The 53121-nt window shown below is 66.5% G+C and carries 64 protein-coding genes (2 of these 64 running past the window's edge); 42 read left to right on the top strand and 22 right to left on the bottom strand.

The window, feature by feature from the left end; all coding sequences use genetic code 11:
* The 3 genes from CQW49_RS04325 to CQW49_RS04310 form a co-directional block, all read left to right on the top strand.
* On the top strand, window positions 1-2015 hold the 3' portion of the coding sequence (locus tag CQW49_RS04325) for a TonB-dependent siderophore receptor (RefSeq protein ID WP_003613108.1). Its footprint begins 196 nt before the window's first position; only the last 2015 of its 2211 coding nucleotides appear in the window; the start codon falls outside the window, past its left edge; it ends in the stop codon at window positions 2013-2015.
* A gap of 200 nt (window positions 2016-2215) precedes the next feature.
* Entirely contained in the window at window positions 2216-3433 is a 1218-nt protein-coding gene (locus CQW49_RS04315; protein ID WP_003613111.1) for a PepSY-associated TM helix domain-containing protein, read from the top strand.
* A 98-nt stretch (window positions 3434-3531) separates the two neighbouring features.
* Window positions 3532-3897: a DUF1636 family protein gene (locus CQW49_RS04310; protein ID WP_003613113.1), complete on the top strand. Its 366-nt coding sequence runs from the start codon at window positions 3532-3534 to the stop codon at window positions 3895-3897.
* A gap of 198 nt (window positions 3898-4095) precedes the next feature.
* Here CQW49_RS04310 and ppa read toward each other — a convergent pair whose 3' ends face one another.
* From ppa to uppP, 3 genes are all read right to left on the bottom strand, one after another.
* Complete coding sequence (ppa, locus tag CQW49_RS04305; RefSeq protein ID WP_003613115.1) at window positions 4096-4626, bottom strand: inorganic diphosphatase; 531 nt, start codon at window positions 4624-4626, stop codon at window positions 4096-4098.
* 25 nt (window positions 4627-4651) lie between these two features.
* The gene (locus tag CQW49_RS04300) at window positions 4652-5173 is read right to left on the bottom strand and encodes a GNAT family N-acetyltransferase (RefSeq protein WP_003613117.1); all 522 of its coding nucleotides are present in this window, start codon (window positions 5171-5173) and stop codon (window positions 4652-4654) included.
* Window positions 5174-5303: 130 nt separating this feature from the next.
* Window positions 5304-6176 carry an undecaprenyl-diphosphatase UppP gene (gene uppP / locus CQW49_RS04295; protein ID WP_003613119.1) on the bottom strand — a complete coding sequence of 291 codons (873 nt, stop codon included), beginning with the start codon at window positions 6174-6176 and terminating at the stop codon, window positions 5304-5306.
* Window positions 6177-6470: 294 nt separating this feature from the next.
* Here uppP and CQW49_RS04290 point away from each other — a divergent pair, with 294 nt between their 5' ends.
* The 4 genes from CQW49_RS04290 to CQW49_RS04275 all read left to right on the top strand — a co-directional run bounded on the left by CQW49_RS04290 (window position 6471) and on the right by CQW49_RS04275 (window position 10556).
* On the top strand, window positions 6471-8174 hold the full coding sequence (locus CQW49_RS04290) for a hypothetical protein (RefSeq protein WP_003613121.1): 1704 nt from the start codon (window positions 6471-6473) through the stop codon (window positions 8172-8174).
* Window positions 8175-8427: 253 nt separating this feature from the next.
* Window positions 8428-9381 carry an acetyl-CoA carboxylase carboxyltransferase subunit alpha gene (locus CQW49_RS04285; protein WP_003613122.1) on the top strand — a complete coding sequence of 318 codons (954 nt, stop codon included), beginning with the start codon at window positions 8428-8430 and terminating at the stop codon, window positions 9379-9381.
* Between the two features lie 81 nt (window positions 9382-9462).
* Window positions 9463-10077: a Holliday junction branch migration protein RuvA gene (ruvA, locus tag CQW49_RS04280; protein ID WP_003613123.1), complete on the top strand. Its 615-nt coding sequence runs from the start codon at window positions 9463-9465 to the stop codon at window positions 10075-10077.
* A 104-nt stretch (window positions 10078-10181) separates the two neighbouring features.
* Window positions 10182-10556 carry a hypothetical protein gene (locus tag CQW49_RS04275; protein ID WP_003613124.1) on the top strand — a complete coding sequence of 125 codons (375 nt, stop codon included), beginning with the start codon at window positions 10182-10184 and terminating at the stop codon, window positions 10554-10556.
* Window positions 10557-10560: 4 nt separating this feature from the next.
* On the opposite strand, the gene CQW49_RS04270 is transcribed toward CQW49_RS04275, so the two are convergent.
* Window positions 10561-10806: an acyl carrier protein gene (locus tag CQW49_RS04270; RefSeq protein WP_003613125.1), complete on the bottom strand. Its 246-nt coding sequence runs from the start codon at window positions 10804-10806 to the stop codon at window positions 10561-10563.
* 381 nt (window positions 10807-11187) lie between these two features.
* Here CQW49_RS04270 and CQW49_RS04265 point away from each other — a divergent pair, with 381 nt between their 5' ends.
* From CQW49_RS04265 to sciP, 6 genes are all read left to right on the top strand, one after another.
* Window positions 11188-11397, top strand: coding sequence for a cold-shock protein (locus CQW49_RS04265; protein ID WP_003613126.1), 210 nt, complete (start codon window positions 11188-11190; stop codon window positions 11395-11397).
* 101 nt (window positions 11398-11498) lie between these two features.
* Entirely contained in the window at window positions 11499-12191 is a 693-nt protein-coding gene (locus CQW49_RS04260) for a tetratricopeptide repeat protein (protein ID WP_003613127.1), read from the top strand.
* 44 nt (window positions 12192-12235) lie between these two features.
* Window positions 12236-12847 carry a malonic semialdehyde reductase gene (locus CQW49_RS04255; RefSeq protein ID WP_003613130.1) on the top strand — a complete coding sequence of 204 codons (612 nt, stop codon included), beginning with the start codon at window positions 12236-12238 and terminating at the stop codon, window positions 12845-12847.
* An 11-nt stretch (window positions 12848-12858) separates the two neighbouring features.
* Entirely contained in the window at window positions 12859-13266 is a 408-nt protein-coding gene (locus tag CQW49_RS04250; protein ID WP_003613131.1) for a DoxX family protein, read from the top strand.
* A 295-nt stretch (window positions 13267-13561) separates the two neighbouring features.
* Window positions 13562-13903 (top strand): septal ring lytic transglycosylase RlpA family protein, encoded by a 342-nt coding sequence (locus CQW49_RS04245; RefSeq protein ID WP_003613133.1) that lies wholly within the window; start codon window positions 13562-13564, stop codon window positions 13901-13903.
* A gap of 404 nt (window positions 13904-14307) precedes the next feature.
* Entirely contained in the window at window positions 14308-14583 is a 276-nt protein-coding gene (gene sciP, locus CQW49_RS04240) for a CtrA inhibitor SciP (RefSeq protein ID WP_003613141.1), read from the top strand.
* Window positions 14584-14654: 71 nt separating this feature from the next.
* Here sciP and CQW49_RS04235 read toward each other — a convergent pair whose 3' ends face one another.
* Both CQW49_RS04235 and lepA read right to left on the bottom strand, forming a co-directional pair.
* Window positions 14655-15620, bottom strand: coding sequence for a lysylphosphatidylglycerol synthase domain-containing protein (locus CQW49_RS04235; protein ID WP_003613143.1), 966 nt, complete (start codon window positions 15618-15620; stop codon window positions 14655-14657).
* 91 nt (window positions 15621-15711) lie between these two features.
* Window positions 15712-17517: a translation elongation factor 4 gene (lepA, locus tag CQW49_RS04230; RefSeq protein ID WP_003613144.1), complete on the bottom strand. Its 1806-nt coding sequence runs from the start codon at window positions 17515-17517 to the stop codon at window positions 15712-15714.
* Window positions 17518-17560: 43 nt separating this feature from the next.
* Between lepA and CQW49_RS04225 the strand changes: the two genes are divergently transcribed.
* Window positions 17561-19015: a lysozyme inhibitor LprI family protein gene (locus tag CQW49_RS04225; protein WP_244441343.1), complete on the top strand. Its 1455-nt coding sequence runs from the start codon at window positions 17561-17563 to the stop codon at window positions 19013-19015.
* A gap of 118 nt (window positions 19016-19133) precedes the next feature.
* On the opposite strand, the gene CQW49_RS04220 is transcribed toward CQW49_RS04225, so the two are convergent.
* Together CQW49_RS04220 and CQW49_RS04215 are read right to left on the bottom strand one after the other, a co-directional pair.
* Complete coding sequence (locus CQW49_RS04220) at window positions 19134-19760, bottom strand: hypothetical protein (protein WP_003613149.1); 627 nt, start codon at window positions 19758-19760, stop codon at window positions 19134-19136.
* 113 nt (window positions 19761-19873) lie between these two features.
* Window positions 19874-20206 (bottom strand): monooxygenase system ferredoxin subunit, encoded by a 333-nt coding sequence (locus CQW49_RS04215; RefSeq protein WP_003613151.1) that lies wholly within the window; start codon window positions 20204-20206, stop codon window positions 19874-19876.
* Between the two features lie 119 nt (window positions 20207-20325).
* Here CQW49_RS04215 and cutA point away from each other — a divergent pair, with 119 nt between their 5' ends.
* Window positions 20326-20667 (top strand): divalent-cation tolerance protein CutA, encoded by a 342-nt coding sequence (gene cutA, locus CQW49_RS04210; protein ID WP_003613153.1) that lies wholly within the window; start codon window positions 20326-20328, stop codon window positions 20665-20667.
* 59 nt (window positions 20668-20726) lie between these two features.
* Here cutA and CQW49_RS04205 read toward each other — a convergent pair whose 3' ends face one another.
* The 4 genes from CQW49_RS04205 to CQW49_RS04190 all read right to left on the bottom strand — a co-directional run bounded on the left by CQW49_RS04205 (window position 20727) and on the right by CQW49_RS04190 (window position 23506).
* On the bottom strand, window positions 20727-21086 hold the full coding sequence (locus tag CQW49_RS04205; RefSeq protein WP_003613154.1) for a lipopolysaccharide assembly protein LapA domain-containing protein: 360 nt from the start codon (window positions 21084-21086) through the stop codon (window positions 20727-20729).
* 65 nt (window positions 21087-21151) lie between these two features.
* Window positions 21152-21442, bottom strand: a complete 291-nt coding sequence (gene ihfB, locus CQW49_RS04200) for an integration host factor subunit beta (RefSeq protein ID WP_003613155.1) — start codon at window positions 21440-21442, stop codon at window positions 21152-21154.
* Window positions 21443-21479: 37 nt separating this feature from the next.
* Window positions 21480-22457 carry a signal peptide peptidase SppA gene (sppA, locus tag CQW49_RS04195; protein WP_003613156.1) on the bottom strand — a complete coding sequence of 326 codons (978 nt, stop codon included), beginning with the start codon at window positions 22455-22457 and terminating at the stop codon, window positions 21480-21482.
* A 194-nt stretch (window positions 22458-22651) separates the two neighbouring features.
* Window positions 22652-23506: a cell envelope integrity EipB family protein gene (locus CQW49_RS04190; RefSeq protein WP_003613157.1), complete on the bottom strand. Its 855-nt coding sequence runs from the start codon at window positions 23504-23506 to the stop codon at window positions 22652-22654.
* Between the two features lie 244 nt (window positions 23507-23750).
* Here CQW49_RS04190 and CQW49_RS04185 point away from each other — a divergent pair, with 244 nt between their 5' ends.
* The 3 genes from CQW49_RS04185 (at window position 23751) to CQW49_RS04175 (ending at window position 27296) form a co-directional block, all read left to right on the top strand.
* Window positions 23751-24233, top strand: coding sequence for a RidA family protein (locus tag CQW49_RS04185; RefSeq protein WP_003613158.1), 483 nt, complete (start codon window positions 23751-23753; stop codon window positions 24231-24233).
* 220 nt (window positions 24234-24453) lie between these two features.
* Entirely contained in the window at window positions 24454-25233 is a 780-nt protein-coding gene (locus CQW49_RS04180) for a glycerophosphodiester phosphodiesterase family protein (protein WP_003613159.1), read from the top strand.
* 56 nt (window positions 25234-25289) lie between these two features.
* The gene (locus CQW49_RS04175; RefSeq protein ID WP_003613160.1) at window positions 25290-27296 is read left to right on the top strand and encodes a DNA/RNA non-specific endonuclease; all 2007 of its coding nucleotides are present in this window, start codon (window positions 25290-25292) and stop codon (window positions 27294-27296) included.
* 27 nt (window positions 27297-27323) lie between these two features.
* Here the strand turns inward: CQW49_RS04175 and CQW49_RS04170 are convergent, their stop codons facing one another.
* Together CQW49_RS04170 and CQW49_RS04165 are read right to left on the bottom strand one after the other, a co-directional pair.
* Complete coding sequence (locus tag CQW49_RS04170; protein ID WP_003613161.1) at window positions 27324-27842, bottom strand: DUF1269 domain-containing protein; 519 nt, start codon at window positions 27840-27842, stop codon at window positions 27324-27326.
* Window positions 27843-27977: 135 nt separating this feature from the next.
* Window positions 27978-29528 (bottom strand): bifunctional ADP-dependent NAD(P)H-hydrate dehydratase/NAD(P)H-hydrate epimerase, encoded by a 1551-nt coding sequence (locus CQW49_RS04165; protein WP_003613162.1) that lies wholly within the window; start codon window positions 29526-29528, stop codon window positions 27978-27980.
* 128 nt (window positions 29529-29656) lie between these two features.
* Here CQW49_RS04165 and CQW49_RS04160 point away from each other — a divergent pair, with 128 nt between their 5' ends.
* Window positions 29657-30178: a hypothetical protein gene (locus CQW49_RS04160; RefSeq protein WP_003613164.1), complete on the top strand. Its 522-nt coding sequence runs from the start codon at window positions 29657-29659 to the stop codon at window positions 30176-30178.
* 28 nt (window positions 30179-30206) lie between these two features.
* Complete coding sequence (locus tag CQW49_RS04155) at window positions 30207-30941, top strand: SDR family NAD(P)-dependent oxidoreductase (protein WP_003613165.1); 735 nt, start codon at window positions 30207-30209, stop codon at window positions 30939-30941.
* A gap of 71 nt (window positions 30942-31012) precedes the next feature.
* Here CQW49_RS04155 and CQW49_RS04150 read toward each other — a convergent pair whose 3' ends face one another.
* The 5 genes from CQW49_RS04150 to CQW49_RS04130 form a co-directional block, all read right to left on the bottom strand.
* Complete coding sequence (locus CQW49_RS04150; protein ID WP_003613166.1) at window positions 31013-31267, bottom strand: Txe/YoeB family addiction module toxin; 255 nt, start codon at window positions 31265-31267, stop codon at window positions 31013-31015.
* Entirely contained in the window at window positions 31264-31518 is a 255-nt protein-coding gene (locus CQW49_RS04145; protein WP_003613168.1) for a type II toxin-antitoxin system Phd/YefM family antitoxin, read from the bottom strand. The genes CQW49_RS04150 and CQW49_RS04145 overlap by 4 nt, the downstream gene beginning before the upstream one ends.
* A gap of 191 nt (window positions 31519-31709) precedes the next feature.
* Window positions 31710-32885, bottom strand: a complete 1176-nt coding sequence (locus CQW49_RS04140; protein WP_024749735.1) for an IS4 family transposase — start codon at window positions 32883-32885, stop codon at window positions 31710-31712.
* 138 nt (window positions 32886-33023) lie between these two features.
* Window positions 33024-33944 carry a KPN_02809 family neutral zinc metallopeptidase gene (gene ypfJ, locus CQW49_RS04135; protein WP_003610338.1) on the bottom strand — a complete coding sequence of 307 codons (921 nt, stop codon included), beginning with the start codon at window positions 33942-33944 and terminating at the stop codon, window positions 33024-33026.
* Complete coding sequence (locus CQW49_RS04130; protein ID WP_003610339.1) at window positions 33941-34840, bottom strand: TIGR00282 family metallophosphoesterase; 900 nt, start codon at window positions 34838-34840, stop codon at window positions 33941-33943. The genes ypfJ and CQW49_RS04130 overlap by 4 nt, the downstream gene beginning before the upstream one ends.
* 669 nt (window positions 34841-35509) lie before the next feature.
* Here CQW49_RS04130 and CQW49_RS04120 point away from each other — a divergent pair.
* From CQW49_RS04120 to CQW49_RS04110, 3 genes are all read left to right on the top strand, one after another.
* A complete protein-coding gene (locus CQW49_RS04120) occupies window positions 35510-36712 on the top strand; it encodes an aminodeoxychorismate synthase component I (protein ID WP_003610341.1) in 1203 nt (400 codons plus the stop codon).
* The gene (locus tag CQW49_RS04115) at window positions 36661-37329 is read left to right on the top strand and encodes an aminotransferase class IV (protein ID WP_003610342.1); all 669 of its coding nucleotides are present in this window, start codon (window positions 36661-36663) and stop codon (window positions 37327-37329) included. The genes CQW49_RS04120 and CQW49_RS04115 overlap by 52 nt, the downstream gene beginning before the upstream one ends.
* Before the next feature lie 82 nt (window positions 37330-37411).
* On the top strand, window positions 37412-37774 hold the full coding sequence (locus tag CQW49_RS04110; protein ID WP_003610344.1) for an endonuclease domain-containing protein: 363 nt from the start codon (window positions 37412-37414) through the stop codon (window positions 37772-37774).
* 72 nt (window positions 37775-37846) lie between these two features.
* On the opposite strand, the gene CQW49_RS04105 is transcribed toward CQW49_RS04110, so the two are convergent.
* The 3 genes from CQW49_RS04105 to CQW49_RS04095 are packed head-to-tail and all read right to left on the bottom strand — an operon-like array spanning window position 37847 to window position 41224.
* Complete coding sequence (locus CQW49_RS04105; RefSeq protein WP_003610346.1) at window positions 37847-38440, bottom strand: DUF1254 domain-containing protein; 594 nt, start codon at window positions 38438-38440, stop codon at window positions 37847-37849.
* Entirely contained in the window at window positions 38437-39009 is a 573-nt protein-coding gene (locus CQW49_RS04100; RefSeq protein ID WP_003610348.1) for a DUF1214 domain-containing protein, read from the bottom strand. Before CQW49_RS04100 ends, CQW49_RS04105 begins: the two co-directional genes overlap by 4 nt.
* A gap of 16 nt (window positions 39010-39025) precedes the next feature.
* The gene (locus tag CQW49_RS04095; RefSeq protein WP_003610351.1) at window positions 39026-41224 is read right to left on the bottom strand and encodes a transglycosylase domain-containing protein; all 2199 of its coding nucleotides are present in this window, start codon (window positions 41222-41224) and stop codon (window positions 39026-39028) included.
* A 142-nt stretch (window positions 41225-41366) separates the two neighbouring features.
* On the opposite strand from CQW49_RS04095, the gene CQW49_RS04090 reads away from it, so the two are divergent.
* The 19 genes from CQW49_RS04090 to CQW49_RS04005 all read left to right on the top strand — a co-directional run.
* Window positions 41367-41864: a YcgN family cysteine cluster protein gene (locus CQW49_RS04090; RefSeq protein WP_003610354.1), complete on the top strand. Its 498-nt coding sequence runs from the start codon at window positions 41367-41369 to the stop codon at window positions 41862-41864.
* Between the two features lie 355 nt (window positions 41865-42219).
* Window positions 42220-42735 (top strand): hypothetical protein, encoded by a 516-nt coding sequence (locus CQW49_RS04085; protein WP_003610356.1) that lies wholly within the window; start codon window positions 42220-42222, stop codon window positions 42733-42735.
* Entirely contained in the window at window positions 42689-44017 is a 1329-nt protein-coding gene (locus CQW49_RS04080; RefSeq protein ID WP_003610359.1) for a DNA-packaging protein, read from the top strand. The genes CQW49_RS04085 and CQW49_RS04080 overlap by 47 nt, the downstream gene beginning before the upstream one ends.
* A gap of 290 nt (window positions 44018-44307) precedes the next feature.
* The gene (locus CQW49_RS04075) at window positions 44308-45492 is read left to right on the top strand and encodes a phage portal protein (protein WP_003610361.1); all 1185 of its coding nucleotides are present in this window, start codon (window positions 44308-44310) and stop codon (window positions 45490-45492) included.
* A 48-nt stretch (window positions 45493-45540) separates the two neighbouring features.
* Window positions 45541-45726 (top strand): hypothetical protein, encoded by a 186-nt coding sequence (locus tag CQW49_RS04070; RefSeq protein WP_003610363.1) that lies wholly within the window; start codon window positions 45541-45543, stop codon window positions 45724-45726.
* The gene (locus CQW49_RS24335) at window positions 45723-45878 is read left to right on the top strand and encodes a hypothetical protein (RefSeq protein ID WP_155931322.1); all 156 of its coding nucleotides are present in this window, start codon (window positions 45723-45725) and stop codon (window positions 45876-45878) included. The genes CQW49_RS04070 and CQW49_RS24335 overlap by 4 nt, the downstream gene beginning before the upstream one ends.
* Window positions 45878-46465 carry an HK97 family phage prohead protease gene (locus CQW49_RS04065; protein WP_003610367.1) on the top strand — a complete coding sequence of 196 codons (588 nt, stop codon included), beginning with the start codon at window positions 45878-45880 and terminating at the stop codon, window positions 46463-46465. The genes CQW49_RS24335 and CQW49_RS04065 overlap by 1 nt, the downstream gene beginning before the upstream one ends.
* Window positions 46466-46516: 51 nt before the next feature.
* On the top strand, window positions 46517-47743 hold the full coding sequence (locus CQW49_RS04060) for a phage major capsid protein (RefSeq protein WP_003610369.1): 1227 nt from the start codon (window positions 46517-46519) through the stop codon (window positions 47741-47743).
* A 62-nt stretch (window positions 47744-47805) separates the two neighbouring features.
* Entirely contained in the window at window positions 47806-48387 is a 582-nt protein-coding gene (locus CQW49_RS04055) for a head-tail connector protein (RefSeq protein WP_003610371.1), read from the top strand.
* Window positions 48384-48713, top strand: coding sequence for a phage head closure protein (locus CQW49_RS04050; RefSeq protein ID WP_003610373.1), 330 nt, complete (start codon window positions 48384-48386; stop codon window positions 48711-48713). Before CQW49_RS04055 ends, CQW49_RS04050 begins: the two co-directional genes overlap by 4 nt.
* 9 nt (window positions 48714-48722) lie before the next feature.
* Entirely contained in the window at window positions 48723-49136 is a 414-nt protein-coding gene (locus CQW49_RS04045; protein ID WP_003610375.1) for a DUF3168 domain-containing protein, read from the top strand.
* A gap of 15 nt (window positions 49137-49151) precedes the next feature.
* Window positions 49152-49562, top strand: a complete 411-nt coding sequence (locus tag CQW49_RS04040; protein WP_003610376.1) for a phage major tail protein, TP901-1 family — start codon at window positions 49152-49154, stop codon at window positions 49560-49562.
* A gap of 8 nt (window positions 49563-49570) precedes the next feature.
* Window positions 49571-49897, top strand: a complete 327-nt coding sequence (locus CQW49_RS04035) for a gene transfer agent family protein (RefSeq protein ID WP_003610378.1) — start codon at window positions 49571-49573, stop codon at window positions 49895-49897.
* A 53-nt stretch (window positions 49898-49950) separates the two neighbouring features.
* A complete protein-coding gene (locus tag CQW49_RS26280; protein ID WP_003610380.1) occupies window positions 49951-50121 on the top strand; it encodes a phage tail assembly chaperone in 171 nt (56 codons plus the stop codon).
* Entirely contained in the window at window positions 50118-50678 is a 561-nt protein-coding gene (locus CQW49_RS04025; protein ID WP_003610381.1) for a phage tail tape measure protein, read from the top strand. Before CQW49_RS26280 ends, CQW49_RS04025 begins: the two co-directional genes overlap by 4 nt.
* A gap of 11 nt (window positions 50679-50689) precedes the next feature.
* Window positions 50690-51331: a DUF2460 domain-containing protein gene (locus CQW49_RS04020; protein ID WP_003610387.1), complete on the top strand. Its 642-nt coding sequence runs from the start codon at window positions 50690-50692 to the stop codon at window positions 51329-51331.
* A 15-nt stretch (window positions 51332-51346) separates the two neighbouring features.
* A complete protein-coding gene (locus tag CQW49_RS04015; RefSeq protein ID WP_003610389.1) occupies window positions 51347-52234 on the top strand; it encodes a DUF2163 domain-containing protein in 888 nt (295 codons plus the stop codon).
* A complete protein-coding gene (locus CQW49_RS04010) occupies window positions 52231-52674 on the top strand; it encodes an NlpC/P60 family protein (RefSeq protein WP_003610392.1) in 444 nt (147 codons plus the stop codon). Before CQW49_RS04015 ends, CQW49_RS04010 begins: the two co-directional genes overlap by 4 nt.
* A 9-nt stretch (window positions 52675-52683) precedes the next feature.
* Window positions 52684-53121 carry the beginning of a baseplate multidomain protein megatron gene (locus CQW49_RS04005; RefSeq protein WP_003610394.1) on the top strand. It continues 3429 nt past the right edge of the window, so 438 of the gene's 3867 nt are visible here — the first part of the coding sequence; its start codon is at window positions 52684-52686; its stop codon lies off the right edge, out of view.

Below are 53121 nucleotides of genomic sequence, written 5' to 3'. Positions count from 1 at the left end.
GAACGAAGACCGACACGCCGATCATGGACACGCCCATCAATATTCAGGTGGTGCCGCGGCAGGTCCTCGATGATCAGCAAGCCGTGGTGATCGAGGAGGCGACGCGCAACGTCAGCAACGTCTTCGTCGCGCCCTATAACGGATTTCAGGGCGGATGGAATATTCGCGGCTTCCTCGAATACGCCTATTATCAGGATGGCGTCCGCGTCAATCCGTTCACGCCTCTGCCGCCGCGCGACACGGTCGACGTGCAGCAGGTGGAAGTCGTCAAGGGGCCGTCCTCGATCCTCTACGGCCGCATGCAGCCGGGCGGCCTCGTCGAGGTGACGACGAAGAAGCCGCAGGCCGAGCCGCATTACGAGATGCAGCAGCTCATCGGCTCCTACAATGAATATCGCACCACATTGAGCATGACGGGCCCGCTCAATGAGGACAAGACGCTGCTCTATCGCCTCGACGCCGCCTATCAGAACGCCGACTCGTTTCGCGAGGGGCTGCACAATAATCACATCTATGTCGCGCCGAAGATCACTTTCGAGCCGACGCAGGACACCTCGGCGACCGTCTATCTGCAATTCTATCGCGGTCGCGACGCCCAGGACACCGGCATTCCCGGGATCTACAGCTCCGGCGTCCCGAAGTCGTGGAATTCGGTCGGGGCGGTTCCGAGGTCGCGCACCTTCGGCTCCTATGACGCGGCGCTGCTGACCAAGTCGGAGTTCCGCTTCGGCTATCATTTCTCGCACGCCTTCGATAGCGACTGGAAGATCGTCCATCGACTGGATATCGATCTCCGCGACGTTCCGAACCCATGGGTCGACGTTTATAATCCCGACCCGGCCAATTGCTCGCCGGCGTCCTGCCCGCTCGCGCGGGACTTCTATATGTTCAACGTTCAGGAGCAGAATTATTTCACCAGTCTCGAGCTCACGGGCCATTTCGACACATTCGGCCTCGCGCATACGCTGCTCGTCGGCGCCGACGGCTACAAGACCAACGACGATTACAATTGGACCGCCAATTTCTCCGGCGTCCCTTCGACCGATCTCTATTCTCCGACGCGCATGGATTTGCGGCGATTTGCGACCGCGGCGGCGGAATGGGCCGAACACGACATCTATCGCGAGAGCTGGTACGGCGTTTATATGCAGGATCAGGTGAAGCTGCCCTTCGACTTTCAGCTCCTGACCGGCTTCCGCTATGATTCGGCGCGCAACTCGACCGCATTCACCTCCTTTTATCCGGCCTATTCCAGCTCGTCGTCCTCGCTCGCGGCCGACGCCGTGAAGCCGCGAGTCGCTCTGTTGTGGCGGCCACTCCCGCAACTGAGCCTCTATGGCAATTATGTCGAGGGCTTCGGAATGAGCAATGGCGTGAGCACGTCGCTCACGCCGCTGCCGCCGGAGCAGGCGCGGCAATGGGAAGGCGGCGCGAAGGTGGAGCTGCTCGACGGCAGATTGTCGGCGACGGCCTCCTATTTCGACATCGTCAAGAGCAATGTGCGCTCGCCGGTTCTCGGTGCCGGCCAAGCTTTCGGCGTCTCGGAGGTCTCCGGCGCCGTGCGCAACTCGGGCGTCGAATTCGACGTTCAAGGACAGGTGACTCCCGAGCTGAAGATCATCGGCAGCTACGCCAATATCGACTCGCGGATCATTTCCGACATTCAGGGCGGCAAGGTCGGCAATCATTGGTGGGGCGTGCCGCGCAACGCCGGCAGCCTGTGGGCCGTCTATGAGCCGGATTTCGAGCCGCTGCGGGGCTTCGCCTTCGGCGCGGGATTCGTCGCGCGCGGGACGATGGAGGTCGACAAGGCGAACAGCTTCGCTCTGCCAGCCTATACGGTCGTCGATCTCATGGGGCGCTATAGCTTGGAGGTCGAGAAGCGGAAGATCACTTTCCAGCTGAACGTCAAGAATCTCGGCGACGTGACCTATTACACGACCTCCGGCGGGACGGCGAATTTCATCCCCGGCGCGCCGCGCACGTTCCGTGGCTCGGTGAAAGTGGAGTTCTGAACGTCCCCATCGACGCGCGGCGTGATCCTCGCGCGATATCGGGACAATTTCCCGATATCGCCGCTCATCGTGTTCCTCGCCTGCACTTTGCTTTTCGCGTGCGGCGTCATACGCTGGGTTGCGGGAGCGGCGGATGAAGCGAGCGGCGCGGCGTCGATGCGCCGCACGTCCAATTCATGCGGACATCTGGAGGCCATTCGATGACTCGCGCATTTTTTGTCTGGTTGCATCGCTGGGTCGGACTGACCATGGCGGTCTTTCTCATCATCGTCGGATTGACGGGCAGCCTGCTCGCCTTTCTGCCCGAGCTGGACCATCTGCTCGCGCCGCAAGTGCATCCGGGGGCTCACCCGGGAATCGAGCTCGACCCCGCGACGCTGCTGCGGCGGGCCGAGGCTCTGGCGCCGGAAGCGCTCGTCAACGCCGCTTATCTCGGCGAGCCGGGCGTCGCCCATATCGGCGTCGAGCCGAAGCCGGACGGCAAGCCGCTCGCCTTCGACGGCCTCATTCTCGACCGCGTCACCGGCGAGGAGCTCGGCCGCCTCAAATGGGGCGGCTTGCCGACGACCGCCGCCGCCATCATGCCCTTCGTCTACAGCCTGCATTACGAGCTGGCGATGGGAACGGTCGGCGCGTGGATTCTCGGGCTGATCGCGCTCGCCTGGACCATCGACTGCTTCGTCGGCTTCTATCTCACGCTGCCGCCGCCGGGCCAGGGAAAGGCCCGCAGCGGCTGGCTCGCGCGCTGGAAGCCGGCCTGGCTCGTCAAGCTGCGCGGCTCCTTCTACCGCATCAATTTCGATCTGCACCGCGCGAGCGGGCTGTGGCTGTGGGCGGCGCTGCTGATCTTCGCCTGGTCCAGCGTGTATTGGAATCTGACCAGCGTCTACACCAAGGCGACCAGCCTCGTCTTCGAATATGAGCCTTCGGTCTGGGCGCGGGATTTCAAGATCGATCCGCCGCCGGGCAAGGCGCTTCTGCCCTGGGAGGAGGCGCAGGCGATCGGCGCGCGGCTGATGGACGAGCAGGCCCGCGCCAATGGCTTCACGGTGGAGGCGCTGAACGCCTTCTATCTGCTGCGCGACAAGGGGCTTTATCAATATCGCGTGCGCTCCACGCGCGACATCGGCGACAAGGGCGGCGGAACCTATGTCCTGGTCAACGCCTATACGGGCGAATTCGTCGGCCTCGACATGCCGAGCGGCCAGCACACCGGCAACACCATCACCAGCTGGCTCGCGGCGCTGCATATGGCCGCCGTCTTCGGCATGCCCTATCGGATCTTCGTCAGCGTGCTCGGCGTCGTCATCGCCATGCTCTCGGGCACCGGAGTCTATATCTGGTGGAAGAAGCGCAAGGCGCGTGTGGGCCGCAAAGCGGGTGCGACGGCGCGAGCGTTCGAGGCGATCGACGCCTGACGGGAGAGGCGGCCCGCGTTGAGCGATCCGTGAACTGCGTGTAAGACCCGCTTCAATGTCGGGGGCCGGCGCCGCCGCTCCCCGCGAAGCGAGGATTCATGTCCGATAAGATGACCGTCTATATCTGCACCGTGTGCCGTCAGAAGGACGAGCCCGAGGTGCGGCCCGGCCAGCAGCTCGTCGAGCGGCTGGAGGCGCGGCTGACGCCGCAGGATCGCGAGATCATCGCGGTGGAAACCGTCGAATGTCTCGGCGTCTGCACGAGGCCCTGCACGCTGGCCATGGCCGCGCCGGGTAAATGGACTATCGTGCTCGGCGATTTCGACGCCGAGAAAGATGTCGAGGACCTCGTCCAGTCCCTGCATCTCTACGCCGCCTCGGAAAACGGCCGCGTGCCGAAGAAGGATCGCCCCGAGGCCTTCCGCAGGGGCGGCGTGTCGCGCACGCCGCCGCCGCCGAAGTGAGCTGGCGGTCGGCAGTGGGCGGTCGTTCTGTGTGAGCGGAAGCCGGGGCCGTCATTGCGAGCGGAGCGAAGCAATCGAGAGCCGCGGGGCGGCCCCTGGATTGCTTCGTCGTTTCGCTCCTCGAATGACGGCGCCCCGAGTGTTACGGCTTCTCGTGACGCAGAAGGCAGCCGGTGAGGGCGCTACTCCCTAGCGCCCTCATTCCTTCTTCGCACGCTCGATCGCTTCGACGATGATCTTGCGCGCCGCGTCGGCGTCGCCCCAGCCGGCGGACTCGACCCATTTGCCGGGCTCGAGGTCCTTGTAGTGGGCGAAGAAATGCTCGATCTGGCGGGTCGTGATCTCCGGCAGGTCGGTGTAGGTCTCGACCTTCTCGTAGCGCTTGGTGAGCTTGGGGGCCGGCACGGCGATGATCTTCTCGTCGCCGCCGGCCTCGTCGCGCATGTAGAGCACGCCGATCGGACGCACGGCGATGAGGGCGCCGGGCGCGATCGGCCGCGTGTTGGCGACCAGCACGTCGCATGGATCGCCGTCCTCCGACAGAGTATGCGGAATGAAGCCGTAATTGCCCGGATAGCGCATGGACGTGTAGAGGAAGCGGTCGACGACCAGGGTCCCCGAGGCCTTGTCCAGCTCATATTTGATCGGCTCGCCGCCGAGCGGCACTTCGATCACGACATTGACTTCGAACGGAGGATTGGCGCCGATTTGGATGGCGTCGAGACGCATGCAGCAAGCTCCTGTGGGGGGAATGTCAGCGGACGGGCGCGGAGACGAATCCGAACGCGACGCGCGTCAGCATATCGTCTCCGAAGCGCTCCTCCGCCTGACGGATCGGCAGTCCGCCGAGCCGGCGATAGAAGCCGAGCGCTTTGTCATTGTCGGCGAGCGCCCAGACGACCGTGGAAAGATAGCCGTGCTCCGCCAGCTCCTGCCGGGCGGCGTTGAACAATTCACGGCCGAAGCCGAGGCCCTGATATTCCGGCAGCAGATAGATCTCGAAGATCTCGCCCGAATAGGGCATGGAGGGGACGCGATTGCGCCCATAGGTGACATAGCCGACGATCGGGCGGCCGAACTCCAGCACCAGAATGCCGCTGCCGCGCACGATCGCCCGCGCCCACCATTGGGGTCCGCGGCGAGCGATCATCCGCTCGAGCTCGCCGCCCGGAATCACGCCACGATAGGCGTCACGCCATGAAAGATCATGTACATGGGTGATCGCCTCGGCGTCGCCGGGTCCGGCATGGCGAATGGAGGAGGCGATCTTGACCATGGGTCGATGTTAGGTCCCGAGGGCCCTGTTCGGCAAGAGCCGGGCGCCGACAAAGCGAACAAAAAAGAAAGATCGCGGGCGCGCCGTTTCGCCGCTCCATTTCAGCCGGAAGCGGCGCTGCGCGGGCCGCTCAGACGAGCAGGCCCGTCGAGGCGCCGACGAGCAGCACGATCCCGATGAAAGCCCGATAGGCGACGAAGGGCCAGGCCGAGAAGCGCTCGAGGATACGCAGCAGCCCCCAGATCGCCGCAAAGGCGGAAATGGAGGCGACGACGAGCCCGACGGCGAGCAACGACCAGCCCTGCGCGTCGAGATGCGCCTTGTAGAGCTCGTAGAGTTCCTTCACGCCTGCGACGGTGATCGTCGGCAGGCCGAGCAGGAAGGAGAATTGCGCCGCCTGCTCGCGCTTCAAATCGAGAAACAGGGCGGCGGTCAGCGTCGAGCCGGAGCGGGAGACGCCGGGGATGAGCGCGCCGACCTGGGCGAAGCCCACGATCAGCGCGTCCTTGAGGCTCACATGATCGAGGGTGCGCGAATGGTTGCAATAGAGCTCGGCGATGGCGAGCAGCGCCGCCATGACGAGGCAGGAGATGCCGATGACCGGCAGGCTGCGCAGCGGCGAGCCGCAGGCGTTGAGCGTGTGCGAGAGGGCGATGCCGGCGATTACGATTGGAATGGTCGCCAGCGCGATCCAGACGACGAAGCGGAAGCTCCAATCGCGGAAATCCCGCCGCAGCAGCGCCCGCGTCGAGCCGATCGCGAGCGAGCGGATGTCGCCCCAAAAATAGCTGACGACGGCGGCGAGGGCCGCGAGCTGCATCGCCGCGGAGAAAGCCGAGCCCGGGTCCTTCCAGCCGAGCAGGGCCGGCACGATGCGCATATGAGCGGTGGAAGAGATGGGCAAGAGCTCGGTTATGCCCTGGACGACGCCGAGCGCCGCGACCTTGGCGTAGCCGAGCTCGATGAAGCCAGTGTCCAGTCCGGCGGTGCAAGCCGAGGCCATTGACGCGTCTCCGAAACGAGGCCTGTGCCGCATGGCGCGAATCGCCCGGCGCGGCGTCTGCCGCTTTGTCTCAGACCGCTGGTTAAGGATCAACCTAGTGCGGAACCGAGATCGAGCCGCGATCGCGCCATGGCCTCGGGCCGGCCGGGTCGAAGCAAGCGGACAGGGTGTTCGCGCCGCGCGATCCGGGAAGGCGCGAGGATGACGACAAACTGTCATGAGACTCGGCCAAGCTCCCGTCGCCGTAGCCTCGGGCGACCGTCCCGACCGGCTTTCTCGAGGGGGAGCGCCAAGGTGGCCGTCCGTTTCAACTTCTGCCGCGGGAGCGCTTCGCGTCTCGCGCTGACGATTTCATTTCACAGCATGGTCATGATCGGGGCCGCCGCGGCCGAAGACGGCAAGAACGCGCATCTGCGGCCCGGCAATTTGATGGTCAGCCGAACAGTCTACGACAACAACCCGAACAATATCCGGGTCGGCGCTCCGCTGCCGCCGAACTGCGCGCCGGCGAACTGCGTCGCCGCGACCGACGACGGAACCTTCCCATTCGTCTTCAACAATGTTCTCTCGGACGATTATTTCGGCGTCACGTCGAAAATCATCCTCGATCAGCTGACGCCCGACGGCGCGCTCGTCGGTTCGCTGGAAGCGCCCAACAGCTCGCAGCGCGGCGTCTCGTCGGTTAAAGATCAGATCGTGGCGAGCTTCTCGTCCAGATCGGAGCTCGCGCTCAATCTGTCGCCCGATGGCGAGCGTCTCACCTTCATGGGCTATCTCGCGCCGGTGAACGCGATCGACGTGTCGAACTCCAATACGCCCAGCGTTGTCGATCCCACCAATCCCGTCCCCAACCTCTATTATCGGGTCGTCGCAGCGCTCGACAAAGAGGGCGAATTCCATTTCACCAAAACGAACGCCTACACCGGCGACAATGGCCGGGCGGCGATCTCCTATTCTCGCGGCAATACGACTTTGCTCTACGCCGCCGGCAATGCGGGCAACGGCTCCAATCCTCAGCCGGCGGGCGTGGTGCTCGGCGCCGGAGCGCAAATCATGGCGGCCGAAAAGCGCGCGCTCGTCGCGCAGCAGCCGGGCGCGCCGACGCCGGTCGCGAGCTTCAACATCACCGAGCTGCCCGCCAACACGAAACCCGACAAGGTCGGCAAGGACGACAATTTCCGCGGCCTCGCCATTTTCCACAACACGCTGTTCTTCACCAAAGGCAGCGGCAGCAATGGCGTCAACACGGTCTATTTCGTCGACACGACGGGGACCGACGCCAATGGCCGTCCGCTCCAATGTCCTACCGGCGTTGGCCTTCCGAACTCTTCCGCGGGTCTGCCGACCGCGCCGCTCGCCTATGACGAGGCGACGCTGGCGACGGATGGCCTTCCCAACAACATGTGCATTCTGAAAGGATTCAACACGACATTGGCGAAGACGACGACCAATGTCTTCCCCTTCGGGCTGTGGATCGCCGACGAGAAGACGATCTATGTCGCGGATGAGGGCGACGGCTCGACCAAATATGACGCGACCTCGAATCTCTACACGAAGGCCGCCGCGCAGACCGCCGCCGGCCTGCAGAAATGGGTGTTCGACCAGACCGCGGGAGAGTTCAAGCTCGCCTATGTCTTGCAGGCCGGCCTCGATCTCGGGGTTCCCTACACCGTTCCCGGCTATCCGACCGGCACGAACGCCAAGAACAAGGACCTGCCATGGTCTCCGGCGACGGACGGCCTGCGCAATCTGACCGGGCGCGTGAACCGTGACGGGACCGTCACGATCTGGGCCGTCACCTCGACGGTGAGCGGCGCCGGCGATCAGGGGGCCGCTCCCAACAGACTGGTGAAGATCGTCGACGATCTCGCGGCGACGACGCTGCCGGCCGGCGAGGCGTTCACGACGGTGAAGACGGCGCGCTTCGCCGAGGTGCTGCGCGGGGTCTCCTTCACGCCCGGAACGCGGACCGACCATCATCATCGGGACCGTTTCTGATCGCGAAGGCTCTGCTCGGCGACGCGAGCCTCGACTTCTATCGGGCCGGAGCAGTCCTCCGGCCCGAGCTCGCACGCTGTATGGCGTCCGGGTGTGACGCGTCGACCGGCGAATGGTCGGCGGCAAATGAACGCCGGCGGAAAATGCGCTGGTCGGCTGCGCCGCGCGCATTCTTGACTTCCGGCTCCGATACGGCCAGTTTCCGCGCCTCTTCGCCCGGCCTCGCGCCGCAATCTCGGTGTCCGCCCCAACCATGCGTTTCTATCTCGACTTCGAAAAGCCCGTCGCCGAGCTCGAGACCAAGGTCGAGGAGCTGCGCGCTCTCGCCTCCAAGGGCGACGGCGTGTCGATCGGCGAGGAGCTGGGCAAGCTCGAGGCCAAGGCCGCCAAGGCGCTCGCCGATCTCTACGCCACTTTGACGCCCTGGCAGAAGATCCAGGTCGCGCGCCATCCGCAGCGGCCGCATTTCTCCGATTATGTGCGCCAGCTGTTCGACGAGTTCACGCCGCTCGCCGGCGATCGCGCCTTCGGCGAGGATTTGGCTATCGTCGGCGGCTTTGCGCGCTTTCGCGGCGAGCCGGTCTGCATCATGGGCCAGGAGAAGGGCTCGGACACGTCGAGTCGGCTCGAGCATAATTTCGGCATGGCGCGGCCGGAGGGCTATCGCAAGGCGGCGCGGCTGATGGAGCTCGCCGACCGCTTCGGCCTGCCGGTCGTCTCGCTGGTCGACACCGCGGGCGCCTTCCCGGGCATAGACGCCGAGGAGCGCGGCCAGGCCGAGGCCATCGCCCGCTCGACCGAAGTGTCGCTGTCGCTCGGCGTTCCCAATGTCGCCGTGGTGGTGGGGGAGGGCGGCTCCGGCGGCGCCATCGCCATCGCCACCTGCAACAAGGTGCTGATGCTGGAGCACGCCGTGTACACGGTGGCCTCGCCCGAGGCTTCGGCCTCGATCCTGTGGCGCGACGCCACCAAGGCGCAGGATGCGGCCACCAGCATGAAGATCACCGCGCAGGACCTGCTCAAATTCGGCATCATCGACGTCATCGTCGCCGAGCCCGCGGGCGGCGCGCATCGCGAGCCGCAGGCCGCGGTGACGGCGGTCGGCGAGGCGATCGACCATGCGCTCGCCGGCCTCGGAAACCTGTCGCGGGCGCAGATCATCGACGCCCGCGCGGAAAAATTTCTGTCGATCGGACGCAAGATCTGACAGCTTTCGGAGCCGCCCGGTCGTCTTGGAGCGTGAGCCTCGAGGCTCACTCGACGATGCGCGCGGGAGGGGCGGGCATCGATGATCGGCAAGCTCAAAGGCGTCGTCGATTCCTACGGCGATGATTTCGTGATCCTCGACGTGCAGGGCGTCGGCTACGTCGTCCATTGCTCGACGCGCACGTTGCAGAAGCTGCCGCGCGCGGGCGAAGCCGCTTCGCTCGCCATAGAGACCCAGGTGCGCGAGGATTCGATCCGCTTGTTCGGCTTCTCCGCCGACGCCGAGCGTGACTGGTTCCGCCTGCTGCAGAGTGTGCAGGGCGTCGGCGCCAAGGTGGCCCTCGCCATTCTCTCCATTCTCGGCCCCGGCGAGCTCGCCTCCGCCATCGCCGGGCAGGACAAGGCGATGGTGGCGCGCGCCTCCGGCGTCGGGCCGAAGCTCGCCGCCCGCATCGTCGCCGAATTGAAAGATAAGGCGCCGGCCTTCGCGGCGCTCGATCCGGCGCTGGCGCGCCTCTCGGGAGAGACCGAGGCGAGCGCGCCGCAGGCGGCGCAGGACGCGATCTCGGCGCTGGTCAATCTCGGCTATGGCCGCCCGCAGGCGGCGGCGGCCGTCGCCGCGAGCTTGAAGGCGCTGGGCGAATCCGCCGATACGGGCGCGCTGATCCGGCGCGGGCTGAAAGAGTTGGCGAGCTGAACGCTCACCAAACGCTAAGCATGGCGACGATTCGGATGGGAAGGCGCCGGCGCCGCGCCATTTGACGAGCGAGGCCGCGATGGGCGGCCGCACGGAGGCTCGTCATGTCGAGGTCGCTCTTCTCGATCGGCCCGCGCCAGATCGGCGCGCTCTTCCTTTGCTTTGTGGCTTTCGCGCTGTTCGCGATCTTCGTTTCCGTCCAGCGTGCGGCGGCGGCGCCGTCTCGGGAGGAGCCGCTGTTCGCGCAATGCGGACTGGAAAATCTTCTGCCCGTCCCCGGCAAGGACCGCGTCGCCGCGCGCGTCAAGCGAGAGGAGGGCCGCAGCGCCATCGCTTTCCGTCGCTGGCTCGACGCGGCGCCGCCGGTTCTGCCCGGCGTGAAGGCTTTTCATGTCGACCGGCGGCAATGGCCCGCCGCCGATCTCCTCGTCGCCGCCGATCCGACGGCGCGTTATTGCCCGTCGGGCGTGCAGCTCTGAGTCGTCAGGCGGCCTTGCGCTCGAGCTGGCGCAGGCAGGCGACGATGGAGGCGATCGAGCCGAAGCTCTGGCGGCGCAGCATGCGCTCGGGGAACTGCAGGCCGAGCGCCTCCTCGAGCGCCAGCATGACCTCGACCGCGGCGAAGGAGGTGAGGCCGATCTCATAGAGATCGGCATTGGGCGACAGCAGCCGCGCGGGCGTCGGCAGTCGCCCGTGTTCGTCGATCATTTGCCGAACGAGCTCGATCATTTCCGCAAGTCCTGTGTTCCGTTTCGCCGACGCCTCGGCGCGTCGCCGACTTTCGTCATTCACGACGATTTATCGATCATTCGAGCGATCGACCGTGAATCCGAGGTTAAGATTGCCGCGCCGGTCCTGAACGCTGCATGAATTGACGCGAAACGCGTGCCGAACGGTTAGCGAAACCTTTTCCTGTGGAAAATGCGTAGGCGTAGGGCGCGGGTCCGTCATTGCCAGGGGCGAGCCGCGTTTCTATATTCATGGCCATCGATTATTCGGCCTGACGACTTGGCCGCGCTTCGGAGACGAAGCCGCTGACGACCTCTCCCAAATATCGATCGACCCCGGTCCGCGCGCATGCGGACCCTTATCTTCCTATGGGAGAGACTGATGGCGACTGGAACCGTGAAGTGGTTCAACGCTCAAAAGGGCTATGGATTCATTCAGCCCGACGACAATGGCAAGGACGTTTTCGTCCATATCAGCGCGGTGGAGCGCGCCGGCCTTCGCGATCTGCGCGAGGGGCAGAAGCTCGATTATGAGCTCACCCAGGACCGCCGCACCGGCAAGTCCGCCGCGGATCGGCTGAAAGCCCTCTGATTTTTTCCGAAAGGCCGCCTCCGGGCGGCCTTTCTTTATGATCGGCCGTTCCGTCATCGGCGAGCTTTCTCGCCATCGGAGTGTGAGCTAAACTCGCGCTCATGCGCGCCATATCCGTCATCTCGCTGTCGCTCTGCCTCGCTTGCGCCGTTGCGCCCGCCGCCCTCGCGCAGACGCAGGAGCGTTATCTCGACATTCCCGGCCTCGGCCGCATTCCGATCCCTCTGCCGCCCGGCGTGCGCGTGTTCGGCCCATCGCATGAGGCGCCGGCGGCGGACGAACCATCGCACGACATCGGCGCGACGGCGCCGCGGCCGACCGGACTCGACTCGTTGTTTTCCCGCCTCGCGCAAGCCGGCAGCGCCGAAGAGGCCGAAGCATTCGTGCAGGCGATCGGCCGGATCTGGGCGCGCTCCGGCTCGCCGACCGCCGATCTCTTGATCGCCCGCGCCGCCCATGCCGCCCGTTCCGGCGATCGTCGGCTGGCGCTCGACCTCCTCGACCATATCGTGACGCTGGAGCCCCGCTGGCCGCAGGCTCTGGTCGCGCGCGCCGAGATGCGGCTCGCCCTCGGCGACGCCGAAGGCGCCGAACATGATCTCGACGCCGCCATTGGGCTGGAGCCGCGCCGCTTCGACGCGCTGGGCGCGCTCGGCGTGCTGCGCGAGCGCGCCGGCGAGCCCGCGCGCGCGCTCGAGGCGTTTCGCCGCGCTCTGGCGCTGCATCCGCGGCGCGAGGACTGGCGCCGCGCCGAGGAGCGTCTCGAGCAGGAGGTCACCGGCCGGGACATTTGACGCGGGCGAGCGTTGTTCCCCGCGATATCGCGAAGGAGGCAGGGATGACGCAGGCTCCGCTCACCGATCACCAGACCCTGAGCGACGAGGCGCTGGCGCAGCTGTTCACGCAGGCGCGCACGCATAATGGCTGGCTCGACCGGGAGGTTCCCGACGCGCTGCTGCGGCAGGCGGTGACGCTCGCGCTCTGGGGCCCGACCAGCGCCAATTGCCTGCCCGCGCGCTTCGTCTTCGTCCGCTCGAAGGAGGCCAAGCAGCGCCTCGCGCCGGCGCTCGCGCCGGGCAATCTCGACAAGACGATGGCGGCGCCGGCGACGGCGATCGTCGCCCATGACCTCGCCTTCTTCGAGCATCTGCCGCGCCTCTATCCGGCGACCGACGCGCGCTCCTGGTTCGCCGGCAATCAGCCGCTGATCGAGACGACGGCCTTTCGCAACGCTACCCTGCAGGGCGGCTATTTTCTTCTGGCGCTGCGCGCGGTCGGGCTCGACGCCGGGCCGATGAGCGGCTTCGACAACGCCAAGGTCGACGCGGAGTTCTTCCCCGATGGGAAGGTGAAATCGAACTTCCTCATCAATATCGGCTATGGCGATCCGGCCAAGCTCTATCCGCGCGGCCCGCGCTTCGCCTTCGAGGAAGCCGCTTCCATTCTGTGACGGAGAGCGACATGAGCTGGAATCGTCGGGCGTCGGATCTGGCGCCGGTTTTCCTCGGCGTGCTGCGCATCGGCGCGGCGCTGCTGTTTCTGCAGCATGGGACCGCCAAGCTGTTCGGCGTTCCCCATGTCGCCATGTTCGACGGGCTGCCGTTGTTGTCGCTGCTCGGCGCCGCCGGCGTCATCGAGCTCGGCGGCGGCGCGTTGCTGCTCGTCGGACTGTTCACACGCCCGGTCGCCTTCGTCCTCGCGGTGCAGATGGCCTTCGCTTACGGGATCGCCCATGCCGGCAAGGCCGCGCTGCCGATTCACAACCAGGGCGAGCTGGCGCTGCTCTATCTTCTCGTTTTCCTCTATTTCGCCGCCGCCGGCCCGGGGCGTTTCGCGCTCGATCGCGACGATGCGGCGCCCCAGAATTGACAGAATCGGCGCCTCTCGCACAGCGAAGGCGCCGATTCTCGGGCGGCGTTGCAATTTTGTCACATAAAGTAATCGCGGCCTCCGAATATTTAAAAATTCATCCCGCGCTACTCGAGCCTATAGTATAGATTACTTGGAAATATTGTTCGTCGTTGCTTGCCGCGCCGCAGCGAAAATCCGGGGAGATGATCCCGGGGCTTGGCTGCCACTATTCGATCACATCTTATCCTTAGCGCAGGTCTACCTGACCACTGCGGCGCTCGAGGCGTCGCGATTGGCGCGAGGAGGGTGTTGAGTGAAGCGTTTGATCATCGGTTTGGCGGTCGTTTCCGTTTCGGCGAGCACAGCGCTCGGACAGTCCATTGTCGGCAAGGCTTCCTATTACGGCTATGGCGGCCGCACGGCGAGCGGCAGCCATGTCGGCCATATGACCGCGGCGCATCGCTCGCTGCCTTTCGGCTCCAGGGTGCGCGTCACCAATCTCGCCAATGACCGGTCGGTGATCGTCACCATCAATGATCGCGGCCCCTTCGTGCGCGGGCGGGTCATCGACGTGTCGGTCCATGCGGCCGAGAGCCTCGGCTTCCGTTCGGCCGGCGTCGCTCGGGTCAAGGTCGAGCGGGTGTCGGAGCGTTAGAGCCATTTCCGATCCGACGGGATCGGAAATGGCTCTGGGGTCTGCGTCGGATGAGACGGGGCCGCGATGAATGCGCGGCCCTGGACCGCGAGCCCCCGGCGTCTCGAAGGGTGGCCGTGGGTCCGCTTTGCGGGCTCTTCAGGACGAGGGTCGGGGATGAGGCGGCTTCGGCTTCTTCCGCTCGTCGGCTTCGAGATGCGAGCCTGAAGGCTCGCGGTCCAGGAGCTCGCGGTCCATGAAGCCGGCGCTTCGAGCGCGGCTTCCGGGCTCGGCGGCGGCGCTCTCATACGTAAAATCCTAAGCATAATTGTCCGCAAACACAGGAGTTTCGCTTAGGCAAATATTAAATCCGCACGCCTATGAATCGGCCAGTCGAGTATGGTCGAGAGTATGCGAGTACCACAATGACCGAGACGCATCGTCCGCGTGTCAAATATGTGATCGGGCCCGATGGGAGTCCCCTGACGATCGCCGATCTGCCGCCGCCCACGACCAAGCGCTGGGTGATCCGCCGCAAGGCCGAGGTCGTCGCGGCGGTGCGGGGCGGGCTCCTCTCGCTCGAGGAGGCGTGCAGCCGTTATACGCTGACGGTCGACGAGTTCCTGAGCTGGCAGATGTCGATCGACCAGCACGGTCTCGCCGGATTGCGCACGACCCGTCTGCAGCAATATCGCGTCTGACGCGCAGGACGAAGCGCGAAAAGAGCCGGTCCCGCGGAAGGCGGGCCGGCTCTTTTCGCGTTTGAAGCTTCTCAGCCGCGCTTGCGCAGCGCCTCGGCGAGGCGTCCGCGCTCGAACAGCACCACGACGACCAGAGCGAAGAGCAGCGGCACGATGAGATAGAGCAGCCGGAACACGAGCAGCGCCGACAGCACCTGCAGCCGCGGCACATCCGGCATCGCCTTGATGAACACCAATTCGAACACGCCGAGCCCGCCCGGCGCATGGCTGACGAGGCCGGCCGAGAAGGACAGGAGGAAAGTGCCGAGCACCACGAGATAGGATATGTCGGTCCCCTCGGGCAGAGCGAAATAGATGATGCCGGCCGCGCCGATCAGCTCCATCGGCGCAGCGAACATCTGGCGGATCATCACCTGCGGGCGCGGATAGAGGATGTGCAGCTTGCCGATGTCGATCGGCTTGAAGTGCATCAGCGAGCCGACGACATAGAGCGCCACCGCGCCCAGGGCGGAGAGGCCGGCGATCATCGCCGTATGCTCATTGGTCAGCATGTCCGGCAGCAGGCCGGAGAGGCGGCCGAGCAGGCTCGGCTGAAAGGTGAGCAGCAGGCCGGCGAGCAGCACCGTGCCGAGCCCGAAAGTGTACGAGCAGAGCACGACGAGAACAGCCACTTGGCCAGCCGTCAAGCCCTTCGTCGAATAGGCGCGATAGCGCACCACCGCGCCCGAGAACACCGACGCGCCGATATTGTGCGACAGCGCGTAAGTGGTGAAGGAGCACAGCGAGATGAACATCCAGGAGATATGCGTCACGCCGAGATGCAGCAGAGCGATGCGGTCGTACCAGGCGAGCGCGGCATAAGCGAGCAGCGAGCACAGCGCCGCCGCCCCCCAATGCGTCATGGGTATCGCCTTCAGATCGGCCCAGACTTCTTCACCGACCGCCTCGCCGCGAAACTCTCCGTAGAGCAGATAAAAGGAGCCGACGACCGCCAGAAGGCCGACGACGGGCCAGACATATTCCAGGATCTTTTTCATGCGGCGACGCTTTGACGCTTTCTTAAGGCGAGGCGCTCCCCGCTGGAACGCGGGCTTTCAGTCGCACGGCGACGACGCGACCGCAAGTCCCTCACTCCTCCATCTTCAGCGCCGCGATGAACGCCTCCTGCGGGATCTCCACGCGGCCGAACTGGCGCATCTTCTTCTTGCCTTCCTTCTGCTTCTCGAGCAGCTTGCGCTTGCGCGTCGCGTCGCCGCCATAGCATTTGGCGGTCACATCCTTGCGGAAGGCGCGCACCGTCTCGCGCGCGATGATCTTGCCGCCGATCGCCGCCTGGATCGGCACCTGGAACATATGCGGCGGAATGAGCTCCTTGAGCTTCTCGCACATCTGCCGGCCGCGCGAATCGGCGCGCGTGCGATGCACCAGCATCGACAGAGCGTCCACCGGCTCGGCGTTGACGAGAATGCTCATCTTCACGAGATCGCCGGCGCGATAATCGGTGATGTGATAATCGAAGCTGGCGTAGCCCTTGGAGATCGACTTCAGGCGATCGTAGAAATCGAACACCACCTCGTTCAGCGGCAGGTCGTAGACCGCCATGGCGCGCTTGCCGACATAGTTCAGATCGGCCTGCACGCCGCGCCGATCCTGGCAGAGCTTCAGCACGGAGCCGAGATAATCGTCCGGCGTCATGATCGTCGCGCGGATCCAGGGCTCCTGAATCTCGGCGATCTTCACCACATCCGGCATGTCGGCCGGATTATGCAGCTCGATCTCGTCGCCATTGGTCAGCTTGATCTTGTAGACGACCGAGGGCGCCGTCGCGATGAGATCGAGATTGAACTCGCGATGCAGCCGCTCCTGAATGATCTCGAGATGCAGGAGCCCCAAAAATCCGCAGCGGAAGCCGAAGCCGAGCGCCGCCGAGGTCTCCATCTCATAGGAGAAGCTCGCGTCGTTGAGGCGCAGCTTGCCGATCGCCGCGCGCAAATCCTCGAACTCGGCGGCGTCGACCGGGAACAGGCCGCAGAACACGACGGGCTGCGCCGGCTTGAAGCCGGGAAGCGCGGCGTCGCACGGCTTCTTGTCCTCGGTGATGGTGTCGCCGACGCGCGTGTCGGCGACCTGCTTGATCTGCGCGGTGATGAAGCCGACCTCGCCCGGGCCCAGCGAGGCGACATCGAGCATCTTCGGCTTGAACACGCCGATCTTGTCGATCTCATAATGGGCGCTGGTTCCCATCATCAGAATCTTCTGGCCCTTGCGCATGCGCCCGTCGATGACGCGCACCAGCACCACGACACCGAGATAGGCATCATACCAGCTGTCGACCAGCATCGCCTTCAGCGGCGCGTCCTCGTCGCCCTGGGGCGGCGGCAGGCGGGTGACGATCGCCTCCAGCACGTCGGGAATGCCGATGCCGGTCTTGGCGGAGATCAGCACGGCGTCGGCGGCGTCGAGGCCGATGACGTCCTCGATCTGTTGCCGGATGCGGTCGGGCTCGGCCGCCGGCAGATCGATCTTGTTCAGCACCGGCACGATCTCGTGACCGGCGTCGAGCGCCTGATAGACATTGGCGAGCGTCTGCGCCTCGACGCCCTGGCTGGCGTCGACGACCAGCAGCGAGCCCTCGCAGGCCTTCAGCGAGCGCGACACCTCATAGGCGAAATCGACATGGCCGGGCGTGTCCATCAGGTTGAGGACGTAATCCTTGCCGTCCTTGGCCTTATAGTCGAGCCGCACGGTCTGCGCCTTGATGGTGATGCCGCGCTCGCGCTCGATATCCATCGAATCGAGCACCTGCTCCACCATGTCGCGCGCGGCGACGGTCCCCGTCGCCTGGATCAGACGATCGGCGAGCGTGGACTTGCCATGGTCGATATGCGCGACAATGGAGAAATTGCGGATATTGTCGATCTTGCGCGTCGTCATGGCGGCGGGATAGCAGCGCGGGGCAGGGAAGGGAAGCGGCGATTTGACAGCGGCGACGGCGCTCTGGTCTTCTGTGGCGCGTCTTCCGCATGTGAGAGCCGCTGCGATGATCCCGTTCCGACTCCTGCTCGCCGCGCTGCCGCTCGCGGGCCCCGTCCATGCGCAGAGCTTCGATTGCGCCGCTGCGCGGACAATGGTCGAGCGGCTGGTCTGCGCGGACCGCCGTCTCGGCGCGCTGGACGCGGAGCTCGGCGCCGCGGTGAAGGCGTCGCTGGCCGCCGATCCGGCGAAACGCGCCGAGCGCCTCGCCGAAGCGCGCCGATGGATCATCGAGCGCGACCGCCTGTGTCCGCCGCCGGCCCGAGAGCCGGTCGGCGAAGCGAAGGCGCAGGCGGTCGCTTGCCTCGCCGCCGCCTATCAGGCGCGGCTCGCCGCGCTGCGGGCGCCGCCTGCGGATGATTCGAAAACCGCGGCCTGCCGGACGCTCGGCGAGCGCTATCGCGCCGTCCTCGCGTCGGATCCCGGCGCGCCGTTCCGGACGTCCTTCTATGCGGCGAGCCCGCTGGCGGTGCTGAGCGCGACGCAGGGCTCCGGCGTCACGATCGCCTCGCCGGTCGCCGAGCTCGGCCAATATTCACGGCGCGCCTTCACCGATTGGTCGAAGGCCCAGCCGCAGCCCTTCACTGTCACGGAGCCGGTGCTGAAGGCGCTGGACGAGCTGAGCGCATTCGGTCTGCGCATCGAGCGCCTGCCCGGCCATAATTTTTATTCGGCCGGCGTGATCGAGGGCACTGCGGCCTGCTACTCGACGGTCTATTTCATCGTCGAAGGCGCTCGCGCGCACCTCGCCGTGGGGCCCGCGAGCTGGGAAGGGGAGGGCGGGGCCGGCTGCGGCGTCTCCCGATCCTTCGGATCGATCGACGGCGCGCCCGCAGCCTTCGAAGAATCGCATGACTACACGCCCTCCCTGATCTCCGCCGTGAGCGTCACCCCCTGGCGTGACGCAGCTTTCGGTGAGACCTGCTCCGTCGATCTGCGATTTGCGCCGCGCTTCACGGCGGCCTCTCAATATAATGATTGGGACGTCCATTGCGATGGGGCGGATTGTGAGCGGCTGCGCGGCGCCGCCCTCGCTCTGGTCGAAGCGGCGCAGGCTGATCCGCTCGGCGCGCGCGCAAGGGCGCTCGCGCGATTGACGGCGGGGCAAATATTGGAGTTCTCCCGCGCGGAGGCGGTGAACGGGCCGCCCGCGGAGGCGCTCAGTCCCGCGGAGGCCGCCGAGCCGTCCAGTTATACGGATAATGCGCCGCTGCTGCTGCCGCTCGTCGACGAGGGCCGAGTCTATCTGGCGGCGCTCGGCCATTTCACGGTCGGGTGGCGCGTTTTTGCGGACTGGCGCGTCGGCCTGAAGCAAATCGATAAAGACGCCCTCACCGAACGGGCCGTCTTTGCGATCGGCATGACGAAGGGCGAGCTGCGCAGCGTCGAGACGAGGTGAGCTCTTTCGTTCGAGGAAGAGCCATCATCACGAACGCAGCGAAGCGATCCAGAGGCCGGCGGCCCTGGATGGCTTCAGTGCGCTTCTCTTAACGACGGCCCCGCTCGAGGCGCGGGGGTCAGCCCTTGTTCTGCAGCGCTCCCTTGGCCTTGCCATAGAGCTCCAGCGCATGGGGCTTGGCGAAGGCGTAGGCCGCGGCCAGACGCGGAGCGAGCCAGACAGAGACGTCGCGGGTGGTCTTCACCGTGACGCAGCCCGCCTTGGTGAGAAACGCGACCGTACGGTCGAACTTCTCGAGATGCGGGCTGTCGGCCGGTATCTTCGAGCGCAGCCAGGCGACGAGGGCCTTGGTCTTCTCGCTCGCCAGATCGGCGAAGACGACGGCGGGATCGGGCTTCGGCGCGCTCGCCAGCATGTCGTTCAGCCGCGCGATCTCCTGCGCGGCGGCGGCGAGCTCGTCGGCGCGCCGGTCACGCTCGGCGAGGGCGGTCTCGCGCTGCGCGGCGGCGGCGTCGCGCTCGCTCCGCAGGCTGTCGCGCTGCCCGGAGACCGAGGCGATCTCGGCGCGCGCGGTCTCGAGGTCCTTGGTGAGGGCTCCGACCTTGGCGACGAGCTTCGTCTTGTCGGCCGCGAGGCGATCGCGATCGGCTGTGATTTCCTTCACCTGCGACTCGAGGCCAGCCACGTCGGCTCCGCCCGTCGTCTCGTCGACGACGGGGGCGGAAGTCTCATCGGACAGGTTCATCTCCTACCTCTCTTCGTGGCCTAGAGACGCATCTGTCGCAGACCATAGGAATTTTCACGATTCGGCAAAAGCGGAATTTTTTGCTTCTGCTCGGACAGAGGCGCCGCCCGCTCTCAGCGCGGGGCGAGCAGGGGCGTCACGCCCTCTGTGTCGATATAGACGACGCCGTCCTCGACCTTGACTGGATATTGGGCGAGCGCGCTTTCCTGCGGCTGGACGGGATCGCCGGTGTGCAGGTTCCAGGTCCAGGCGTGGAGCGGGCAGGTCAGAACCTCGCCGTCGAACTCCGCCTCCTCGAGCGGGTAGTTGGTGTGCGGGCAGACCCCCTGAAAGGCGCGGATTTCGCCGCCGAGCGGCCAGGCCAGGATGATCACATGCGAATCTGCGATGACGAGGCGCATGCCGCCTTCGAAGATCGTGTCATCCTTGCACACTCTCTGGAACATGTCGGACCCTCCGGATCGGCGCGTCGGCCGCGATCGTTTCGTCGCAGCCTCTAGCAAAAGCAGCGCCGCCGCGGCGAGGCCGCATTGATTTCCCGGCGCGACCAGCGCATTCTCGGGGTGTGAGCGAATATCCCGTCACATTCTGCATCGTCGTCACGACGATCGACAGCGAGGCCGGCGCCAAGGAGCTCGCGCGGGCGGCATTGGCGGCGCGGCTCGCCGCCTGCGTGCAGATCGCCCCGATCCGCAGCCTCTATGAGTGGAACGGCGAGCTTCGTGACGAGCCGGAGCTGTTGGTGCAGATGAAGGCGCGTGTCGAGGATTTCGGCGCGCTCGTCGCCGCGATTCGCGCCTCTCACCCTTATGAGGTTCCGGAAATTCTGCGCCTCGACATCGCCGCCGGCGACGCCGATTATCTCGATTGGGCGGCCAAGGCGACCGCGCGCGATCGCGACGCCTGATCGTCGCTCGAAAAAGCGCGCCTTCAGGCTCGCACTTTCTTACGCGTCACTGAAAATCGTCAGCCGCTGCGCCGCAGCGCGCGGCCGTTCGAGGCCGGGTCGGGCGAGAGGCTCGCCAGCGCCTGTCCGCGCAGCTGCTCGGCCTCGCTCCGCGCCACTTTGGCGTCGGCGCGCGCCGCGCGTGCGGCGCGGCGATAGCGTCCATGCGCGACCCAGGAGGAGAGGCCGCCCGCCAGCACGCCGAGCCCGATCGCCGCGAGCACGATGAGATAGAGCGGCGCCTCGAATGAGGGGCCGGTCGCGTCGCCGCCGGGCAGGGGATCGAGAAACACCCGCACCGGCGCGCGATTGGCCATCGCGAAGAACAGGAACAGCAGCGCGAGCGGCGCGAAGACGATGATGCGTAGAACCGATTTCATCTCACCCACCCGTTGCGCGCCGCATGACGGCCAAGTCGTCTTGTGTCGAGCGTCGTCCCGGCGGCTCAGCCGTTGCTCGTTTCGTTCAGCCGCTCGCGCATTTCCTTGCCGGTCTTGAAGAAGGGCACGGATTTCTCTTCTACCGAGACCTGCTCGCCGGTGCGGGGATTGCGGCCGGTGCGCGCCTCCCGCCGCTTGACCGAGAAGGCGCCGAAGCCGCGCAGCTCGACCCGGTCGCCGCGCGCGAGCGCCAGGGCGATCTCGTCGAGAATCGTGGTGACGATCGTCTCGACGTCGCGTTGATAGAGGTGCCCGTTACGGGAAGCGATACGTTGGATCAATTCGGACTTGATCATGGGATGTTCCAGATTGACTGACGCGCCGCATCCGTCCTCAGTCGGGAGTGGGAGCCTGCCAAATCGCGACAACACCGTCAAGCAGGCCGCGCTCCGCGACCGTGCCGACGCGCTGCAGCGCCTGCGCCAGCGCGTCGAGCCCGAGCGCTGCGGCGACGCCGGCGGCCGAATCGACGAGGCCGAATCTCTCGATCGCGTTCTTCTTCTTCCAGTCGACGACCGGCAGGCGCTTGGCCACGCCCTTCTCCGTCTCCAGCCATTCGATCGCCTCGCGCTCGCCGCCGATGAGGTCGACGAGCTTCAGCGGCAGGCCCTGGCGGGCGGTGAAGACACGGCCGTCGGTGACCTTGGCGAGCTCGGAATCGTCGAGCTTGCGCCGCTCCTTCACCAGCCCCTTGAACCAATCGTAGGAATCGGCGACGAGCGCCGCTATGGCCGCGCGCGCCTCCTCGCTGGTCGGCTCGAAGCCGTTGGGCGCGGCCTTCAACGGCGAGGACTTCACCGTCTCCATCTGCACGCCGACATTGTCGAGCAGCTTGCCGACATTGGGGAATTGAAACAGCACGCCGATCGAGCCGACGAGCGAATTGCCATGCGCGACGATCTCGTCGGCGGCAATAGCGGCGATATAGCCGCCCGAGGCGGCGAGCGTGCCGACGACGGCGACGACCGGCTTCTTCGCCGCGAGCCGGCGCAATTCGTCGTGCAGCCGCTCGGCGCCGGTGGTGGTGCCGCCGGGGCTGTCGATCGCCAGCAGCACGGCGCTCGCCTTCGCATCCTCCCCGATCGATTTCACGAGGTCGAGCGTCTCCTTGTCGCCGGTGATGATGCCGCTGACGGAGAGCCGCGCGATATGAGGAGAGAGCTTGGCCGCCGGCCCGAGGGCGCCGTCGCCATAACGGGCGAAGAGGGCGAGCGCCGCGGCGGTCGCGCCGCCGATGGCGAGAATGCGCCAGAGCGAGAGCTTGCGCCGCAGGCGGCGGCGATCGATCAGATAATCATGCGGAAGCGACATGCCGAACCTTGAGAGAGTGCGAGCGCGCCGCACTCTATCCTGTTTCGCATCGCCTGTGAATCGCATACGTGAGGGCGCGGGAGCCTGTCTGCTGCGTCTCGACAGCGAGCTTGAAGGCTCGCGCTCCAGGGGCGGGGAGTGGACCGCGAGCCTTCAGGCTCGCTCTTCACGCCGTTCGGCTCGCGAGCTCTTCATCACATCTTGTTGCAGCTGGACGAGGCCGGCAGCATCGCCAGATCGGTCATCTCGCCGGTGAGGACGAAGTCGCCGTAATCGAGCTTCAGCGCGCGCGAGACGCCATTCTCATAGAGGTCGAAGGACAGCACATAGACCGGCTGCTCGTCGCGCTTGCCCGGCTCGAAATAGGAGATCGCCACCGGCCAGCGGCGCAGCCCCTCGAGCGGCTTGATCTGCGCGGCCTTCTCGCTGACCGCGCCGCTCGTCGGCTTGCCGATCACGGCGAGCGTGTCGAACACTTTCTCGCCGTCGCCGGAGCCGTCATAGACCTTGGCCTCGAGAATCGACTCGCCGGCGCTCGCCGCTCCGAGAATGTGGCGCAGATGCTCGGTGGGGAACAGCGCGCCGCCGTCGAGCGCCAGCGAGGATTGCTTCGGCTTGGCGAGATCGACCGACATGGACGCGCCGCCGGTCTTCTTCGCCTTGCCGTCGATGTCCTCGGAGGGGACATTGTCGAGCCGCGTCTCGATGCGGAAGCGGAAATCCTTGCCGTCGCCGCCCTCGAATGTGGCGGAGCGCATGTCGGAGAGGCGGGCGGGGCCTTCGGAGGGCTGCAGCTCGGTGATCTGGCGGAAATTCTGAACATAGCCTTCGCAGGCGGAGCCGGAGAAGTCGAAGGCGATGCGGCCGCGCGCCGAGGCGGGGGCCTTGCCGCCCGAGGCCTGGCCGAGCGTGAGATCATAGACGGCGCGATGCGGCGCGAGCTGCGCCGGCGAGACGACCGCCGCCGCCGCGGACTCCGCCAGCGCCGCGCCGGGGGCGATGATCGAGGCGCAGCCGATGATCGCGCCGAGGATGCGTGCTGGGGTCATCGGGGGTCGTTCTCCCTTGCTCGAAATATTGGTGCGTTCGTTCGCGCGGTGCGAAAGCGCAGCTTGCGGATAGAACGACGACCCTAGGGCGCCGTCGAGGGCGCGCGCTATTCTTGGTAAACGGCGCGCCGCCGGACGCCGGCCTGTCGAGGCGTCGTCGTTCTGTCATCGATTGCCTCCCGACCTTGACCAAATTACGGTCGGGGCCGAGCGAAGGCAAATTTTGCCAGTTGAGAGGACCATCATGACATCGCAATCGACCCCTGCGGCGCGGCTCGAGGCGCTCGGGCTCACGCTTCCGACCCCGGCGGCGCCGGTCGCCAATTATGTGCCTTGGACGCGCGCGGGAAATCTCGTTTTCGTCTCGGGCCAGCTGCCGATCGGCGCCGGCGGCGCCATCGATGCGGCGCATAAGGGCAAGCTCGGCGCCGGCGTCGCGCTCGAGGCCGGGCAGGGCGCGGCGAGGATCGCGGCGCTCAATGTGCTGGCGCAGGCGGCCGCGGCCGCGGGCGGCGATCTTTCCAAGCTGCGCTGCCTGCGCCTCGGCGGCTTCATCAACAGCGCCGGCGATTTCGGCCAGCTGCCGCAAGTGCTGAACGGCGCCTCGGATCTCGTCGCGACCGTGCTCGGCGAGAACGGACGCCATGCGCGCTTCGCCGTCGGCGTCGCGCAGCTGCCGCTCGACGCGGCGGTGGAGGTGGACGCGACCTTCGAGGTTCTGGGGTGAACCGACGATCCTCTGCGCTGCTCTCGCAGAAAAGGGCGCGTCCCTCTCCCAAAGGGAGAGGGTGGCCGCGAAGCGGCCGGGTGAGGGGTATCCCTCTCGCCGATTTTCACCCGGCGTTCCCCTCATCCGACCCGGCTGCGCCGGGCCACCTTCTCCCTATGGGAGAAGGACTCGCGCTCCATCATGACTGGTCTTTTTTCGGCTGTGCAGGCGGCTAGCCATGCGCGATCCCTTTTTCTGGCTGGTCGAGCGACCGATCGCACATCGCGGGCTGCATGACGCCGCGCAGGGAATCATCGAGAACTCCCTCTCGGCGACGCGCGCCGCGGTCTGCGCCGGCTATGCGATCGAATGCGACGTTCAGGCGACCGCGGACGCCGAGGTCGTCGTGTTCCACGACGAGACGCTGGAGCGCTTGACCGACGGCGTCGGGCGTCTCGACGCGCTCGGCCTCGCCGATCTCCAGCGCCTCACGCTGCGCGGCGCGCGCGAGCAGATTCCGACCTTGCGCGAATTGCTCGCGGCGATCGGGGGAGCGGTTCCGCTCGTCATCGAGATCAAGAGCCGCTTCGACGGCAGTCTCGCGCTCGCGCGCAGCGTCGCCGAGATCGTCGCCGATTATCGCGGGCTGGTCGCGATCGAGAGCTTCGATCCCGATCCGATCGCCGAGCTGCGGACGAGCGGCGCGGGATTCGGCCTCTTCGGCGTCGCGCTCGGCATGGTGGCCGAGGCGTCCTATGACGGCGCGGATTGGAGCTTCCTTTCCGCGGCGCAGCGGCGCGAGCTCGCGCAATTCGCCCATGCTGCGCGCACGCGCCCGGATTTTCTCTCCTGGAGCGTCGCCGATCTCCCGCATGAGATCCCGCGCCTTTGTCGCGCGTCGGGGCTTCCGGTCACGGTCTGGACCGTGCGCTCGGCGGCGCAGGCGAAGGCGGCGCTCGCCTTCGCCGATCAGATCGTGTTCGAGGGGTTTTCGCCGGCGAGCGGCGGCGCGTCATAAAATCATCGTCGTTTTCGAAATAGCATCGACGGAATTTTTAGTGATCGGAGCATGCGATGATTATCGAGTCGCGTTTCGACGACGCCGAATTGCGTTCGGAGCTCAAATCCGGCCGGGCCGACGCCCGCCCGTCCGCGGACCCCGCCAAAATGGTCGATCAGCTCGTGCATCGCATGCGCGCTGGCGCCGGCGCGGATTTCGACGCTTATGAAGCGCTGCTCGGCATGAACGATCTCGTCGAGATCAATTATCTCGAGCGCGGGCTGATGGCGGCGCGCGCGGTCTGCCGCATCAGCGCGCCGGCGCTGGTCGGCGACGGCAATGAATGGGGCACCGGATTTCTGATCGGCCCGCGCCTGCTTCTGACCAATAATCATGTGCTGCCGACGCCGGAGGACGCGCTGCGGGCGACGATCGAGTTCGGCTATGAGCTGGACGGCTCGGGCCGACTGAAGCACAGCACGCGATTCGTGTTGACGCCGCAGGACGGCTTCGTCACCAGTCCGCGAGACCGCCTCGACTACACGATCGTCGCCGTCGCCGAGCGCGGCGACGACGGAACCGCGCTCGCGGATCTCGGCTTTCTGCGGCTCGACGCGCGCACCGGCAAGATCGACGTCGGCGATTTCGTCACCATCATCCAGCACCCGGACGCGCGCACCAAGCGCATTTCCCTGCGCGAGAACAAGGTCGTCAAATATGGCGACGAGCGCAACGCCGCACTCGACGATTTCCTCTGGTATTCCTCCGACACCGCGCCCGGCTCCTCCGGCGCGCCCGTCTGCACCGACGCCTGGCAGGTGGTCTGCCTTCATCACGCCGGCGTGCCCTCTCGCAGCATAGTGGACGGAGTCGAGCATTGGGCGCTCGTCGACGGCGATGTGGCTCCGGCCGCCGCCGCGCGGCGCCTGCCCGCCGACAAGATTCGCTGGGTCGCCAATGAGGGCGTGCGCGTCTCCAAGCTTCTCGCCGATATCGAGCAGCAGGTGAAGGCGACGCCGGCGCTCGGTGCGCCGCTCATCGCCGCGCTCGTCGCCGACGCGTCCGGCATGAAGCCTTTCGCTGGAACGCAGCCGTTCCAGAGCCTCGTCGGTCCGCCCATTTTCGGCGCGCCGGCGATCATCGCCGCGCCGACGCTCGCGTTCGAAACCGCGAGCGCGCCGCGTCGCCGAACCCATCCGGCGAATTATTTCGACGACCGCAAGGGCTATGATCCGGAGTTTCTCGGGCCGACCGTGCCGCTGCCGGCGCTCGGCCCGAACGCGTTGCGCTTTGGAACGCCGGCGAAAGTCGCCGGCGCGAGCGACGACGTGCTGCGCTATCGGCATTTTTCCGTCGTGCTCAACGGCGCGGTCGAGCGCCGCCTCGCCTTCTTCACCGCCGTCAATATCGACGGCGCGAGATGGCTCAACCTCGAACGAGGTAACGACGCTTGGTTCTACGATCCGCGCATACCGGAGGACTTGCAGATCGGCGACGAGCTCTACGGAAACGAGCCGGGGCCGCGAAACAATTATTTCGATCGCGGCCATCTGGTGCGCCGGCTCGATCCCGTCTGGGGCGACATTCGCGAGGCCAAGCAGGCGAATGACGACACGTTTCACTGGACCAATTGCTCGCCGCAATATTTCGGATTCAATCAGGGCGCCGATCTCTGGCAGGGGCTCGAGAATTTCATTCTCTACAACACCGACGAGGAGGATGTGCGCGCCAGCGTCTTCACCGGACCTTTGTTTCGCTCCGACGACGAGGAGCATCGCGGCGTGCTGATTCCGCAATTCTTCTGGAAGGTCGTCGCGGTGGTCGACCGCCGCGGCCAGCTCTATGCGAGCGGCTATCTCGTGAGCCAGCAGGACTATGCGCTCGACATTCCGTTCGAGCGGCTGCCGGTCGGCCCCAACAGCACGGAGCCCGGACAGAATTTCCAGGTCTCCGTCGCCAAGATCGAGGCCGAGACGGGGCTCGTCTTTCCGGACGCGGTGCGGCAGGCCGATGTCTTCAACGGACCCATGGCGGGGCGGCGCCTGCGCACGCTCGCCGATGTGCAGCATCCGAGGCGCTGAATTTCTTCAACGCCTCGGCGTCGACGATCAGGGCGTCGCGGTGGAATCGGGCGCGGCCGACACATGCGCCGCCAGCGCGTCGCGCAGCGCCTGCTCCTTGTTGTGGTCCAGCGAGGTCTTGAGCACGACGCCGCCCGTTCCCTTGACCGCCTCCAGCACCTTGTCGGTGGTCAGCTTGCGGATCAGCACGAACAGCGCGGCGTTGCCGGGCTGCAGCGTCTCCGACAATTGCTTCATGAAATCGTCGTTGATGCCATAATCGGTGAGCGCGCCGCTGAGCGCGCCGGCGCCGGCGCCGATCGCCGCGCCGAGCAGCGGATTGAGGAAGATGAGCCCGATCAGCGCGCCCCAGAAGGTGCCGCTGACGGCGCCCGCCGCCGTGGTGTTGAGCAGCTGGTTCAGCTTGATCTTGCCGTTCTGCTCCTTCACCGCGATCACGGCGTCGGTGATCTCGATCACATATTCCTTCTGCAGATCGAACAGGCGCTGACGAATATCCTCGGCCTTGGCCTCGGTCGGATAGACGATGACGACGAGATCAGACATGAAAGTCTCCTTTTGCGGGGAAGACGCGCGCACGCATCGAAGCGCATGCACATGTCGCCCGAACGACGCCGCGGCGGGAAGCGCGCGGAATGTCGCGGGGGGATGCGCCGGTTTCGTTCGGCCGCCGCCGCAGGTCTAAGATTGCGTCGCGGTGAGCCTTCGCCAAGCCGCCGGGAGATGATTTATGATGTCGTCGGCGATGAGGCCAGGGCCGAAGTCCTCGGCCGCGGCGGCGTGCATCCAGACGGCGCAGCTCGCGGCGGCGAAAGGCTCCATGCCCTGCGCCAGCAGGCCGGCGACAATTCCCGTCAGAACGTCGCCCGAGCCGGCGGTGGCGAGCCAGGGCGTGGCGTGGGGCAGGATCGAGGCGCGCCCGTCCGGCGCGGCGACCACAGTGTCCGGCCCTTTGAACACGATCACCGCGCCGACCTCGCGCGCCGCGTCGCGGGTACGCTCGAGCTTGGAGATCGGAGCGCCGGACAGGGTCCTCTCCCAGCGTTGGCCGTGGAAGAGGCGCGCGAACTCGCCGCCATGCGGCGTCAGCACCACCGGGCCGGGCGCGTTCGCGATCGCCTCTTTCAACCGCTCGGGCGCGAGGGCGAAGCTGGTCAGCACATCGGCGTCGAGCACCGCCGCGCGGGGCTCGGGCGAGGGGGCGAGCGCCGCCTCGACGAGCGCGCAGCAATCCTCGCCGACGCCGAGCGCCGGGCCGAGCGCGACCACATTCTTGCGTCTGTCCTCGAGCAGAGCGGAGAGGCCGGCCGGACCGTCGGCGACGCGCAGCATCACCGAGGTGAGGGCCGGCGCATTGACGGCGACGGCGTCCTGCGGCGTGGCCAGAGTGACGAGCCCGGCGCCGGCCCGGAGCGCCGCCGTCGCCGCGAGCCGCGCCGCGCCGGTGTGCGAGGCGCCGCCCGACACCACCACCGCATGGCCGCGCGCATATTTATGCCCCTCGACGCTCGGCAGGCGCAGCGCGGCGCCCCAGGCGTCCGGCTCGTTGACGAAAGTCTGCGGCGCGATCTGCTGCAGCACGGTCGAGCGAATGCCGATATGGGCGCAGGAGATGGCTCCGCAGCGCAGCCGCCCCGGCAATAGCAGATGACCGCATTTGAGACGAAAGAAGGTGACCGTCGAATCGGCCTGCACGGCGACGCCGCGAATCGCGCCGCTGGTGCCGTCGACGCCGGAGGGAATGTCGACGGCGATGATCTTCTGCCGGGTCTCGGCGCGCCAGGCGTTGAGCCGCTCGATCAGCACGGCGGCGGGACCGTCGATATCGCGGGCGAGGCCGGTGCCGAACAGAGCGTCGATGACGAGATCGACGCCGGTGAAGTCGCAGCTCGTCGCATCCTCGACGCGGCCGTCCCAGGTCGAGGCCGCCTCGCGCGCGTCGCCGCGCAGCGATTCGGGCGGAACCAGCGCGGCGACGCGCACCTTGAAGCGCTGGCTGCGCAGCATGCGCGCAGCGACATAGCCGTCGCCGCCATTATTGCCCGGCCCGCACAGCACCAACACGCGGCGCCCGGCGGTCTTCACCAGAAAGGCGGTGGCGGCGGCGGCGATGGCGGCGGCGGCCTTCTCCATCAGCGCCATGCCGGCGACGCCGCTCTCTATGGTGAGGCGGTCCGCCCGCGCCATCTGCGCGGTGGTGAGGAGCTCGGGCGGGTAGGGGCCGTGCGGCATGGCGGGATGGTGGCGGAAGGCGCATCTCTCCGCAACGCCCTTTCGCGAAATAAGGCGAATTTGCCGCGCAGGGCGCGAGTGTGGAATATGTGGAGCGGCCCCTCGAACCAAAGACGGAACCTCCGCCTATGCTCTCGGCCGTCATACTGGCCTTCGACGCAGCTCCCGCCGGCGCCCGTGACGGCGCGGCGCGCGAGGGCATCGTGCGCACGCTGGCCTCGCTGGTCGAGGCCTGCGTCGCCGGCCTCGTCGCCGACGCGATTCTGGTCGGGCCGCCCGATTCGGGGCTCGGAGTCATCGCGGACGAAGCCGGCTGCGGACTCGTCGAGGCGGTCGACGCGCGCTCGGGCCTCGCCCGCGCTCTGCCTGGCTTGCGCTATCCGGACGTTCTGGCGCTGCGCGCCGGCCATGCGCCAGAGCGCGGCTTCGTCGACGAATTGCGCGACGTCCATGAGCTCGGCGACCGGGCGCTGGCGCATGTGCTGCGCGCGGCCCCGCATTCGCTGCTGACGCGTCTCGTCCCGCGCTTCTGCGAACCCGTGGGCCTCATCGCGCCGCGCGCGGCTTTCGGCGCGGCGGGAGATCTCGCAGTGCTGGCGAAGAAGCTGCGCGCGGGGGAGATGACGACGCGGGCGAGAAGGACGATTTGAGCGCTCGTTTCGAAAGGATCATGATCGAATGCCGCTCATTTCTCTCGATATCCCACGGCCCGCCATCGTGAGCGGCTCCAGCGGCGGCATCGGGCGCGCCATCGCGCTCGCAATCGCCGAACTCGGCTGTCCGGTCGTCGCGCACTACGGCAAGAGCGCCGAGGCCGCCGGCGAGACCGTTCAGCAGATCGCCCGGGCTGGCGGGCGCGCGATTGCGGTGCGCGCCGATCTCACCAACGTCGCCGACGCCGAGCGCCTCGTCGAGAAATCGCGTCGCGCTTTCGGCCGGATCGGCGTGCTCGTCAACAACGCCGGCGTCGCGACGCGCCGGGACGTGTGCGCCAATACGGTCGACGACTTCGACGGGGCCATCTCGGCGAATGCTCGCTCCGCCTTTCTGCTGACGCAGCTCGTGCTGCCCGACATGCGCGAATTGGGATGGGGCCGGTTGATCTTTCTGTCGTCGATCGCAGCCCGGACCGGCGGGGTGATCTCCACCCCCTACGCCGGCTCGAAAGCCATGGTCGAGGGCATGATGCATCACTACGCCGCTCATGCGGCGCCATTCGGCGTCACCGCCAACGCCATCGCGCCCGCCTTCATCGCAACCGACATGATCGCCGGAAGCGCGCTGCCGCCGCACATGCCGATCCGACGCTATGGGTCGCCGGAGGAGGTGGCGATGGTGGCGCAGACGATCATCGCCTGCGGCTTCATGACGGGGCAGACCATAGAAGTGAATGGCGGCCTGCATATGAGTTGAGAGGCCGGCTCCTTCTCCGCTGGTGCGCACGGACGATACGAGGGGCGTTCCGCGAGCGGAGGAGGGACGCCTCAATAATGATAACGGCATTGCGCGATCATCAGGCTTTCGCCTTCCACGCGATAGACGAGCCTGTGCTCGAGCGTGATGCGCCGCGACCACCAGCCGCGCAGGCCGCCGCGCAGCGGCTCGGGCTTTCCCGTCCCGGAAAAGGGCGTCTGCAGACATTCCTTCACGAGTTGATTGATGCGCTCGACAATCTTGGGGTCCTGCGCCTGCCAATACAGGTAATCCTCCCAGGCCTGCTCGGCGAAGACGAGCTTCATTCCGCGAGCTTGCGCTCTTTTCCCTCGCCCGCGTCGAGCGCCTCGATCGCCGCCTGCAGCCGCTCGGCGTTGCGGGGGCTCTTCAGGAGGTGGGCGGTCTCCTCATAGGAAGCGAAGTCCTCGAGCGATATGAGCACGGCGGCCGGCTTTCCGCGGTCGCGCGTGATCACCACGGGCTCGTGATCCGCGGTCACGCGGTCGAGCGTCGCGGCGAGATTTTTACGGAGGTCGCTGTAGGAGGTGCTGCGCATGGCTCCAATATGTACGCGAATCCGTACGTCTGCAAGCAGCGCGTCCCTTCTCCCACTCGTGGGAGAAAGTGGCCCGGCGAAGCCGGGTCGGATGAGGGTCCTTAAATATTGGCGAAGACGGACGGGCCCTCATCCGACCCCGCTTCGCGGGGCCACCTTCTCCCGCCCTGCGCACGGCTGTCCGGGGAAAATCAGGCATAGGCGAGCTCCAGCTGCCTCGGCGATATGCGCCGCCGCGCGGCCTGATATTTGGGCGGCGGCCGTTCGAGTCTGTCGATCGGTCGCCGCTCGAACAGAAACCTGCCGGCGAGCTCCGAGAACCGCAGATGCGCGAGTTCGATATCGTGGCGGTGGGCGGCGATGCGCAGCAGCACGAAAGCGATCATCGCCGCGATCAGCTGCAGCCGCACGGCGTTCTCGTTTTCGCCGAGAAACTTGCGGATGTTGAGATGCTGCTTGATCCAGCGGAACAGCAGCTCTATGGCCCAGCGCGCCTTGTAGAGCGCGGCGATCTCGACCGCCGAACGCGTCATGTCGTTGGTGATCACGACGATCAGCTGCGGCTTGCCGTCCTTCAGCGCATCGCGTTGAATATGAAGGCGACGCAGCGGCATGGGCAGTTTCGAGTCGCCCTTGCTGGCGAGCTCGACCTCGCAATCCCTGAGCACGGTGTAGCCTTCGCCGCGCGTCTGCGGCATCTCCCGATCCGCGAGGTCGGTGAGGCGGGTGTTGCTCTTGGGGCGCGTGACGAACAAGGCTCGGGCCTCGTGAATGTCCCTCCACCATTTGAAATCATAATAGCCCTTGTCGAAGACATAGGTCGCGCCGGCCTCGATCGGCGTCTTCTTGCCGATCTCGACATCGTTGACATTGGCGGGCGTGACCTCGACGCAGAAGGGGCGGTCGACCCCGGGATCGTAGACGACGTGCATCTTCATGCCGTGGATGCGGCCGTTCGAGCGGGCGAAGTCGTGGAATTTGCTCAACGGGATAGGCGTCGAATCGATGAGGCGCAGCAGCTCGGCGCCGTCGCGGCGCGTTCTGCGGTCGAGTTCGCAGGAGAGGCGCGCGAAAAGATCGGCGAAGACGCCGACGGGCCGGCGTGCGTTGGCTTCGGCGAGGGTGGAGCGGGCGATCCTGCGGACGCCGAGGTGATAATGGGAGCCGCTGTTGGCGTTGAAGGCGGCCTCGAGGCTGCGCAGGCTCGTTTCGCCGCCGAGCTGAGCGGCGATCAGGACGACGAGATGATCCCAGCTCTTGAAGGATTTGTCGTAGGCGTCGCCCTTGTGGCGCGCGACGATTTGGCCGAACGCGCGACGATCGATCGGCTTGAGCAAGTCGACAAAAACGCTATTCTGGAAGCGCATGTCTGGTCCTTTATTTTCCAGTCTCGACAACCGGAAAATACCCCGAAACCTTCGGAAGTACCAGGCATGCGCCCGCGACTTATCGACTCATTCCCCGGACAGCCGTGCGCCCTGCGGGAGAAGGGAGCGCGCGCTCTGCTACCTCTGCGCCGAAAATGTGTTGCAGCTGTCGATCTGGCCGCTCTGCAGTCCCTTCTGCAGCCATTCGGCGCGTTGCGCGGAAGATCCGTGCGTAAAGCTGTCCGGCACGGCGTAGCCCTGCGCCGAGCGTTGCAGTCGGTCGTCGCCGATCGCCTGCGCGGTGCGAATCGCCTTCTCGACGTCGCCGGGCTCCAATATCCGCCAGTTCTTGTTAGCGTGGGCGGCCCAGACGCCGGCGAGACAGTCGGCCATCAGCTCGGCGCGCACCGAGATCGAATTGGCCTCGCTGCGGCTCGACGCCATTTGCTGGGCGCGCTGCACCTTGGGCAGAAGGCCGAGCTCGTTCTGGATGTGATGGCCCATCTCATGGGAGATCACATAGGCGTAGGCGAAATCGCCGCCGCCGCCGAAACGCCGGTCCATGTCCTTGAAGAAGGAGGTGTCGAGATAGATTTTGCGGTCGATCGGGCAGTAGAACGGCCCCATCGCCGATTGCGCGCGGCCGCAGGCCGAGCCGGTGACGCCGTTGAACAGCACGAGACGCGGCGGCGTGAAGCGCACGCCCTTCTGGTCCGGCAGCACATGCGACCAGACATCCTCGTTCTCGGCCAGCACCGCCGCGATGAACTGGCCCTGGCGGTCGCTGGGCGCGCCGCTCGGCGCCTGGCGGGTGGGGCGGTCGGCGCGCTGCTGCGCCACCTGGCCGCCGCCGCCCATCTTGTGGAGCATTTCGGCTCCGCCGATCAGCACCGCCGGATTGATGCCGAGCGCATAGGCGATGATGCCGAGCACGACCATCGTGCCGAGCCCGAGCCCGCCGCCGCCGATGCCGAAGCCCGAGCCGGCGCCGGCTTCCGCATAATCGGAGTCGCGGCGATCCTCGATATTCTCGGATCGGCGAAAATCTTCCCATCTCATCGCTGCGGCGCTCCGCTCTCCAGCGCTCGCTCGGGCGCCGTCTCTTTTTCCCAGAAGAAGGGCGCAGACTGCGCCAGCCGCCCGCCGAGCCGCACCGGCGCCATTCGCAGCGCGAGGCCGGCGGCGTCGAGCTCGACCGCGACGCCGCACAGCGTCGCCTCGCCCTGGGCGGGCTCGAGGCGGGCGCCCGGCGTCTTGCGGGTGAAGCGGCGCAACGGCTCCTCCTTGTCCATGCCGATGACCGAATCATAGTCCCCGGTCATGCCGGCGTCGGTCATATAGGCCGTGCCATTCGGCAAAATCTGTCCGTCCGCGGTTGGCACATGGGTGTGCGTGCCGACGACCAGCGAGGCGCGGCCGTCGACGAAATGGCCCATCGCCATTTTCTCGCTGGACGTCTCCGCATGTATGTCGACGATGAGCGCGTCGCAAGCCATGCCCAACGGACAGGCGCCGACCTCGCGCTCTATGGCGGCGAAAGGATCGTCCATAGCGTCCATGAACACGCGGCCCATCACATTGACGACCAGCACCTGTCGGCCGTTCGCCGCCGTGTAGAGATTGGCGCCGCGCCCCGGCGTGCCGGGCGGATAATTGACCGGGCGCAGAAGGCGCGGCTGGCGCTCGATGAACACCATCGCCTCGCGCTGGTCGAAGACATGATTGCCGGTGGTGACGCAATCGGCGCCGGCGGCGAGAATCTCGTCGCAAATGGCCTCGGTGATGCCGAAGCCGCCAGCCGCGTTCTCGCCATTGACGACGATGAAATCGAGCGCCCAGCGGCGGCGCAGCTCGGGAAGCCGGTCCGTCACCGCCTTGCGGCCCGCGCGGCCGACCACGTCGCCGAGGAAGAGGAGGCGCGTCGCGGCGGTGGGCGCAGGGGCGGCGAAGGTCATGGGGGCTCGCTTTGTTTCCCCTGTCATATAGCGCCGGGGCCGCGGCGGCAATTTTGGAGGGGTCCTCCGGCAGTTCTGGCCGTCGCAGTTCTTGCGTCGATCAGAGCAGGCTCGTGTTCGACGCTGCCCATTCCATCGCGTCGGCCACCCTCACCGCCGAGGTCTTGATCTCGACGATGGCGCGAAAGCCCCGGCTTTCGATGTAGAGACTGGGAAAAAGATCATTTGAAAACAGTAATTTGATGTGGGTAAACAGGGGAAGCTTGGGCCGTCATTGCGAGCGGAGCGAAGCAATCCAGAGCCGTGGGGCGGCCCCTGGATTGCTTCGTCGCTTCGCTCCTCGCAATGACGGAGCCCTAATCATTGCGGCTTCTCGAGATGCGTCGAGGTAGATCGCGATCTTGCAATTGGCGAAACGTCGGATCGGCGGCGTCAGTCTTCCGGCTTTTCTCATGATAGGCAGCCATTGCCTCTTCGCCAAGGGCGAAGCCGATCTATGTTTCGGCCGGGTGCGGCACTCTTGGGTCCCGCTCGCAGGCGCGGGCCGCGACTTGCGGCTTCATACGGAGGCCCGGCTGATATAAGATCGCGGTTCCGGCGTTCGCCCGAACGTCGGACCTCGAATAGGAGGGCGAAGGCGCTCCCTCGCTGCGAACCGGAGTTCCGCGCTTGTTCCATATCGCCGAGATACGCGGGCGCGAGCCTTATGATCCGAGCCGCGCCCCGGATGGCCCCTTCGTCGTGTTCGAGGACGGCCGCGAGGGCGGGGCGCTGCTGTTCGACGCTCCGGAGGAGATCATCGTCGCCCATGAGGCGGACGAGGTCGCCGAGGCGTTCGCACGCATGGAGGCCGCGTCAGGGCGCGGGCTCTATCTCGCCGGCTATGCCGGCTATGAGCTCGGCTATGCGCTGGAGCGCAAGTTTCTCGGCGGCCCGCTCCCTCGCGCGCGCACGCCGCTGCTGCTGTTCGGCGCCTTCCGTACGCCGCGGCAATATGAGTGGCGCAACGCCGCCTCGCTCGCCGCCGGCGATCCCTCGATCGACATCGCGCTGACGCCGGCCTGGACCCTCGCCGACTATACGCGGCGTTTCGACGCCTGCCGCGAGTTCATCTATGCGGGCGACGTCTATCAGATCAATCTGACCTTTCCGCTCTATGGCCGCTATGAGGGCGAGGCGACGGCGCTCTATCGCGCGCTGCGCAAGCGCCAGCCGGTCGCCTATGGCGGCGTCGTCGCGCTCGGCGAGGAGAGAATCGTCTCGCTGTCGCCGGAAGTGTTCTTCGACGTCTGCGACGGCGTCATTCGCGCGCGTCCGATGAAAGGGACGGCGCGGCGCGGCTATGTGCCGAACGAGGATATGGCGCGCGCGGCGTTGCTGACGCAGGATGAGAAATCGCGCGCCGAAAATCTGATGATCGTCGATCTGCTGCGCAATGATCTCTCGCGTCTCTCGGAAGTCGGCTCGGTGCGCGTCACCGATCTCTTCACCGTCGAAACCTATCCGACGCTGCATCAGATGACTTCCGGCATAGAGGCGAAGCTGCGCCCGGGCGTGACGCTCGCCGATTTGTTCGCTGGGCTGTTTCCCTGTGGCTCGGTGACCGGCGCGCCGAAGATTCGCGCGATGGAGATCATTCGCGATCTCGAATGCGCCCCTCGCGGCGTCTATTGCGGCTCGCTCGGCCTCATCGCGCCGGACGGGGCGATTCGATTCAATGTGGCGATCCGCACGCTCACTTTGTTCCCGGACGGAGAGCTCGTCTGCAACGTCGGCTCTGCGGTGGTGGCCGATTCGCGGGCGCGCGAGGAATATGAGGAATGTCTGATCAAGGCGAAATTTCTGACCGGAGCGCTGACGAGTTCGGTCTGATCGAGACCTTGCTGTGGACCGCGGGGGGCGGCTTCTATTGTCTCGAGCAGCATGTCGCGCGCCTGCGCGCCTCCGCGCGCGCGCTCGGCTTTCAGCATTCGGACGAGATGTTTCTCTCCGCTCTGAAGGAAGCGGTCGACGACCCGATGGACGATCGGCTGCGCGTGCGCTTCGTGCTGGCGCGCGACGGCCGTTATGAGACGAGCGCTCTGCCCTTCGAGGAGACGTCGTCGGACACGGTCTGGCGCGTCGCCGTCGCCGAGGCGCGCTTCGCCTCCGACGATCCGATGCTGCAGCACAAGACCACGCTTCGCGAAATCTACGAGCGCGAGCTCGCCGAGGCGAAGCTGCGCTGCGGCGCCGACGAGGTGCTCTTTCTCAACGAGCGCGACGAAGTGTGCGAAGGCGCGCGCACCAATGTGTTTCTCGTGCGCGACGGCGGGCTGCTGACGCCGCCGCTCGCCTGCGGCCTGCTGCCGGGAACCTTGCGCGCTTATCTCCTCACAATGGGCGCCGTGAACGAAAGCCTGCTGCGCCTCGAGGATTTCGCCCAGGAGGAGTTTTTGATGGGCAATTCGCTGCGCGGCCTGACGCGGGCGATATTGATCGAGGAATGAATCAGCGGGCGCTGGCCTTCTCCTCTCCCCGCTTGCGGGGAGAGGCCGGGTGAGGGGCTGGGGAGATTAGCGGAGACCTTTCATGCGCGGGCTGCGGTTGATCGAAACGCGTCGCGCTCGCGAGCTGCGGCGCGAGGCGACCTCGGCTGAAAAAACCATCTGGGGGCGCCTGCGGAATAGAAGCCTCGGCGGTTTCAAATTCGTCCGGCAAGAGCCCATCGGTCCTTTCATTGCGGATTTCGTTTGCAGAGACGCAAAGCTGATTGTCGTGATCGATGGGGAGACACATTCGAGCGCGGAGGAAATCGCCGCTGATGCGCGCCGGACGGCGTTTTTGAACGCCGAGGGCTATCGCGTCATCCGTTTCACCAACCAATATGTTTACAAGAATGCCGAGGCGGTCGCCGAGGCCGTGCTCTGCGCGTTGAGGGAAGACAGCGCGTAATCTCCCGAGCCTCTCACCCAGCCTCTCCCCGCGAGCGGGGAGAGGGGTAGGTTGCGCTCCATGTCGTGCGCGTCAGCTCTCCGGCTCCGCCACCGTCTCGCATTTCACCATGCGCAGGCGTTGCTCGGCGCGGTCGCGGTCGCTCATGCGCTTCGCCAGCGAGCGGATCAGCACGAAGCCGCGCTTGGTCGGCGAGGTCACGCGCACCTGGGAGGGCGGCGCCTCTTCGTCCTGGCTCTCGAGGTTCTCGATCTGCGCGGCGTCGCCGATCATCACCTCGATCTTTCCCTTGATCGCCGAACGGTCGGTCGCGGCGTGAAACACGCGTCCCGTGCGCGCGTAGAAGGACAGCGCCAGATAATCTTCCGGGTCGGCGTCGGCGACGACGCGCATGAGGCCTTTCGAGAGATCGAACAGGCAGACGCCCTCGGCGAAGGCCGGGTCCTCGAAGGGCATGACCTCGGCGCCCGGCGTCTCGCGCGGCAGCAGCGCGACGCCGGCCTCCGTCGTCGGCGCGGCGCGCGCCGCCGCCGCGAGACGCGCGAAGGCGTTGCGCGGCGCGACTTCCGGCATCAGCAGAATAGAAATGATATGAACCGAGCCGGCGACGCAGATCGTCGCCAGCGTCCAGGGCAGCCAATCGAGCAATCGATCGAGGAGTTTCATGCGCAGCCGAGCTTTGTGATTTGCGGAAAGGTCGCGGGGTCGGGCGCGACTTCCGTGTCGAGCGTGGTGTCGTAGAGACGCAGGATCAAGATGAAGGGGCCGCGGCGCGTCGGCAGCCAATTGCCCGGCCGCGCCTCCTCGGCGGTCTCGATCGCGAAGCCGCCGCCCTCATGGCGAAGAAGCTCGGCGGAGGTGAAGACATAGCGTTGCGCCGGATTGTCGATCAGCGCGCCATTGGTCGATGCGGCGCCGAGCGTCCAATAGCGCGCCGCGGGCGTCGGATCGGTGATCGAATAGACGCAGCGACCGTCGAGCGCCGCGCCGCTCGAATCGGCGTGGGCGATGAAGGCGAGGCCCTGCTCGCGGCCGAGCGGCGCCTCGCCGGTGCGCGCGAGCATGGCGCGCGCATAAGGATCGATATCGGCGCCGCCGTGGCGCGGCCAGGCGATCCAGGGGCCGGCGACGATCTGGCCGAAGCCGCGGCCGAGGCCGAGCGAGACGGCGGTGAGCGCGAAGCCGATCAGAAGGCCGGCGATCATCACGGCGAAGGCTTTGAGGTAATTGGTCATGCGCGCGGCGTCTCGCTCATCGCCGGCGGCCGCGGCTCGGCGCCGGCGGCGGCTCGACATTGGCGGCGGTCGGCGCGGCGGCGCGCTTCACATCGACGCCTTTGATCTTCGACTCGATATCGCTGAGCGCGTCGAGCGCGCCGCGCGACAGCGCCGCCGGACGCGCTGGCGCGCCGAGCTCCACCGTCTTGGCCGGCGCCGAGTCGAGCGCGGCGAGCGTCGCCGGGCTCGCCAGTCCGCGGATGGGCTTGATCGCTATGCCCTGATGCGCATAGGCCATGATGTCGTGCCAGGTCTTGGCCGGCAGCGTGCCGCCGGTCATGTTGTTCATGGTCTCGTTGTCGTCGTTGCCATACCAGACGCAGCCGCCCATATTGCCGGTGAATCCGCAGAACCACGCATCCTTATAGCCGTTTGTGGTGCCGGTCTTGCCGATCACGTCGACGCCCGGGCCGAGCTGCGCTCGACCGCCCGTGCCTTCCTCGACGACGCGCTTCATCATCGTGTCGAGATCGGCGATCTTCTCGAATGGAACGACCTGCTCCTGCGGCGGCGCATCGCGATCATGCTCATAGAGCAATTCGCCGCGGCTGTTGCGAATCTCGGTCGCGGCGTAGGGGATGGTCCGCTTGCCGCCATTGGCGAAGGCGGCGTAGCCGGCCGCATGCTCGAGCAGGATCACGTCGCTCTGCCCGACCGGCAGCGAGGGCGTGTCCTCGAGCGGCGTGGTGATGCCGAGCTTGCGGCAGGTGTCGATGATCTTGGCGCGACCCGCATGCGAATCGCCATTGCCGATCGCGATCGACAATTGAATGGCGATGGTGTTGAGCGATTTGGCGAGCGCCAGCGAGAGCGGCAGCGAGCCGGCGTAGCCGCCGTTGTAATTGTGCACGCAATAATTGCCGATGCAGGTCGGCCGATCGGTGACGATGGTGGTCGGCTTGAATTTGCCGCTCATCAGCGCAGTGAGATAGACATAGGGCTTGAAGGAGGAGCCCGGCTGGCGCGCCGCCTCGGTCGCGCGGTTGAACTGGCTGACGCCATAATCGCGCCCGCCGATGATGGCGCGGACGGCGCCGTCTATGTCCATGAAGGCCGAGGCGTTCTGCTTGACGTGATAGGCGCGTCCGCTCTCGCGCAAATTCTCCTCCACCACCTCCTCGGCGCGCTTCTGCACATTGGGATCGAGCGCGGTGCGGATGACGAGCACGCGATTGTCGCCGAGCTTGCCGGATTCGGCGAGACGCTGCGCCTCCTTGAAGGCGAAGTCGAGATACCAATCGTGGCTCTGGTCGCGGCTGCGCTCGATCGGCGTCGCCGGATTGCGCTGCGCGGCGACGATCTGGCTCTGCGTCATGAAGCCGGCGACGACGAGATTGTCGAGCACGTCATTGGCGCGCGCGCGGGCGGCGGGGAGGTTGACATGCGGCGCATATTTCGCCGGCGCCTTGAAGAGGCCGGCCAGCATGGCCGCCTCGGCGAGATCGACGTCGCGCACCGATTTGCCGAAATAGAACTCCGCTGCGGCCTGAATGCCGAAGGTGCCGCCGCCCATATAGACGCGGTCGAGATAGAGCTTCAAAATCTCCTGCTTGGCGAGGCGCTGCTCCAGCCAGAGCGCGAGAAAGGCCTCGTTGATCTTGCGGGTGATGGTGCGCTCGTTGGAGAGGAAGACGTTCTTGGCGAGCTGCTGGGTGATCGACGAGCCTCCCTGCACGACGCCGGCGGAGCGGGCGTTGACGGTGACGGCGCGCAGCGTGCCGATGACGTCTATGCCGAAATGCTCGTAGAAGCGCCGGTCCTCGGTGGCGAGCACCGCCTTGATGACGTAATCGGGATATTGGTCGAGCGGGACGGCGTCGTCGTGCTTGATGCCGCGCTGGCCGACCACGGCGCCATAGCGGTCGAGGACGGTGATCGAGAGATCCTGCTTCTTCAGCCAATCGTCGCTGGTCATGCGCATGGCCGAGACCGCGAGCGCCGCCGCCACCACGGCGCCGCCGAGCGAGAGCGTCAGCGCCTCGCAGCCGAGCTCGACGCCGATGCGGCGCAGGCCGCGCACCTGGAAGCGGTGCATGAAGGCGGAGAAATTCTCGTAAGTTTCGCGCGCCCCGCGGCTCGAGTCGAACAGGCTCGAGTCGATATAGGCGTCGAGGGCCAGCAGAAGCCTGGCGATGCGCTTGTATAAACGCGAGGATCGAATACGCTCGAGCAATTCGCCGCTCCTCAGCCTGTCGATGGGCGCCGGTGAGCGGATATAGCACTTCCGAAGCCGTCTTGACGATGGCCCGCTGTCGCTCGCCGACAGAATGAAATAAGAGCGCTGAGCGCCAGGGACGAGGGTCGAGCGTAAGGGAATGACGAGCCGCGGGGACGACGAGACGAAGGAGCCGTTCTGGACATTGCCGCTGGAGCGCCTGACGCGCGCGCAATGGGAGAAGCTCTGCGACGGTTGCGGGCGCTGCTGCCTGGTCAAGCTCGAGGACGAGGACTCGGGCGCGATCCACCACACCAATGTCGGCTGCGACCTGCTCGATCCGGCGAGCGGGCGCTGTCGCGACTATGCGAAGCGCAAGGCCAAGGTTCCGGACTGCGTGCGGCTGAGCGTCACGGCGCTGAAGACCATCTCCTGGCTGCCGCCGACCTGCGCCTATCGCCTGCGCGCCGAGGGCAAGCCGCTGCCCGACTGGCATCCCCTGCTGACCGGCGATCCCGACAGCGTGCATCGCGCCGGCGTCTCGGTGCGCGGCCGCGTGGCGGCGCTGGAAAGCGAGGTCGAAATCGACGATTTGCCGCATTTTATCGTGCTGTGGCCGAAACGCTGGCCGCGGCGGCGGAAGGGTGGGGTGGTGTGAACTGATTATGAAAATAGTCCTTGACTGCGGGACGCTGTTCCTATAGACAAGGGCCATGCTCCAGAATTGCGCTTGGGGGCGGCGGACCAGAGGGCCGGCTCGCAACCACGCTCCTTCTCCCGCATGGCGGAAGAAGGTTGCCCGAGGAAGTCGGGGTGGATGAGGGCGCCGCCGCCCGGAGCATGATCAATCGAGTTCGCGTCGCGGATCCACCGCGCGCACGCCGTAAATCGCGCCTTGCTTTCAGAGCCCTCATCCGACCCCGCTACGCGTGGCTCCCTTCTCCCGCCCTGCGGGAGAAGGGAGCGCCCTATTTTGCGAGCGGTCGGTCGTCCTCGATTCGAACGGAGATCGCATGGCGCGCAGCAGCGCCGCGCCTTCGCGCGCGGACATCGACAAAGCAAAGCTTCTCTATGACGCCGGCGTCGAGCCTCTCGGCAAGCTGCGTGAGATGCTCGGAATGAGCGAGCGTAAATTCCACGCCTTTCGCATCGAGCATGGCTGGCCGATGCGCGCCTCGCCGATCAAGCGCGCCGAAGCGCCCAAAGCCGGCGAGCACGCGAAAAAAAGACCCTCGAAGAGCCTCATCGCGCGGCTCGAGGATGCGGTGGAGCGCGAGTTCGCAAGGGCCGAGACGGCGCTCGAAAGCGGCGGGACGAAGAGCATCGAGCAGAGCGCGCGCGTGCTCGCGAGCCTCGTGCGCAGCCTCGCCGAATTGAAGCGCATGAGCAGCGACGCGTCGCGCGGCGAAGAGGAGGAGCGCAATGGCGCCGAAGCGATCGACGACGAGCCTCCCCGCCAATTGGCCGAGCTCCGAGAGGAGCTTGCTCGCCGCCTCGAGCGCCTCGGCGGCTGCGGGGAGACTGCATGAGCTCATCGCCGGCTTCTCCGCGCGCGAGCTCGCGCTGCTGCTCGCCGACTGGGAGTTTTGCGCACGCGCGGATCAATGGCCGCCTCTGCTGGCGCCGGACGGGCGCCCCTGGCGCGTGTGGATGATCCTCAGCGGACGCGGCGCAGGCAAGACGCGCGCCGGCGCCGAATGGGTGAAGGGAATAGCTCGAGGCCGCCCGCAATTTGCGACGCGTCCGCTGTCGCCGATCGCGCTGATCGGCGAGACGGCGGCCGATGTGCGCGATGTGATGATCGAAGGCGTCTCCGGCATTCTCGCTGCGCATTCGCGCAGCGAGCGGCCGCTATGGGAGTCCTCGCGCCGCCGTCTCACCTTCGACAATGGCGTCGTCGCGCAGGCGTTTTCCGCCGAAGATCCGGAGAGCCTGCGCGGCCCGCAATTCGCCGCCGCCTGGTGCGACGAGCTGGCCAAATGGCGCTATGCCGAGGAGACCTGGGACATGCTTCAATTCGGGCTTCGTCTCGGCGACTGGCCGCGCCAGCTCGTCACCACGACGCCGCGCCCCATGCCTTTGATCAAACGCCTGCTGACCGAAAATGGCGTCGCGGTGACGCGCGCCAAGACCCGCGCCAACGCCGCCAATCTCGCGCCGTCCTTCCTCGAGACGGTGCTGTCGCAATATGGCGGCACGCGATTGGGACGCCAGGAGCTCGACGGCGAGATCGTCGAGCAGCGCGCCGACGCATTATGGACGCGCGACATGCTTGAGCGCGCGCGCATCTTGGCGCCGCCGCCGCTGGAGCGCATCGTTGTCGCCATCGATCCCCCGGCGTCATCGGGCAAGCGCGCCGATCGCTGCGGCATCGTCGCCGTCGGCATTGCGCAGAATATCGTTCATGTGCTCGCGGATGCGACGGTCGAAGCGGCGCGTCCGGCGCAATGGGCGCGCGCGGCGATCGCGCTCTATCACAAGCTCTCCGCCGATGCGCTCGTCGCCGAGGTCAATCAGGGCGGCGAGATGGTGCGCGCCGTCATTCATGAGGCGGATCCGAGCGTGCCGGTGAAGGAGGCGCGCGCGACGCGGGGAAAATATCTGCGCGCGGCGCCGGCGGCGCAGCTCTATGAGCAGGGCAGGGCGCGCCATGTCGGCGCCTTTCCCGCGCTCGAGGACGAAATGTGCGACTTCGGCCCCGACGGACTCTCCTCTGGCCGCAGTCCCGACCGGCTCGACGCGCTGGTCTGGGCGATCACCGCGCTGGCGCTGAGCCCACGCGTCGCGGAGCCGCGGATGCGGCGGATGTGAATGCTCCATCGGCGCCGCTGTTGTCGACTCTCGACGCGCGCTCCTTCTCCCGCTTGTGGGAGAAGGTGGCCCTCGCGTCAGCGAGGGTCGGATGAGGGCGCCTGCAGATCGTCAGGTTCTGCGACGCTTCACTTTTGCATTTCGGGCGTATCGGCGCGGACCCTCATCCGACCCGGCTGCGCCGGGCCACCTTCTCCCGCCGAGCGGGAGAAGGGAACGCCCATGCTTGCGACAGTCGGGAAATTCACTCGTCCACCCTCACGAAATCCCCCTTTTCCAACGGACATCCCATGCCCTCCTTGCTCTCCCGCCTGTTCGGCGCGCGCGCGCCCGAGCAGAAGAATTCGCGCGCCGCAACGCTCGCGCTGCATTCGCTCGGCGCGCCGCAATGGACCGCGCGCAGCAATGTGGCGCTGACGCGCGCCGGCTATGAGCGCAACGCCGTCTGCTATCGCGCCGTGCGCATGATCGCCGAGAGCTGCGCCTCCGTGCCCTGGCTGCTCTATGAAGGGCGTGAGGAAAATCCCGAGCATCCGTTGCTGAGGCTGATCGAGCGGCCCAATCCGAGCGACACCAGCGTCTCCTTCATCGAGGCGCTGTGCTCCAATCTTCTGCTGCATGGCAACGCCTATGTCGAAGGCGCCTTCGTCGATGGACTGCTGCGCGAAATCTATTGCCTGCGGCCCGATCGCATGAGCGTCGTCATCGGGCGCGACGGCTGGCCTGCGGCCTATGTCTATTCCGCAGCGGGTGAGAGCCTGCGCTTCGACATGCGCCATGAGGGCGTCGAGCCGATCCTGCATATCCGGCTGTTCCACCCGCTCGACGACACTTACGGCTTCGCGCCGCTGGCCGCGGCGCAGACGGCGCTCGACACGCATAACGCCGCGAGCTTCTGGAACAAGGCGTTGCTCGACAATTCCGCGCGGCCCTCCGGCGCGCTGGTCTATGCGGGGCCGGATGGCGGACATCTCACCGATGCGCAATTCGACCGATTGAAGCAGGAATTGGAAGAGAATTTTTCCGGCGCCGACAATGCCGGGCGCCCACTCTTGCTCGAGGGCGGACTCGATTGGAAGAGCTTGTCGCTGTCGCCCAAGGACATGGATTTTTCCGAGACGAAAGCCGCCGCCGCTCGCGAGATCGCGCTCGCCTTCGGCGTGCCGCCGCTGCTGCTCGGCCTTCCCGGCGACAATACTTATCGCAATTACGAGGAGGCCAATCGCGCCTTCTGGCGCCAGACGGTGATTCCCCTCGTGCAGCGTTTGCAGAAAGCGTTCTGCGCATGGACGCAGCCCGGCTTCGCGCCGTTCCGGCTCGATTACAACGCCGACCGCATCGACGCGCTGGCGCAAGAGCGCGCGCAGGAATGGAGCCGCATCGGCGCCGCCGCCTTCCTCACCGTGGACGAGCAGCGCGAGGCGGCAGGCTATGGCCCGATGGGCGCGCGCGGACGCGGCGAGCCCGAGAGCTAGCGCAGTTCGCACACGCAGCCGCGCCGTCTTCCCCGTGGAAAGCCCCTCATGAACGAGATCGTCGCCTCAATCATCGAGCGAGGCGATCTCGCTCATCTCGCGCTGTTCCTCTGGGCGAGCGCGGCCACCGCCTTCTCCTTGCGCGCGTTGCGCGAGCTCGGCGCCTCGACGCGCCGGCTCGACGCTTTCGTGCGAGAGCTCGCACGTTTCAACCGACGTCATGGGAGCGAATGATGAGCTTCGTCGCCTTGCCTTCTCGCCTCGGCAAGCGCCGTCCCGCGCGCAAGACTCCGCGGGTCGACGCCGAGATCGTGTTCAAGACTTTCATACGCGTGCTCGCGCGGCTGCGCGCGGCGCCGCGCGCGCCGATCCGGGAGAAAGTCTGATGGAGGCGGCGCGCGAAGCGCGCGCCTTCGCCTTCGCGCCGCTCGAGACCAAGCGCGCGGGACTGCGCGTTTCGGTCGGCGCCGACGGCGCCTTCGAAGGCTATGCGAGCCTCTTCGACATTCGCGACACCTGCGGCGACGTCGTCGCGCCCGGCGCTTTCGCCTCCAGCCTGCGCCGGCGCGGCGCCGCCAACGTGAAGATGTTGTGGCAGCATCGTCCCGAGGAGCCGATAGGCGTCTGGGCGAGCATCGAAGAGGATGCACGCGGCCTGAAGGTGAATGGCCGTCTCGACCGCGCCGTTGCGCGCGCGCGCGAAGCTTTGTCGCTGATCCGCGCCGGCGCGCTCGATGGTCTGTCGATCGGCTTCCGCACGCTACGCGCGACCGAAGAACGGCAAGGCGGCCGACGTCTCATCGAGGTCGATCTCGTCGAGATTTCGATCGTGACCTTTCCCGCGTTGCCACAGGCGCGCATCGGCGCGCCGACGCCGTCGCAAGTCGCAGATGATTTCGGTCGCAAGCTCGCGCAGCTGCGCATGCGCGAGGCCGCGCTCGGCTTCGAGGCCGCGCTGCTGCGCGTGCGCTGATCCGCGCGAGCCTCGAGGCTCGTATGAATCGTCACCAGAAAGAGGTTGTCCATGTCTCTCGAACTCAAATCCGCCGCCAGCGATGACGTGCTCGCCGATCTCAATCGCGCCTTTGTCGCTTTCAAGGACACGAATGAGGAGCGGCTCGCGCAGCTGGAGACGCGGCTCGGCGCCGATGTGGTGACCGAGGAGAAGCTGCAGCGCATCGATCGCGCCATCGATGAAACGAAGCGCCGTCTCGACCGCGTCGCGCTCGATCTCGCGCGGCCGCGGCTCGCCGGCGCGCCGCGCGAGGACGACGCTGCGCGCGAGCACAAATCGGCCTTCGCGCTCTATATGCGCGCCGGCGAATCCGCGGGGCTGAAGGCTCTCGAATCGAAAGCGCTGTCGGCGGGCTCTGGTCCCGACGGCGGCTATCTCGTGCCGACGCCGGCGGAGCAGGAAATCCTGCGCCGTCTCGCGCGGCTGTCGCCGATCCGCGCCATCTCCAGCGTGCGCGAGATTTCCACCGCCTCGCTGCGCAAGGCGCGCGCGACGCAGGGACCGGCGACCGGCTGGGTCGCCGAAACGGCGGCGCGTCCGCAGACGACCAATCAACAGATCGTCGACCTTACGTTTCCGGCGATGGAAATCTACGCCATGCCGGCGGCGACGCAGACTCTGCTCGACGACGCCGCGGTCGACATCGAGCAATGGATCGCCGAAGAGGTGCAGACCGCATTCGCCGAACAGGAAGGAGCGGCCTTCGTCGGCGGTTCGGGCACGGATCGGCCCAAAGGCTTTCTCTCCTACACCACTGTCGCCGATGCGAGCTGGAACTGGGGCAATATCGGCTATATCGCGACCGGCGTCTCGGGCGGCTTCGCGGCGAGCAATCCCTCCGACGCATTGTTCAACCTCGTCTATGCGCTGCGCGCCGGCTATCGTCAGAACGGCAAGTTCGTGATGAACAGGCAGACGCAATCGACGATCCGCAAGTTCAAATCGACCAGTGGCGAATATCTATGGGCGCCGCCGGCGAGCCTCGATGCGTCGGCGACGCTGCTCAACTTCCCTGTGGTCGAAGCCGAGGACATGCCCAATGTCGGCGCCGACAGCCTGTCGGTCGCCTTCGGCGATTTCGTCCGCGGCTATATCGTCGTCGACCGGCTCGGCGTGCGTGTGCTGCGCGATCCCTATTCGGCCAAGCCCTATGTTCTGTTCTACACGACGAAGCGCGTCGGCGGCGGCGTGCAGGATTTCGAGGCGATCAAGCTCATGAAGTTCGGCGTTTCCTGATCACGCTGGCCGCGCGGGCGCGCTCGCGCGGCCTTTTGCATGGCTTCGTTCGGGAGTTTCACATGATGCTCACGCTTCTATCCGGTCCGCAGGTCGAGCCCGTGTCGCTCGCCGAGACCAAAGCCTGGCTGCGCCTCGATGCGAGCGACGAAGATCCGCTCCTTTCCGCGCTGATCGTTTCGGCGCGGATGACGCTCGAGGCCTATACGCGGCGCTTCTTCGTCACGCAGAGCTGGCGCATGAGCTTCGACGCCTGGCCCGCTGCGACGATGCGCCGACGCATCTTGTCGGTTCCGCTCTCGCCGATGCTCGGCGTCTCCGCCATTCGTGTTTTCGACGAAGCCGATGTGGAGACGACGCTCGCATCAGGCATCTATCGCGCAGCGCCGGCGCAGGATCGCGGCCGCATCGTGTTCACTGAGGCGCCGCCGACTCCGAGCCGCTCGAGCGATGGCGTCGAGATCGACGTATTCGCCGGCTATGGCGAAGCGTCGAGCGATACGCCCGAGCCCTTGCGTCGCGCCATGCTCGCGCTGGTCGCGCATTGGCATGAGAACCGAGGCGACGAAGTGGAGGGGCCGACGCGGCTGCCGACGCTCGTCGCCGCTCTTGCGCGCCCCTATCGGCGCGAGCGGCTCGCATGAGCGTCACATCGATCGGCGCGCTGCGGCAGCGCGTGACCCTCGAGGCGCCCATCGACACGGCGGACGATAGCGGCTCGATGACGCGCAGCTATGCGTCGGTCGCGCAAATCTGGGCGAAGCTGACGCCGGCCGCCGGCGAAGCGCGTTTCGTCGCCGAGCGCGAGGAGCAGGCGATCACGGTCGTCGCGCTCATTCGTTGGCGCGCCGATGTGACGAGCCGCATGCGCCTCGTCGTCGGCGCACGGACGTTGCTCATTCATTCTGTCTACGATCCCGATGGGCGACGCCGATTTCTACTGTGTCGCTGCGAGGAGATCGAAATGTGAGGAGAGGATATGAGCGTGTCGCCGGCTGTCGCCTTGCGCAAGGCGATCATCTCGCGTCTCGCGAGCGATACCGCGCTGACCGGGGCGCTCGGCGGCGCAAAGTTCTACGACGAGGCGCCGCGCGCGGCGGAGCCTCCCTATGTGGTCTTCGCGGAGACGCAGACGCGCGACTGGTCGAGCGCGCTGTCGCCTGGCGCCGAGCAATTCTTCGTTCTGTCGGTGATCTCCGTGCAACGCGGCGCGCGCCAGGCGCTCGACCTCGCCGAGCGCATCGTCGCGCTGCTCGACGAGGCGCCGCTCAGTCTCGACGGTCATCATCTCGTCGATCTGCGTCATCTCTCCAGCGCGACGCGGCGCGAGCAGAGCGGCCGCTTCGCGCGCGCCGATCTGCGCTTTCGCGCCACCACCGAAACGCTCGGCTAATCGGGAGCTCATGCAATGTCCGCCCAGAAGGGAAAAGATCTGCTGCTGAAGCTCGATGACGGGAGCGGGACCTTCCTCACCGTCGCCGGTCTGCGCACGCGGCGTTTATCGCTCGCCTCCGACAGCGTCGACGTCACCGACGCGGAGTCGGCGGGGCGCTGGCGCGAGCTGCTGGAAGGCGCGGGCGTCAAGCGCGCGAGCCTCGCCGGAACCGGAATTTTCAAGGACGCCACATCGGATGCGCTGATCCGGCAGCTGTTCTTCGACGGCGTGCTGCGCGCATGGCAGATTATCATTCCATCCTTTGGCAGTATTTCGGGCTTGTTCCAGATCATCAGCCTCGATTATCGCGGCGAGCACGCCTCGGAAATCACCTTCGACATAGCGCTCGAATCGGCGGGCGCGCTCACCTTCGCAGCGATATGAGGAGCCTCATGGCGAATGCGCGACGGGGCGAGGTCGAGGCGACGCTCGACGGCCAAAACTTTTGTCTCTGCCTGACGCTCGGCGCATTGGCGGAGCTCGAGAGCGCGTTCGGCGCGAGCGATCTCGTCTCGTTGGCCGAGCGCTTCGATCAGCGGCGGCTGTCGTCGCGCGATCTGTTGCGCATCATCGCTTGCGGCCTGCGTGGCGGCGGCCATGCGGCGAGCGACGAGGAGGTCGGACGGATGAAGGTCGACGGCGGGCTCGCCGAATATGCGCGCATCGCGGCGGCGCTGATCGCCGCGACCTTCGGCGAAGGCGAGGCGGCAAACCCTTAGCAGCCGCAGGACGCGAGACGCAAAGGCCGCCGCCCTTTCCCTGGGAGCGAGCGATGGCCTTCGGTTTCGGCGTTCTGCGGCTCTCGCCGGCAGCCTTCTGGTCGATGACTCCGCGTGAGCTCGCCGCGGCGGCCAATGGACTCTATGGCCGACGCGCCGTCGCGCCGTCGCGACGAACTTTCGACGAGCTGATGCGCGCCTTTCCGGACGGAGCACGAAGATGACGACGCAATCAGATTTGTTCGCGGATGCTTCGCCCGATCTACAGAAGACGGCGGAGCTGTTGAAGGAAGTCGATGCGGCGGCGGCGTCCGCGTCGAAGACTTTGTCCTCGGGATTCGCGAATGCGATCGTCACCAGAAAGAGCTTCGACGCCACGCTCGCCTCGATCGCGCAATCCTTGGCGAAGCTCGGCGCCAAGGCCGGCGCCGCGTCCTTGACGCAAGGGCCGACGAGCGAGCTCGGCTCGCTGTTGTCGCAATCCTTCGGCTCGAGCAGCGGCTCGCTGCAACTCTTCGCCGATGGCGGCGTCGTCGCCAGTCCGACCTTCTTCGGCGCCGATGGATCGGCGGGCCTGATGGGCGAGCGCGGCGCCGAGGCGATCATGCCGCTCGCGCGCGGGGCCGACGGACAGCTCGGCGTGAAAATGCAGGGAGAGCAAACGCCGCTCGCCGTCACGGTGAACATCGCCGCGCAGGATGTCGATAGCTTTCGCCGTTCTGAGGGGCAGATCACCGCGGCGCTGGCGCGCGCGGTGGCGCGGGGACGACGAAATCTGTAGGGGAGGCGACATTGGCCGGCTTTCATGAAGCGCTGTTTCCGCTCGACGTGTCGTTGCAGGGCCGCGGCGGACCGGAACGGCGCACCGACATCGTCGCGCTCGGCTCCAATCGCGAGGCGCGCAACGCACGCTGGGCGCATTCGCGGCGGCGCTATGAGGCGGGCTATGGCGTCAAATCGCTGGCGCAGCTCGCTGCGGTGATCGACTTCTTCGAGGAGCGGCGCGGACGCCTCTATGGGTTTCGCTGGCGTGATCGCGCCGATCATTCCTCGGCGGCGCCGGGCGTGGCGCTCTCGCCGTTGGATCAGACGATCGGCGTCGGCGACGGCGCGACGGCGAGCTTTCAGCTCGTCAAGCGCTATGGCGCGAGCTTCGCGCCCTATTCGCGCACCATCGTCAAACCTATCGAAGCGAGCTTGCGCATCGCCGTCGCCGGCGTCGAGAAGATCAAGGACACGCATTTTGGCTGCGACGCCGCGACGGGAGTGGTGACTTTCGTTCCTGCGGAGCTGCCTGCGAGCGGCGCGGCGGTGACCGCTGGATTCCTGTTCGACGTGCCGGTGCGCTTCGACGCCGATTATCTCGAGATCGACATCTCTTCTTTCGAGGCGGGAGACATCCCGCGCATTCCGATCATCGAGATCAGCCTTTGAAGCTCGGAGCCGCTCATGCGCGCAGTTTCACCGTCGATGCAGGCGAAGCTCGACCGTTCCGCCTCTACATTCTGCAGTTGCTGGCGCCTCGCGCGCAAGGATGGAACGGTGATGGGCTTCACCGATCATGATCGTGATCTCGCTTTCGGCGACGTCGTCTATCGCGCCGACTCCGGGCTCTCGGCGACGCAGGCCGAGGCGAGCCTCGGCCTTTCCGTCGGCAGCGGCGAGGCGCTCGGCGCGCTGCGGTCGGACGGGCTCAGCGAAGCGGATCTGTTCAATGGACTCTATGACGGCGCCAGCGTCGAGATTTGGCTCGTCGACTGGAGCGAGGTGGAGGACCGGCTACTGATCGACGTGGCGACGATCGGCGAGGTGACGCGCAGCGAATTCGCTTTTTCCGCTGAGCTTCGCTCGCTCGCTCATCTGTTCGATCAGCCGCGCGGGGATTCGTTTCAGCGAAGCTGCTCGGCCGATCTCGGCGATGCGCGCTGCAAGGTCGATTTGTCGGCTTCCGCTTTTCGCGCGTCAGGCGTCGTGCTCGGCACAGCGAGCGACGCGGTCACAGCGAGTCTCTCGCAGGATTTCGACGACGGGTTTTTCACGGGAGGGCGCTTGACCTTCACCAGCGGCGCCAATGCAGGCGCGCGCGCGAGGGTCAAATCCCATCGCCGCGCCGCTCATGTCCATCTGACGCTGTGGTCGCCGCTCGCCGCTGCGATCTCACCGGGGGATGCATTCGATATTGTAGCCGGCTGCGACAAGAGGGCCGAGACGTGCCGGATGAAATTCGACAATCTTATCAATTTTCGCGGCTTCCCGCATATGCCGGGCAATGATCTCGTGATCGGCTATCCGAGCTCCGCGGCGCCGGCGATGGATGGCGGGAGCCTTTTTCGATGAGCGCCGAGGCGCTGTCGCGCGCGGCGATCGTCGCCGAGGCGCGGCGCTGGGTCGGCACGCCCTATCGGCATCAGGCGTCGCTCATTCATGTGGGGTGCGATTGCCTCGGCCTCGTGCGCGGCGTATGGCGCGCGCTTATCGGGCCCGAGCCGGAGGAGCCGCCGCCCTATACGCCAGATTGGGCGGAGACGAGGGGCGAGGAGACACTCGCGCTCGCTGCGCATCGGCATTTCATCGCCGTGGACGCGCGTGCATTCTGCGCCGGCGACGTGCTGTTGTTTCGCTTTCGCGACGGCGCGCCGGCCAAGCATCTCGGCATTGCGACCGACGCGGCGCACATGGTCCACGCTCATGGCGGCGCCTGTGTGGCCGAGGCGCCGATCGGCCTCTGGCGGCGACGTGTCGTCGCGGCTTTTGCTTTTCCCGGCGTGAGCGACTGAGAGGATGAAATGGCGACGCTGCTGCTGCAATCGGTCGGTGCTCTCGTCGCGCCGGTGGGCTCTCTCTTGGGCAATGTCGCCGGCGCGGCGGCCGGCGCCGTGGCGGGCGCGCTCGTCGACTCTGCGCTCACGCCCAATGTCACCCGCTATGCGGTCGGTCCGCGACTCAAATCCATGGATGGAATCGCTTCCACCGAGGGCGCGGCGATTCCGCGAATCTATGGTCGCGCGCGCATTGGCGGTCAGCTGATTTGGGCGACGCGCTTTCTCGAGCAGACGAGCGCGTCGGTCGACAGCTCGAGCAATAGCGGCAAGGGCGGCGGCGGGCGCGTCGAGACCGTCGATGTGACCTATTCCTATTTCTCCAATTTCGCCATCGGCCTGTGCGAAGGGCCGATCGCCTTCGTGCGCCGGGTGTTCGCCGATGGCAATGAGCTCGACATGACG

Origin of the sequence: Methylosinus trichosporium OB3b, from assembly GCF_002752655.1 — a bacterium.
Lineage (GTDB): Bacteria > Pseudomonadota > Alphaproteobacteria > Rhizobiales > Beijerinckiaceae > Methylosinus > Methylosinus trichosporium.
Note: the sequence above shows the minus strand (reverse complement) of the source record. Positions and strands in the feature narration are given on the sequence as shown.

Coding starts and splice junctions, on each gene's coding strand:
- CQW49_RS04315 (WP_003613111.1), top strand. CDS start 2,216: ATGACTCGCGCATTTTTTGTCTGGTTGCATCGCTGGGTCGGACTGACC.
- CQW49_RS04310 (WP_003613113.1), top strand. CDS start 3,532: ATGTCCGATAAGATGACCGTCTATATCTGCACCGTGTGCCGTCAGAAG.
- ppa (WP_003613115.1), bottom strand. CDS start 4,626: ATGCGTCTCGACGCCATCCAAATCGGCGCCAATCCTCCGTTCGAAGTC.
- CQW49_RS04300 (WP_003613117.1), bottom strand. CDS start 5,173: ATGGTCAAGATCGCCTCCTCCATTCGCCATGCCGGACCCGGCGACGCC.
- uppP (WP_003613119.1), bottom strand. CDS start 6,176: ATGGCCTCGGCTTGCACCGCCGGACTGGACACTGGCTTCATCGAGCTC.
- CQW49_RS04285 (WP_003613122.1), top strand. CDS start 8,428: ATGCGTTTCTATCTCGACTTCGAAAAGCCCGTCGCCGAGCTCGAGACC.
- ruvA (WP_003613123.1), top strand. CDS start 9,463: ATGATCGGCAAGCTCAAAGGCGTCGTCGATTCCTACGGCGATGATTTC.
- CQW49_RS04275 (WP_003613124.1), top strand. CDS start 10,182: ATGTCGAGGTCGCTCTTCTCGATCGGCCCGCGCCAGATCGGCGCGCTC.
- CQW49_RS04270 (WP_003613125.1), bottom strand. CDS start 10,806: ATGATCGAGCTCGTTCGGCAAATGATCGACGAACACGGGCGACTGCCG.
- CQW49_RS04265 (WP_003613126.1), top strand. CDS start 11,188: ATGGCGACTGGAACCGTGAAGTGGTTCAACGCTCAAAAGGGCTATGGA.
- CQW49_RS04260 (WP_003613127.1), top strand. CDS start 11,499: ATGCGCGCCATATCCGTCATCTCGCTGTCGCTCTGCCTCGCTTGCGCC.
- CQW49_RS04255 (WP_003613130.1), top strand. CDS start 12,236: ATGACGCAGGCTCCGCTCACCGATCACCAGACCCTGAGCGACGAGGCG.
- CQW49_RS04250 (WP_003613131.1), top strand. CDS start 12,859: ATGAGCTGGAATCGTCGGGCGTCGGATCTGGCGCCGGTTTTCCTCGGC.
- sciP (WP_003613141.1), top strand. CDS start 14,308: ATGACCGAGACGCATCGTCCGCGTGTCAAATATGTGATCGGGCCCGAT.
- CQW49_RS04235 (WP_003613143.1), bottom strand. CDS start 15,620: ATGAAAAAGATCCTGGAATATGTCTGGCCCGTCGTCGGCCTTCTGGCG.
- lepA (WP_003613144.1), bottom strand. CDS start 17,517: ATGACGACGCGCAAGATCGACAATATCCGCAATTTCTCCATTGTCGCG.
- CQW49_RS04220 (WP_003613149.1), bottom strand. CDS start 19,760: ATGAACCTGTCCGATGAGACTTCCGCCCCCGTCGTCGACGAGACGACG.
- CQW49_RS04215 (WP_003613151.1), bottom strand. CDS start 20,206: ATGTTCCAGAGAGTGTGCAAGGATGACACGATCTTCGAAGGCGGCATG.
- CQW49_RS04205 (WP_003613154.1), bottom strand. CDS start 21,086: ATGAAATCGGTTCTACGCATCATCGTCTTCGCGCCGCTCGCGCTGCTG.
- ihfB (WP_003613155.1), bottom strand. CDS start 21,442: ATGATCAAGTCCGAATTGATCCAACGTATCGCTTCCCGTAACGGGCAC.
- sppA (WP_003613156.1), bottom strand. CDS start 22,457: ATGTCGCTTCCGCATGATTATCTGATCGATCGCCGCCGCCTGCGGCGC.
- CQW49_RS04190 (WP_003613157.1), bottom strand. CDS start 23,506: ATGACCCCAGCACGCATCCTCGGCGCGATCATCGGCTGCGCCTCGATC.
- CQW49_RS04185 (WP_003613158.1), top strand. CDS start 23,751: ATGACATCGCAATCGACCCCTGCGGCGCGGCTCGAGGCGCTCGGGCTC.
- CQW49_RS04180 (WP_003613159.1), top strand. CDS start 24,454: ATGCGCGATCCCTTTTTCTGGCTGGTCGAGCGACCGATCGCACATCGC.
- CQW49_RS04175 (WP_003613160.1), top strand. CDS start 25,290: ATGATTATCGAGTCGCGTTTCGACGACGCCGAATTGCGTTCGGAGCTC.
- CQW49_RS04170 (WP_003613161.1), bottom strand. CDS start 27,842: ATGTCTGATCTCGTCGTCATCGTCTATCCGACCGAGGCCAAGGCCGAG.
- CQW49_RS04165 (WP_003613162.1), bottom strand. CDS start 29,528: ATGCCGCACGGCCCCTACCCGCCCGAGCTCCTCACCACCGCGCAGATG.
- CQW49_RS04160 (WP_003613164.1), top strand. CDS start 29,657: ATGCTCTCGGCCGTCATACTGGCCTTCGACGCAGCTCCCGCCGGCGCC.
- CQW49_RS04155 (WP_003613165.1), top strand. CDS start 30,207: ATGCCGCTCATTTCTCTCGATATCCCACGGCCCGCCATCGTGAGCGGC.
- CQW49_RS04150 (WP_003613166.1), bottom strand. CDS start 31,267: ATGAAGCTCGTCTTCGCCGAGCAGGCCTGGGAGGATTACCTGTATTGG.
- CQW49_RS04145 (WP_003613168.1), bottom strand. CDS start 31,518: ATGCGCAGCACCTCCTACAGCGACCTCCGTAAAAATCTCGCCGCGACG.
- CQW49_RS04140 (WP_024749735.1), bottom strand. CDS start 32,885: ATGCGCTTCCAGAATAGCGTTTTTGTCGACTTGCTCAAGCCGATCGAT.
- ypfJ (WP_003610338.1), bottom strand. CDS start 33,944: ATGAGATGGGAAGATTTTCGCCGATCCGAGAATATCGAGGATCGCCGC.
- CQW49_RS04130 (WP_003610339.1), bottom strand. CDS start 34,840: ATGACCTTCGCCGCCCCTGCGCCCACCGCCGCGACGCGCCTCCTCTTC.
- CQW49_RS04115 (WP_003610342.1), top strand. CDS start 36,661: ATGTCTGATCAAGGCGAAATTTCTGACCGGAGCGCTGACGAGTTCGGT.
- CQW49_RS04110 (WP_003610344.1), top strand. CDS start 37,412: ATGCGCGGGCTGCGGTTGATCGAAACGCGTCGCGCTCGCGAGCTGCGG.
- CQW49_RS04105 (WP_003610346.1), bottom strand. CDS start 38,440: ATGAAACTCCTCGATCGATTGCTCGATTGGCTGCCCTGGACGCTGGCG.
- CQW49_RS04100 (WP_003610348.1), bottom strand. CDS start 39,009: ATGACCAATTACCTCAAAGCCTTCGCCGTGATGATCGCCGGCCTTCTG.
- CQW49_RS04090 (WP_003610354.1), top strand. CDS start 41,367: ATGACGAGCCGCGGGGACGACGAGACGAAGGAGCCGTTCTGGACATTG.
- CQW49_RS04085 (WP_003610356.1), top strand. CDS start 42,220: ATGGCGCGCAGCAGCGCCGCGCCTTCGCGCGCGGACATCGACAAAGCA.
- CQW49_RS04075 (WP_003610361.1), top strand. CDS start 44,308: ATGCCCTCCTTGCTCTCCCGCCTGTTCGGCGCGCGCGCGCCCGAGCAG.
- CQW49_RS04070 (WP_003610363.1), top strand. CDS start 45,541: ATGAACGAGATCGTCGCCTCAATCATCGAGCGAGGCGATCTCGCTCAT.
- CQW49_RS24335 (WP_155931322.1), top strand. CDS start 45,723: ATGATGAGCTTCGTCGCCTTGCCTTCTCGCCTCGGCAAGCGCCGTCCC.
- CQW49_RS04065 (WP_003610367.1), top strand. CDS start 45,878: ATGGAGGCGGCGCGCGAAGCGCGCGCCTTCGCCTTCGCGCCGCTCGAG.
- CQW49_RS04060 (WP_003610369.1), top strand. CDS start 46,517: ATGTCTCTCGAACTCAAATCCGCCGCCAGCGATGACGTGCTCGCCGAT.
- CQW49_RS04055 (WP_003610371.1), top strand. CDS start 47,806: ATGATGCTCACGCTTCTATCCGGTCCGCAGGTCGAGCCCGTGTCGCTC.
- CQW49_RS04050 (WP_003610373.1), top strand. CDS start 48,384: ATGAGCGTCACATCGATCGGCGCGCTGCGGCAGCGCGTGACCCTCGAG.
- CQW49_RS04045 (WP_003610375.1), top strand. CDS start 48,723: ATGAGCGTGTCGCCGGCTGTCGCCTTGCGCAAGGCGATCATCTCGCGT.
- CQW49_RS04040 (WP_003610376.1), top strand. CDS start 49,152: ATGTCCGCCCAGAAGGGAAAAGATCTGCTGCTGAAGCTCGATGACGGG.
- CQW49_RS04035 (WP_003610378.1), top strand. CDS start 49,571: ATGGCGAATGCGCGACGGGGCGAGGTCGAGGCGACGCTCGACGGCCAA.
- CQW49_RS26280 (WP_003610380.1), top strand. CDS start 49,951: ATGGCCTTCGGTTTCGGCGTTCTGCGGCTCTCGCCGGCAGCCTTCTGG.
- CQW49_RS04025 (WP_003610381.1), top strand. CDS start 50,118: ATGACGACGCAATCAGATTTGTTCGCGGATGCTTCGCCCGATCTACAG.
- CQW49_RS04015 (WP_003610389.1), top strand. CDS start 51,347: ATGCGCGCAGTTTCACCGTCGATGCAGGCGAAGCTCGACCGTTCCGCC.
- CQW49_RS04010 (WP_003610392.1), top strand. CDS start 52,231: ATGAGCGCCGAGGCGCTGTCGCGCGCGGCGATCGTCGCCGAGGCGCGG.